Source organism: Enterobacter cloacae complex sp. 309I3, assembly GCF_050031595.1.
In the GTDB taxonomy this organism is placed as follows: domain Bacteria; phylum Pseudomonadota; class Gammaproteobacteria; order Enterobacterales; family Enterobacteriaceae; genus Enterobacter; species Enterobacter cloacae.
Map to the genome: position 1 here is coordinate 4,170,882 of NZ_JBLGWI010000001.1, position 55,930 is coordinate 4,226,811.

The window sequence follows — 55,930 nt, forward strand, 5'->3', positions numbered from 1 at the left end:
CGGCCAATACACCGATGCCAGCGGCAAAGGCTATGGCGCAGCAACGCCTGGCCGCACCGTGACCGTACCGAAAACGGCGATGGCTCCGAAACCGGCTACCACCAGCACCATCACCCGCGGCGGGTTCGGTGAATCTGTGGCGAAACAGACCAGCATGCAGCGCAGCGCGACGGGTACGTCAACTCGCTCAATGGGCGGCTGATCATGGAACGAGTCAGTATCACCGAGCGCCCGGACTGGCGCGAAAAAGCGACCGAATACGGTTTTAACTTCCACACCATGTATGGCGAGCCGTACTGGTGTGAAGACGCTTATTACAAACTGACGCTCGCCCAGGTGGAAAAACTGGAGGCGGTGACGGCAGAGCTCCATCAGATGTGCCTGAAGGTTGTCGAGAAAGTGATCGACAGCGACGAGCTGATGGCTAAATTCCGCATTCCGAAGCACACCTGGGGCTTTGTGCGCCAGTCGTGGAAAACCAGCCAGCCCTCGCTCTATTCTCGCCTTGATCTGGCGTGGGATGGCGTGGGTGAACCTAAGCTTCTTGAAAATAACGCCGATACGCCAACCTCTCTGTATGAAGCGGCCTTCTTCCAGTGGATCTGGCTGGAAGACCAGATGAACGCCGGAAACCTGCCGGAAGAGAGCGACCAGTTCAATAGCCTGCAGGAAAAGTTGATTGAGCGTTTCGCCGAGCTGCGTGAACAGCACGGTTTCAACCTGCTGCATCTCGCCTGCTGCCGTGACACGGAAGAAGATCGTGGAACGGTTCAGTATCTGCAGGATTGTGCTGCCGAAGCGGAAGTCGCCACCGAGTTTCTCTATATAGAGGATATCGGTCTGGGCGAGAAAGGTCAGTTTACTGACCTGCAGGATCAGGTGATCAGTAACCTGTTCAAGCTCTACCCGTGGGAATATATGCTGCGTGAGATGTTCTCCACCAAGCTGGAAGACGCTGGCGTGCGCTGGCTGGAACCAGCGTGGAAGAGCATCATCTCCAACAAAGCCCTGCTGCCGATGTTGTGGGAAATGTTCCCGAACCACCCGAACCTGCTGCCGGCATACTTTGCGGAAGATGATTACCCGCAAATGGAAAAATATGTCGTGAAGCCAATTTTCTCTCGCGAGGGGGCAAACGTCTCCATTATCGAAAACGGTAAAACGCTGGAAGCGGTTGAAGGGCCTTACGGCGAAGAAGGAATGATCGTCCAGGCATTTTATCAGCTGCCGAAATTTGGCGACAGCTATACGCTGATTGGCAGCTGGCTCATCAACGATCAGCCAGCCGGGATTGGCATCCGCGAAGATCGCGCGCTGATCACGCAGGATCTGTCACGGTTCTATCCGCATATTTTTGTTGAGTAGAGTGCGGCCTGATGCCCTCTCCCACGGGAGAGGGTGTAAACATAAAAACGGCAACCGCAGGTTGCCGCTTTGCTTTTATTACCCCACCTGCACCGACAGCATACTCAAACTCCCCATCTCAATACCGTCGACCGGGATCATCACCGGTTCCTGGCCATCCCACGCGCCAAGAACGTACAGCAGCGGCAGGAAGTGTTCCGGCGTTGGGTTAGAGAGCGAACCGCCTTCGTGATCCAGATAGTTCACCAGCGGATGCTGCTCAACCGGGCCTTGCCAGGTCAGATTGTCTTTAACGTAATCGTTAAAGGACGTTGCCCATGGGTAAGATGTATTTTCACCGTGCCAGCGCGCCGTACGCAGGTTGTGTACCACGTTACCGCTTGCCACCAGCATAATGCCTTCATCACGAAGCGTAGCCAGCTTGCGGCCCATCTCCATGTGCCAGGCTGCCGGTTTAGTACTGTCGATACTCAACTGCACCATCGGGATGTCGGCGTCCGGGTACATTTTTATCAGCACGCCCCATGAGCCGTGGTCAAAGCCCCAGGCCTCTTTATCCAGCGCGACCGGGACAGGTGCCAGCAAATCCACCAGCTTCTGTGCCAGCTCGGGCGAGCCGGGGGCCGGATAATGCGTGTCGTACAACGCCTGCGGGAAACCGCCAAAATCATGGATTGTTTTTGGCGCCTCCATGGCAGTTACGCCAGTGCCACGGGTGAACCAATGTGCAGACACCACCACAATCGCCTTCGGACGCGGCAACGTCTCGCCCAGGTGACGCCATGTGCGGGTGTAGACGTTGTCTTCCAGAACGTTCATTGGGCTACCGTGGCCTAAAAACAGTGCTGGCATACGTGAAGAAGTCATGGTGATATCCTTACAGAAGGTGTCAATTTGATGGTGCTACATTACGCTTAACACGATGAAGATGAACGCAGATAAGCGTGAAGATCATCATCAGGAAATTTGAATGTAAGGAATATGTAAAACAGAGGTTCCCCTCTCGCTTTGGCCAACGTGAATTATTAGTATTAATGAGAATCATTATCACAAGGAGCATTGCATGTCCGTCCCCTTGATCCTGACCATCCTGGCGGGTGCCGCCACCTTTATCGGTGCGATCCTCGGTGTGCTTGGTCAAAAGCCGTCTAACCGCGTGCTGGCCTTTTCACTGGGATTTGCTGCCGGCATTATGCTGCTCATCTCTCTGATGGAGATGCTGCCTGCCGCACTGGGCACAGAAGGCATGTCTCCGGTACTGGGTTACGGCATGTTTGTGTTTGGTCTGCTGGGCTATTTTGCGCTCGATCGCATGCTGCCCCATGCACATCCTCAGGATTTGATGCAAAAAAGCGTCGCGCCGGTGCCGCAAAAGATTAAACGTACTGCCATCCTCCTCACGCTCGGCATCAGCCTGCACAACTTCCCGGAGGGTGTCGCGACCTATGTCACCGCCAGCAGCAACCTGGAGATGGGTCTGGGTATCGCCCTGGCGGTGGCCTTACACAATATTCCTGAAGGGCTAGCCGTTGCCGGACCGGTTTATGCCGCCACGGGATCAAAACGCACCGCCGTGTTCTGGGCCGGGATATCGGGAATGGCGGAAATTCTCGGGGGCGTACTGGCGTGGCTGATACTGGGAAGCCTGGTTTCACCGGTGGTGATGGCCGCCATTATGGCCGCGGTTGCGGGGATTATGGTGGCGCTGTCGGTTGATGAACTGATGCCGCTGGCGAAAGAGATCGATCCTAACAACAATCCGAGTTATGGGGTGTTGTGCGGAATGTCTGTAATGGGATTAAGCCTGGTGTTGTTACAAACGGCGGGTATTGGCTGAACGGTTGCGCTTCCTTATTTGAGGGAGCGCAATTTCTTTTAATGTCAGTGAATACCAACTATCAGTATTAATGATATAAAGTCCGGCACCATACTTTCTAATCGCCATAGAATTCACTTAAGAAATATTATTTATAACTATTCCCCGTAAAATAATTACCGCTTCGTGTATTTAAAAAAACTCAAAAGATTGATGTCAATCACTATTTAAACCGAGCATTCTGGCTGTTGAGTAACAGCATTTTTCCCATTTATAACTTCAAATGATTTATTAATAGTCTCTAAATCCCCCATTTAGAAATGCTCACGAGATGAACCATATTGCGACTGGTATATTTCGACCGCTTTAATGAAATAAAAGTGTTGCAATATTAATTCATTAAAATTATTGCGCCATCCACTCCTAGATAAAGGATTATATCTTCATGTTTAACAAGACTATTCTGGCAGTTACGACAACTGCATTGCTTTCTGGTCTGTCATTTACTGCTATGGCAGCAGATAACCAGGGCTCGGGGAAGATCACGTTCACCGGTGAAGTTATCAGTGCGCCTTGCTCTATCACCCCGGGAGATGAAAATCAGACTATTGAATTAGGAGAAGTCGCGGATAGCGTGCTGAACAGCGGTAAAAACTCGCTGCCGGTTGACGTGAATATCCACCTGCAGGATTGCATTCTCTCTTCTACCACCGGACAAACCACCACCACGATCGACAAAGTGAAGGTCACCTTTGCCTCCGCAAGTACCGATTCGACCGACACCAGCCTGATGAAAAACACGCTTGACGGCAACATCGGCGGTGCAACTGGTGTGGGCGTTCGCTTGCTGGATAGCGGCAGCAATAAAGTCACGCTGGGTACGCCGATTGAAGTGTCCTTCCCTACCACAAATGCCTATCAGGAACTGAACTTCAAAGCCCGAATGGAACCGGTATCTGGCAGCCAGGCTACCCCGGGTAACGTTCAGGCCCAGGCGAACTATATCCTTGAATACAAGTAATTTGATTGCCGTCTGAAAACGTAGCCGATGAAGGACTCATCGGCTTTTATGCCTTCTTTTTAAAAGCGAAACGGATTTATGCTAAAACACTCAGCGCATCAACTCTCCCGCCTCTCTGCTTTTATAAAGTATTCGCTGAGTGCCACACTTTACTCAGCTTTATTCGTGTTGCCTGTCTCCGCTGTTGAATTCAACACAGATATGATTGACGTTGAAGACCGAAGTAATATTGATATTTCCCAGTTTGAGAAAAAAGGCCACATCGCGCCGGGTAGCTATCTCGTCCGCATTCAGGTCAATAAAAACACGTTGCCTCAATCCGCAACAATGGAGTGGATCGCAACGGAAAACGAAAGCGGTTCGCAAATTTGCGTGAATGCCGGGCAGTTATCCGCTTTCGGACTGAGCACCGATTTTATTTCGCGGCTCCATTATTCTCAGGGCGGACGTTGCCTTGATCTTTCGGCTGTTCCTGAGCTGGGCTTTTCCCTTAATAAAGGGACAATGGTGCTTTCCGTCACCGTTCCCCAGGCATGGATGAAATATCAGGCGAAGAACTGGACGCCGCCGGAATATTGGGATGAAGGCATTGCGGGTGTTTTACTTGATTATAATCTCTATGGCAGCCAGTACGATCCGCACGGGGGCGACGACAGCCAGAATTTCAGCGCCTACGGCACGCTCGGGTTTAACCTCGGCGCGTGGCGTCTGCGTTCAGATTATCAATATAACCAAAACTTTCGTCGCGGTGAGTCTACAGGCAGCGAAAGCAGTCTGGCACGAACTTATCTCTACCGCCCTATCCCTTCGCTGTCATCAAAAGTGACGCTGGGGCAATATGATTTAAGCTCAGATATTTTTGATACCTTCCACTTTACCGGTGCATCACTGGAAAGTGATGAAAGTATGCTGCCGCCTGATTTACAGGGTTATGCACCACAAATTAACGGCATCGCGCAGACCAATGCCAAAGTGACCGTCTCCCAGTCTGGCCGCGTTCTTTATCAAACAACCGTCGCGCCGGGACCGTTCACCATTTCAGACCTGGGTGAAACCTACCAGGGACAGCTGGATGTGGTGGTCGAAGAGGAAGATGGGCGCAAAACCACCTTCCAGGTGGGTTCATCCTCAATCCCCTTCCTGACCCGAAAAGGCCAGGTGCGCTATAAAACATCCATCGGTAAGCCCACCGCTACGGGCCATAACGACATCAATAACCCGCTTTTCTGGACAGGTGAACTCTCGTGGGGCTGGCTGAGTAATGTGTCACTGTATGGCGGCACCCTGCTGACGGCGGATGATTATCAGGCCATGACCACCGGTATCGGCTTCAACCTGGATTCGTTCGGCTCGATCTCTTTTGATGTGACGGGCGCCGAGGCCACGCTCCATCAGGGAAAAAATGAGACACAGCGTGGGTACAGCTATCGCGCCAACTACGCAAAACGTTTTGAGGCGACCGGCAGCCAAATCACCTTCGCAGGTTATCGATTCTCGGATAAAGAATATGTCTCAATGAGTGAATATCTCGCCTCCCGGGACGGAGATACCTCAACGACAAACGAAAAAGAGAGTTATGTTATCTCCTTCAACCAGTACCTTGATTCGCTGGCATTAAATACCTATCTCAACGTCACCCGTAACACCTACTGGGACAACAGCAGCAACACAAACTACTCCTTTTCGCTGAGCCGCAATTTTGATATCGGCAATTTAAGAGGTTTATCCGCATCGCTGGCGCTAAGCCGCGTGCGCTGGGATGACAGCGACGAAAACCAGGTCTATTTCGCCTTCACCCTCCCGCTGGAGCAAAGTCGTAGCATTATGTACAGCTACCAGCGATCGGGCGGCGACAGCGCGTCTCATATGGCTTCTTACTATGACGCCTCCGATCGCAACAATACGTGGAATCTCTCGGCCTCTACGACGGAAGACGATTTGCGCGAAGGCGAACCGTCATTGCGCGGTGGATACCAGCACTATTCTCCTTACGGGCGTCTCAATCTTTCAGGAAGCGTTCAGCCCAACCAATACCGTTCGATCAGCGCGGGCTGGAACGGCTCGATCACCGCCACGCGACATGGCGTAGCCCTGCATGATTACAGCCCGGCCAATAACGCCCGCATGATGATCGATGCCGATGGCGTTGACGGAATTGAGGTCAACAGTTCGCGCACGCGCACTAACGCATTCGGTATTGCTGTCGTTCCCTCACTCAGCAACTACACCACCTCCACGGTGCGCGTTAACAGCAACACGCTGCCTGATGGCGTGGATATAGCAACCTCCGTTATTCGCACCACGCTGACGGAAGGTGCCATTGGTTACAGCAAGCTGAACGCCACCACGGGCTACCAGATTGTCGGCATTATTCGACAGGAAAACGGTCAGTTCCCTCCTTTGGGCGTCAGTATCGTCGACAGCGCTACGGGTAAAGAGGTCGGTCTGGTTGCCGAAGAAGGGTTTGTTTATCTCAGCGGGATTCAGGAAAACAGTACGTTACGTCTCACCTGGTCTGACAAAGCGTGTGAAATCACGCCGCCGAACCAAAGTAACCTTAACGGTGACGCTATATTTTTACCTTGTAAAACAGTGCATTAATTCAGGATGAATAAAATGAACATCACGATGATTTCAAAAGGACTTATCTGTTTCCTTGGCACGTGCAGCTTTGCCTGGGCCACCGTATCGCCCGACAGAACACGCATCATTTTCAACGCCTCAGCAAAAAGCGTGTCGGTCAGACTGATAAACCAGAGTAAAACCGATCCTTATCTGGCTCAGTCGTGGATTGAGGATAAAGCGGGTAAAAAAACGCGCGAGTTTATCTCTCCTGTTCCGCCACTGCTGCGTATCGAGCCGGAGGAACAGGCGCAGGTTCGCCTGATGGCGCAGCAAAACCTCAGCCGACTTCCAGCCGATCGCGAGTCGCTGTTTTATTACAACATGCGGGAGATCCCACCCAAAGCCGAGCAGAAGAACGTGATGCAAATCGCCATGCAAAGCCGCCTTAAACTGTTCTGGCGGCCAAAAGCCATTGAGCTTAAGGAGGGCCAGTTTGTTCCGCTGGATAAAGTGGTTATATCCCGCGCCTCGGGTACGCTGCAGTTTAAAAACAGCAGCCCCTATTACATCACCGTGGGCTATATCGGACTGAACGGTAAAACCTTATTGCCGGGCGCAGAGAGCGTAATGATTGAGCCGTTTGGTCAGGCCAGCCAGTCACTGGCTAAGCTGCCCGCTGAATTTCAAGTCGGGTATATCAGCGATTATGGCGGTCTGGAAATGTTTAAGGTGAGTTGTAACGCGGTGCAACCTGCCTGCCAGAGCAAACCGGTGAATAAGGGATAATGATGAAAAAAATATATCTCGTGGTGATTGCCCTTTTATGTTTGTTCTCATCCTCCGCATGGGCGATGGACTGTTACAAAGATTCATTGGGCGGTCAAAGTCTGGTCACAACAACGCTCCCGACGTTCACGGTCCCAGCCAACGCCCCAGCCGGACAAAAAATTTGGGAAAGCGGCGATTTGCTGGTGACGGTATATTGCGATCACGCCACCCGCGACAGTACAAAACCTGTCTCGCAGGATCCCTGGAGTGAACACGTTTATGCCTATATCCTGGACAGTTTTCATAACACCGATAGCCTGATGACCAACAATCCCTATCTGGCGTTTGGCGTAACCTATAACGGTATTGACTATGACATCCCCGATATCAAAATTGATACGGGAGCCTGCCTTGATAAGCAGGATGATAAGTGGGGTGACTACAAGGAAGCAGCCTGCAATGGCGTCACAATTCAGAAAAACATCACATTTAGCGTGCGCTTTCGTCTCTACGTGAAGCTAAAAGCGATACCAAAAGAGCAGTTTGACTATACCTTTCCCTCCGTCACCGTACTGACGTTTGACGGTTCAGGCGGAATCAACACGCTTCCAAAAGCAAAAAACCTGCATTACGACATTACCGGGCTGTCAAATATTCACTTCCTGGACTGCGGTGTGGATATCCGGATCTACCCTGAAAATCAGATTGTGAATTTTGGCCAGTTTACGGAGAGCGCAGTCAACGCCAACGCCGTCACCTCACCGTTTAGCATTTCGACAATCCGGGATGCCACTGCTGGCTGTTCAGAACAATTTGACGTGACGACCAGCTTTTACACCACCGATACGCTCTACGATAATACGCATCTGGACATGGGAAATGGTTTACTCATGCGTCTCATTGATAAAACCAATGGCGACGTGACGTACAACCAGTATCTTCCTTTTGCAACCTATCACCCTGATGATACGGAGACGACGCTGACGCATGACTATACGGCGGAGCTAACCCGTAAACCTGGTGAAGCCGTTATTCCTGGACCATTCAGTAAAGACATTATTGTCAAAATAAATTATCAATAATTGATCAAAAAGCAGACCAGCATTTTCTTTTGGTCTGCTTATTTAGCCCCTCGCCCTCTTTTTTCTACGTAAGCCATTCACTTCAATAATTAATAAACGCATACTTAAAGAGTCTTTAATTATTTTTTAATCACGTATTGTTACAATTAGTTTTAGAATACAACCGCCTCAAACATCAATATCTCTTAAATATTATTCATAACAAGGATATTTCATGCGAAATATTTCAAAAACACTTTTGGCGGTTGCTTTAGGCTCTTTTATCTCTGGCAATGCACTGGCAAGCGATCAGGGCTCCGGTAAAATCACCTTTAAGGGCGTTATTATTGACGCACCATGCAATATTGCACCAGACAGTATTGATAAAGAGATTGAACTTGGCCAGTTCACCACGGCGGTGATGAATGTGAATAAAAAATCCACGGCGGTACCGGTTGATATCAACCTGGAAAACTGCCAGCTTGACGCTGCAGATGAAACCGCAACACCCGTCACCAAAGTGGACGTAACCTTCAGCAGCACCGCTACCGACGCAACCGATACCAGCCTGATGAGCAACACCTATGCGGGCGGCGCGCAGAACGTGGGCGTTCGTTTACTGGATAATGCAGAGACCCCTATCACGCTTGGTACGGCTCAAACTGTCGATCTTTCTGCGGGTTCAGCGACCCAGACGCTGCACTTCAAAGCGCAGATGGAAGTGGTCGATGGTAAAACAGCAACGGCAGGCCAGGTCGAATCTACCGCGAATTACGTCCTGTTGTATAAATAAGCCCATACCGTTAATTATATTTCGGCTGGCAATATATTTGCCAGCCATTGCCGTAATTTTATTTGAGAGCTGAATGATGAAATACAGTGCATTTTCGATCATCATTGCTGGCTTTCTTACGCCTCTTCCACTGGCCGCCGTTGAATTTAATATTAACGCTATCGATAAAGATCAGCGCGGCAATGTTGATTTATCCCAGTTCAAAGATAAGAACCACGTTGCGCCGGGTCATTATTTCGTTAACGTTGCAATTAATAATACGCCACTCGCTAACGGCTGGCAGTTAGCCTGGTATAAAAAAGACGATACAACGGAAGTCTGCATTCCGTCCGATCTGGCGGACACTTTTGGTCTGGACGATAAATACCGCAGCATGCTGACGGTTAACGCGGGCTGTGTCGACTTTTCCCCACTGCCGCAGGTTCGTTTCGAGTTTATTCAGGCGACGCAAACGCTGGAAGTCACCCTACCTCAGGCCTGGCTACAGTACCGTTCCACCAACTGGATGCCGCCCGCGACCTGGGACAACGGTGTCTCAGGCGTGCTGCTGGATTACAATCTGTTTGCCAGCCGCTATCAGCCAGATGAGGGGTCAAGCAGCGATAACGTCAATACCTACGGGACCGCTGGCGCCAACCTGGGCGCCTGGCGACTGCGGGGAGATTATCAGTACGCCCTTAACCGTACGGATGGGAGGTCGCAGAGCGACGGGCGCCTTTCTCGCGCCTACCTTTTTCGCCCTCTGCCTGCACTTGGCTCAAAGTTCACGCTGGGTGAGTCAGATTTTCAGTCGGATATTTTCGACGGATTTTCCTACACCGGAGCCTCACTTATCAGCGACGAGCGCATGCTCCCCTGGTCTCTGCGCGGCTACGCGCCACAAATTTCTGGTATTGCTCAGACGAATGCCACCGTGACCGTCAGCCAGGCAGACAGAATTATCTATCAAACCAAAGTCCCACCGGGCCCTTTCGTCATCCAGGATATCAACCAGTCCGTACAGGGAACGTTGGACGTCACCGTCGCCGAAGAAGACGGTCATACCAGCACCTTTCAGGTTTCTGCTGCCTCTGTGCCTTTCCTGACGCGACAAGGCCAGGTTCGCTATAAGCTGGCGGGCGGTAAACCCCGTCAGGACAGCTCGCATCAGGTCGAAAGCGAGGCCTTTTTAAGCAGCGAATTCTCCTGGGGCGTACTGTCCCAGACCTCCCTGTACGGCGGGATCCTGAACAGCGGTAATGATTACCGCGCGCTGGCGGCAGGTATCGGGCAGAACATGGATATGCTGGGCGCGCTGTCATTTGATGTCACCCAGGCCAGCAGCCAGCACGAGGGGGAAGCAAAGCAGACGGGATACAGTTACCGCATCAACTACAGCAAGCGTTTCGACACCACCGGGAGTCAGCTCACGCTTGCCAGCTACCGCTACTCCGACAGCCGCTTTCTCAGCTATGCCCGCTTTCTTGAAAAAGACCAGGGTAACGCGGAAACGGAAAAACAGACGCTGAGCATCACTGCCAGCCAGTACATTCCCGCCCTGTCGCTAAACCTTTACTTTGGTCTGCTGCGCCAGACCTGGTGGGACAGAGCCCCCTCCACCACCGGCACACTCACGGCAGGATACAACTTCGACCTTGGTCGCTGGAAAAATCTTGGCGTGACGGCCTCATGGAGCAAAACACATTATCAGGATCAAGGCGATGACACGCAGGTTTACTTCTCTTTAAGCATCCCTCTCGATCCGGATCATCGCCTCAATTACGATCTGAGAAACAGCGACACGACGCGTCAAACGCTCTCCTGGTATGACTCTTCAGACAGTAACAATACCTGGGGGATATCCGCTGGTACCGAGAGCGAAAAAACTGATGCCGGGGCGCAAGTCAGCGCCAATTATCAGCACTATGCCGGGACGGGAGATCTGAACCTGTCCGGAAGCTACAAGGCCCATGACTACCGTTCCGTCAGCGCGAGCTGGAACGGCTCGTTTACCGCAACCGCCCACGGGGCGTCGCTTCATCGCCGGAGCTACGGCAACGAACCGCGCGTGATGGTCAGCACGGAAGGAATCGGCAATATACCGCTGAATATGTCCCGCGATGCCACCAACATGTTTGGTATTGGCGTCCTGCCCGCCTTTTCGAGCTATATGCCCGCCAGCGTACAGGTCAATCTGAATAACCTGCCAGAGGGTGTCGATGTCGATAACCATGTCATTCGCTCCACCTGGACCGAGGGTGCAATCGGTTATCGGCTGATTGCCTCCCGTCAGGGTCAGGATGTTGCCGGGATCGTGCGTACCGCCAGCGGCACGCCGCCTCTCGGCGCCCAGGTGCGTGAGCAGGATTCAGGCAAAGAGGTGGGCATTATCGCCCAGGACGGACATATCTGGCTGGGGGCGGTAAAAGCTGAACAGCACTTTATCGTCACCTGGGGAGACGATCAGCAGTGTCATTTCTCCCTGCCAGCTTCTCTCGACAACACCACGCAGCTGATGCTGCCCTGCCAGTAACTTATCACTATGAAATCATACGTTTATTTAGCAGCACTCCTGTTTTGTGGCTCCGGCGTCTCGCAGGCGGCAATTAACCTGGACAGGACGCGCATCGTCTTTGCCGAAAGAGATAAAGCCAGCAGCCTGACCATTGAAAACCAGAGCAAATCGCTTCCCTACCTTGCCCTCGCCTGGGTGGAGGATCGGGACGGGCGCAAAGAGGACACCCATTTTATGGTCCTGCCGCCTATTCAGCGCATTGAACCCGGCGCCTCGTCACAGGTGCGGATCGTGAAACAGGCCGCGACGCAACAGCTGCCTGAAGATCGGGAAACGCTGTTTTATTTCAATCTGCGTGAAGTGCCGCCCAAAAGCGGGAGCCTGAAAGAGGAGCGCAGCGTCATGCAGGTGGCTATGCAGAGTCGCATAAAGTTGTTCTGGCGGCCGGAAAGCATTCGTAAAAAATCAGGTGAAGAGACGGAAATGCAGCTGTCGGTGACGCTGTCAGGCAAAACCATGCGCCTGAAAAACCCAACGCCCTATTTCATTACGCTGGCGTGGCTGAGCAATAACGGAAAAACCATGATGCCAGGCTTCGACAGCCTGATGATTAGCCCGTTTGCGACCAGTACGCTGACGCTAAGTGAAACAGAAGGAACGGGCTACAGCATAGGTTATATTGATGATTATGGTGCGCTACGCAAGGTCAATTTAACCTGTACCGGGTCAACACCATGCACGCTAACACCGCGCAAGGCAGGGCAAAATGCGACATCTCGCTAAGCTTTTCCTTTTTATGCTGGTGATGTGTCCCCTTAAGCAGGCGCTGGCGCTGAACTGCTACCTTGGCACACAAAATGGTCCGGTGGAGCAAACCAAAACGGTGTCAGAATTCTCAATCCCCAGCACAGCAAAAGTTGGGCAAAAGATTTGGGAATCCAGCGATATCAAAATCCCCGTGTATTGCGACAGAAATACCGCGTCAAATCATGAGAACGAAGACGTCTTCGCCTGGGTGAACCCTTATCCGTCGGTGTCGGATCCTTACTACGAACTCGGTGTAACCTACGAGGGTGCAGATTACGATGCCATCGGGCAAACCTACGGCGTGGATACCCGTCAGTGTCTGGACAACAACAGCCTGAGCAAATACACGGCCGAACAGTTAAAAGCGATGGGCTGGGAGAAATACATCTGTTCGGGGAATGCGTGGGATGTACATACCTCACGAACCTTTGCGGCACGCTTCAGGCTGTACGTTAAGCTCAAAGCGATACCGCCTCAGGGTTACGTCAGCACGCTTGGTGATTACATCGTCGTGCAGTTTGACGGCAAAGGCGGCGTAAATGCGCTTCCTGATGCCAAAAACCTCAAATATCACATTAACGGGCTGGAAAACATCAGGGTACTGGACTGCGGAGCGACGTTCAGTATTTACCCTGAAAATCAGGAGATCGACTTTGGCACCTTCAGCGCACGTGACATCGTCAATCAGGGCACGCGTACGCGAACGTTCTCGGTTAAAACCAGTAAAGTACAGGATGCGCAGTGTTCAGACGGATTTAAGATTGACTCGTCGTTCTATACCGATAGCGAGCTGACGGCCAGTGATACGGCGTTGCTGATTGGTAATGGCCTGAAGCTGCGCATTCTTAACGGCACACAGCCTTACACCTTCAATCAGTATGACGAGTACGCTGATTTTACCGGTTCGGTGCTGCATTTCGAGACCACGTACACCGCTGAGCTTTCACGTGCAGAGGGAAAGGGTATCGATTCTGGCCCTTTTGAAACGGTCGTGCTGTTTAAAATTAACTACCACTAGAGACAAAAAAGCCGGGTTTCCCCGGCTTTCTCATTCGTGCACCGTTCAGCTGGCTTTACGCTCGTGCGCCTGACGGTATTCGATCAGATCTTCAATCGTCACCACCGGCATGTTGTGCAGGCGTGCAAAGGTGATGCACTCTGGTGCGCGCGCCATGGTGCCGTCATCGTTGGTCAGTTCACACAGTACGCCTGCAGGTTTGAAGCCTGCCAGCGTCACCAGATCGATGGTCGCTTCAGTGTGGCCACCACGGGTCAGCACACCGCCCGCCTGCGCACGCAGCGGGAAGACGTGGCCAGGACGGTGCAGGTCGGATGGCTTGGCGTCATCGGCAATTGCTGCACGGACGGTAGTCAGACGGTCAGCCGCGGAGACACCGGTAGTCACGCCATGCGCGGCTTCGATGGTCACGGTAAAGCCGGTACCAAAGGCGCTGGTGTTGTTTTCGACCATCATCGGCAGCTCGAGCTGCTTACGGCGGTCTTCGGTAATACACAGGCATACGATGCCGCTGCCGTGACGGATGGTCAGCGCCATCTGCTCAACGGTCATGTTTTCGGCGGCGAAAATCATGTCGCCTTCGTTTTCACGGTTTTCATCGTCAAGCACCATCACGCCGCGGCCTTCGCGCAGGGCATCCAGTGCATGTTCAACACGTTGAGTTGAAGTGCCAAAAGAGGAAAGTAGCGTCTGATTCATGGTAAAAAAACCTCATTAACATTATGGTTACCAGAATCAGGGCAGTCTTAGGAGCGCCGTATAAGCGGCAAAAAGATAACGTGAGCGGGCCCATGCCCGACTGGATCGTTACTCTCTCCCATCCGGACTTTAACCGTCGGCCCCGGAATTACACCGGATCTGCTGACCTTTGAGAGTTCACCCAAAGCGCTCGCGGGCTTTCAGCATGACGCTGATTTACCGCCGGTGGGGAATTTCGCCCCGCCCTGAGAATAAGCGAGATAACTATAACGCTATTGATTAACCTGGGCAATGCATAAGCTTCAAACAAATCTGCTTTATCCTGGAGCATGACGCGCTACAATGTTCATCAACACCGTCTTATCAAGGGAAGCCACTATGATTGACCCGAAGAAAATTGAGCAAATTGCGCGTCAGGTTCATGAGTCCATGCCAAAAGGCATTCGTGAATTTGGTGATGACGTTGAGAAGAAAATCCGCCAGACGCTGCAGGCGCAGTTGGTTCGCCTTGATTTAGTGAGCCGCGAAGAGTTTGACGTGCAGACACAGGTTCTGCTGCGCACCCGTGAAAAGCTGGCGCTGCTGGAACAGCGTCTTACCGAGCTGGAAAACCGCAATACCCCGGAAGAAGTGAAGCCAGCACCAGCGATACCGCCGGTGGATGACCAGGCCTAAGTGCGGCCTGATGCCCTCACCCCAGCCCTCTCCCACGGGGCTGAGGGTTCCCCAGAAAAATGAAAAGCACGATGAAGTGTGATCTACTGGTTGCGCTAACAAATCAGAAGAGACCTCATCGTGCCTTTACAGACAGTCTGCCAGAAATTTTTCTCCGCGTCTTTACCGGACGTTCACAGCTTCCGGATTAATGTCCTTGTTTCCATGGCCGTTGCCCTCACGCACGGTGCGGATCTGACCCTGACCAGCCTTGGTCGCACTCTTCCCGGCAGGGCGCACGTCAAAAATAAAATTAAACGTGTTGACCGTGCCCTGGGTAATACCGCCCTTCACCGGGATATTCCCCGTATTCAGCATCTGCTCACACATACCATCACCTCCCTTATGCCCTTCTGTGTGATTGCTGTCGACTGGACAGGCTGGCATGACAGGAACTGGTATCTTCTGCGGGCAAGCCTGGTCTGTAATGGTCGCTCACTGCCGCTTATGAGTGAGGTTGTCCCCGCAGAGCTGGCGCAGAACAGCGATGTACAATGCCGCTTCCTTGACCGCCTGCATGATGCCATCCCGAAAGATAAAGCCGTCACCATCATTACGGATGCAGGCTTCAGGACAGACTGGTTCCGGCATGTCAGCCAGCTGGGCTGGAGCTTCACCGGCAGGGTCAGGGGCTGCATCAGCTTCCGGCTGGACGGAGATAAAAAGTGGATGAAAATCAGTGAGCTTGAGGCTACCGGACAACCGGTCTGCGTGGGTTACGGTGTCCTGTCCCGTAAACCACGAACGCCCTGTTACGGCCGGTTCTATCTGCATAAGCGCCCTGACGCAGGGCGTCAGGGAAAAGGGGGGATGCCGAAAACACAGCGGGAACACCGCAGTAGCGCGCGGGAGCCCTGGCTGCTGTTCAGTAATGCAGAGGGACTGGAGCCGCACCAGATAATGGCCCTGTACAGCCGCAGAATGCAGATAGAACAAAACTTCCGGGACGACAAAAGTCCACGCTTCGGGTTCGGTCTGAGGCTGAGCCGGAGTCAGGGAAAAGGGCGACTGGAAGTGCTGAATATGGTCGCGGCAATGGCAAGCCTGGTGATGTGGCTGGCAGGTTACAGGGCAGAAAGGCAGTGTTTACACTGGCACTATCAGGCAAGCAGCATCAGGCACAGACGGGTTCTGTCATACCTGAGTCTGGCAGAAGAAGTCATCCGGCATGAGCCAGGAAAAGTGAGACGGCTGAATATAGTTAACGAGATGAAAAAGCTGGGAAAAGAGTACAGTAATATGGTCATGGTGACATGACCATATTACTGGGGATCCCTCAGCCCACGGGGAGAGGGTGAAATAACGGGCCAACTGGCCCGTTTTTTACTGACTGTCTTTCTGGATCTTTTTGATGATGTTGGTGGTTGAACACCCGTCCTCAAAGTTGAGCACCATCACTTCACCGCCGTTGGCCCAGACCTCTTCGCTGCCCGCGATTTGCTCCGGTTTGTAATCGCCGCCTTTCACCAGCAGGTCAGGCAGAATGCCTGCAATCAGGCGCTGAGGCGTGTCTTCTTCAAACGGCACAACCCAGTCCACCGCTTCCAGCGCACCCAGCACAATCATACGCTGCTCCAGCGGATTCACCGGACGCGTTTCGCCCTTCAGACGTTTGGTCGAGGCATCGCTGTTCACCGCCACAATCAGACGATCGCCCAGCTTGCGTGCATTCGCCAGATAAGAGACATGGCCCGCGTGCAGAATGTCGAATACGCCGTTGGTCATCACCACTTTCTCACCGCGTTTACGCGCGGCGGCAACGGCCACTTTCAGCTCTTCTTCCGTCATGACGCCAAAACCGGTATCGGCGCGGCCGCGCACGGCGTTTTCCAGTTCGATTGGCGAAACGGTAGAGGTCCCGAGTTTACCGACAACCACGCCCGCCGCGGCGTTCGCAAAGTAGCACGCTTCTTCGAGGGAGTTACCCGCCGCCAGCGTTGCCGCCAGCACGCCAATCACCGTATCACCGGCACCGGTCACGTCATAGACTTCCTGCGCCTGGGTTGGCATATGCAGCGGCGCCTTGCCCGGCTGCAGCAGCGTCATCCCCTGCTCGGAGCGGGTCACCAGCAGTGCAGACAGCTCGAAGTCAGCGATGATCTTCATGCCGCGCTCGACGATCTCCGCTTCCGACTTGCACTTGCCCGCCACCGCTTCAAACTCAGAGAGATTTGGCGTCAGCAGCGTTGCGCCGCGATAGCGCTCAAAGTCAGTGCCTTTCGGATCGATCAGTACCGGCACATTGGCTTTACGCGCCAGCTGGATCATCTGTTGTACGCTTGCCAGTGCCCCTTTGGCGTAATCAGACAGTACCAGTGCGCCGATATTGCCCAGCGCCTGATTAATGCGCTCGTGCAGCGGCTCAGGATCCACACCCTCAAACCCTTCTTCAAAGTCGAGGCGGATCAGCTGCTGGTTACGCGACAACACGCGCAGCTTGGTAATGGTCGGGTGCGTCGGAACAGAAACGAAATCGCACTTCACGTTCACGTCCGCCAGCGACTTGCTCAGCGCACGCGCCGCATCGTCGATACCGGTGAGGCCCACCAGACGCGAATGCGCGCCCAGAGAAGCAATGTTCATCGCCACGTTTGCCGCGCCGCCAGGACGCTCTTCAATGGTATCGACCTTAACGACCGGCACCGGTGCTTCCGGGGAGATACGGCTGGTCGGCCCATACCAGTAGCGATCAAGCATTACATCGCCGACAACCATAACTCCAGCACGTTCAAACTCTGGCAGTGTTACTTTCATTCCTGACTCCAGAAAGATTCACAATTTGCGCGCGATGATATCACACTTGTTTTGTTACGCACGGTTCCACCAGCCACTTCTGCCAGCTCGCTTTCACCTGGTCGCGTTCACGGGTAAAGCAGTCGAGCGCCACGTGGCCCGGCTGTTCCTGCAAGGCGAGGTGGTGCAACTCATCGCGCAGCGTGGTGTAGGCGCGGGTTAAAGCCTGCGCCTCCTGCTCATCCATGATGTCGTTTTGCGCAAGCAGCTCCAGAATGCGCACATTATCCGACCAGCGGGTCAGCTTCGGCTTGTCATGCGCGTGCAGGAGCACCAGATACTGGGTGATAAACTCAATGTCGGTAATGCCACCCTCATCGGCTTTAATATCAAACCGATCGCGGTGTTTATTGCCCAGATGCGCACGCATTTTTTCACGCATTTCGCGCACTTCGGTCTGCAACTTACTGCCCTCACGCGGGGTGGTCATCACCGCTTTACGAATGGCATCAAACTGCGTTTTTAACTGCGGATCGCCATACACCACGCGGGCACGCACCAGCGCCTGATGCTCCCACGTCCAGGCTTCGTTTTTCTGATAATCGGCGAAGGATTCCGTTGAGGTCACCAGCATGCCAGCCGCGCCGGACGGACGCAGACGGGCATCCACTTCGTACAGAATGCCCGATGACGTGCGGGTGCTGAACAGGTGCATAATGCGCTGGGCCAGACGCAGATAGAACTGGCGTCCGTCAATTTCTCGCTCGCCGTCGGTCATCACGTCTGCCGGGCAGTCGTGCAGGAAGATTAAATCCAGATCGGAGCTGTATCCCAGCTCCCACCCGCCGAGCTTGCCGTAGCCCACCACGGCAAAACCGCGGCCTTCTCGTTCAGCAAGATGTTTTGGCTGACCGTAACGCGCCACCATCTGGATCCACGCCTGATGCACCACCGCATCGATGATCGCTTCCGCAAGCCAGGTTAAGTGATCGCTCACTTTCATCACCGGCAGCGTTTCGGCAATATCCGCCGCCGCGACGCGCAGCATCTGGGCCTGTTTGAACTGGCGCAGCGCTTCCAACTGCTGCTCTTCATCTTCTTCCGGAACGCGTAGCAGATACTGGCGCAACTCATCGCGGTAGGCATCGGTCGCCGTCGGCTGATAGAGGGTATTAGGATCGAGCAGTTCATCCAGCAGCAGCGGGTAACGCGCCAGCTTGTTGGCCACCATCGGTGACGCCGCGCAGAGCGTAATCAGGTGCTTCAGCGCGCCCGGGAATTCGCTCAGCAGTTCAAGATAGGTGGTACGCGTAATGATGCCGCTCAGCAGCGGCATCATGCGGGAAAGCGGCACCGGGGCGTCGGCACGGGAACAGACATCGCTCAGCAGGTGCGGCATCAGGTGATCCAGCACCTGACGACCACGCGGACCTATGGCACGCTTGTTGAGTTCAAGGCGGAAATCGGCAATCAGCGCCACCACCCGATGGCGATCGTCGTCGCTCAGGTGCGCCAGCACGGGAGTGGTGTCATCTTCCTGCAGGGCATCCTGCCACAGTTCACGCCAGTGTTCAGAGAGCGTATCGTCCTGCGATTCGCTTTCATCATCGCCAATCAGCTCGTTAAAGATACGGCGCACGCCTGCCATATGCGCCTCCAGCCGTTCGGTCAATGCGGCCCAGTCGTCCACGCGCATGCCCCAGGCCAGACGTGCCCGGTTCAGGTCATCCCCCGGCAGGGTCTGGGTTTGCTCGTCATTGATGCTTTGCAGGAGATTTTCCAGACGACGCAGGAACAGGTATGCCTCACGCAGGGTTTGCGCGTCCCCCTCTGGCAGGAGATGGAGTTGCTCAATCGCCGACAGCGTCGGGAGCAACGAGCGGGATTGCAACGACGGCTCGCGACCACCGCGGATAAGCTGGAAGACCTGGACAATAAACTCGATTTCACGAATGCCACCCGCGCCGAGCTTAATGTTATCTTTCAGCCCACGACGGCGTACCTCACGGGCGATCATCCCTTTCATGTTACGCAGGGACTGGATCACGCTGAAGTCGATATAGCGACGGAACACAAACGGGCGCAGCATGGCGCGTAGCTCGTTGGCGTAAGCGTCGTCGCTGTCACCCATGATCCGCGCTTTGACCATCGCGTAACGCTCCCAGTCGCGCCCCTGCTCCTGGTAGTAATCTTCCAGCGCCGCAAAGCTCAGCACCAGCGGGCCGCTGTCGCCGAACGGACGCAGACGCATATCCACGCGATAGACAAAACCGTCCTGCGTCGGCTGATCCAGCGCCTTGATCAGACGCTGGCCAAGACGGGTGAAGAACTGGGCATTGTCCAGTTCACGACGGCCTCCGCGCGTGGAGCCGTTCTCCGGCCAGGCAAAAATCAGGTCGATATCGGAGGAGAAGTTCAGCTCGCAGCCGCCCAGCTTGCCCATCCCCAGAATCAACAGCGGCTGAGGAACCCCTTCCTCGCTGCACGGCGTGCCCCACTCTTTACAGCAGGCGGCGTAAAGCCAGTCTCGCGCAGCGACAATCAGCGTCTGCGCCAGCTCGCTCAACTGCTGCAGCGTGCTCTCTTCGCTGACCAGCTCAAGCGCCTGCGCCCAGGCAATGCGCACCATCACCCGGCGGCGAAACTGGCGCAAAACGCGCATCAGCGTGGCTTCATCCGCCACCTCAGCCAGCGCGCTTTGCAGCCAGCCTGCATAATGCCGCCACTCGTCAGCCTGCGGCGGGGCGTTTTCAAGCTCCACCAGCCAGTCCGGGTTAGCAGTAATACTTTCCTGCACAAAATCACTGAACGTGAGCACGCGCTTTGCCTGCTCGCTTAACGATGACGCCGGTAATGACTCAGGCAGACGTTCGCAAACGGTCTGCCACTGCTGCTGTAACTGCGAAGAAAGCGGCATTATAGGGGTTCCTTGCCAGAGTTAACGTTTTCCGCTGTGCAGCCAGAATGGCTCCTGCGAAATGGCCTCGTTGCGGAAATGCTCAATCTCAATATGCTGACGGGTTTCGATGGCATGTTTCAGCCCCTGCCAGTTTTCCAGCCATGCCTGCGTTTTGACGTCATCATAGGCACCCGACAGCAGTAGCATGCAGTCGATGTTGCGCGTCAGACGGATCAGCTGGTCGCCGTACTGGTCACCCAGCGGATAAGCAAAGGTGGTTTTCAGCTCTGCGGCATGGCGGGAGAGGTGGATATCCGCGAAACGTTTGAAGTTTTCTGCGATTTTTGTCTGGGCTTTCGCGTCCAGGAAAGTGCGCCAGCCGCGCGTCACCAGAAACTCGGTCAGCGCCAGTTTGGCGGCCGCGGTTTGCGGGCTGTAGATCGCCGTTTGCGCAGACACATCAGAGAGCATCAGCGTTTCAGTTTGCGTCAGCAGATCGCGTAAGTGAGCACTTGCTTTGCGAGGCACGATGCCGCCAAACAGCATCAGAGTATGACGAACCAGACCGATGGCGGCCAGGACGTGGGCTTTTGCGTTTTTCACATTACGCACCCAGAGCTCTTCGTGGTACTGCCACTGCGAAAGCGCCAGCTCCAGAGCCGCCTCCATGCCCTGCTCAACGCTGGCTTTTGGGGCTACGCGTAACACAGGGGGCTCTTTCAGCGCCCGTGGCGCATTCCCGGCGGCAAGATGATAGCCGCGGGCGGCTTTGCTAAGGCTGCCCTGACGCAAGCCTGACTGACTCACTAGCTTACGCGCCAGCTTCAGCACATCGTTCGTCTCGCCTTCCAGCAGTTCAAGCTCCAGTTCGCAAATTGGCTCCTGGTATTCCCCCGCTTTCACCTCGCCCAAATCAAGGGCGATTTCAATGCGGCTTTTGCCTTCCGTTACCAGCCATTTCTCGCGCCAGAAATCGGTGCTGAACAGCGGCTGCACCTCAGCTGCCAGGGTGGATGGCAGTTCGCCGTTTGGCCACACTTCTGCCGGAAAACGTTCCAGCTCAAGTTCTGGCTGATTGATGTCGATATTGTATTCGGGGCGCTGATGCAAACCGCCCACAACGCGGCCGGCGATTTTCATCGTCATCTCGTAGCGCCCGTTCGCGCCGCGGATGCGCAAGCCCATATCATGACGACGCAGCCAGTTGTCCGGCGTTTCGTAATAGATATTGAGCAGCTGTACGGGTTCATGGTGTTCGCCGGACAGCGTTTGCAGATGCTGGCGGAGCGCGTCAACGCTGTCTTTTTCGACGATAAACTTTAATTCGATCTCTTGTGCCATAGCCTTGTACTTTTGCGTGCGTCACAGACGCGTCGATGAAGGCGAACTTCCTCGCCATTTGTTTGTCAGTACATAGTATTTTGCGCCAAATTGCCACGCAATGAGCAATTTGACGGGCGTAAAAAGTTTGCAGCGGCGGCGATCGGGACACAGATGATTCTGATTGATGACGAATCCTTTGCGTAGAGACACTGATGCCACTACTATCGTTCCACTATTTATGAAAATAACGACTGATATGCTTAAATTACGCCTGATTGGACTTACTTTACTCGCTTTTAGCGCCGCGACTGCGGTCCACGCTGAAGAAAAGCGTTACGTTTCTGACGAACTGAACACCTGGGTACGTAGCGGCCCCGGAGATAATTATCGCCTCGTGGGTACGGTAAATGCCGGCGAGGAAGTCACCCTGTTACAGACCAACACCGAGACCAATTATGGTCAGGTTCGCGACAGTTCCGGCCGTACCTCCTGGATCCCCCTGAAAGAGCTGAGCACCGTGCCAAGCCTGCGCACCCGCGTGCCGGATCTGGAAAACCAGGTGAAAACCCTCACCGACAAGCTGAACAACATTGACGGTACCTGGAACCAGCGCACCGCTGAAATGCAGCAGAAAGTCGCGCAGAGCGACAGCGTGATTAACGGTCTGAAAGAAGAGAACCAGAAACTGAAAAATGAGCTGATTGTGGCGCAGAAGAAGGTGAATGCCGCTAATCTGCAGCTCGATGACAAACAGCGCACCATCATCATGCAGTGGTTTATGTATGGCGGCGGCGTGCTGGGTGTCGGCCTGGTGCTGGGTCTTGTTCTGCCACACCTGATCCCAAGCCGTAAACGTAAAGACCGCTGGATGAACTAATTCGTCTTCTCTGCCAGACTTACGTATTATCTTGCCAAAAGAGAAAACGGGAGTGTAGGGCGTGAAGAGTTATCTGGTCGGTGGTGCGGTACGTGATGCGTTGTTAGGTCTGCCGGTCAAAGACAAAGACTGGGTGGTGGTAGGCGCCACCCCCGAAGAGATGCTTAACGCGGGCTACCAGCAGGTAGGCCGCGATTTTCCCGTGTTCCTCCATCCGCAAAGCCGGGAAGAGTACGCCCTGGCTCGTACGGAGCGTAAATCCGGTTCCGGCTATACTGGCTTCACTTGCTATGCCGCGCCCGACGTCACGCTGGAGCAGGATCTCCTGCGTCGCGATCTCACCATCAACGCGCTGGCGCAGGACGAGAACGGCCAGATCGTTGATGCTTATGGCGGCCAGGACGATCTGCGCAACCGTCTTTTACGTCACGTCTCCCCGGCGTTTTCGGAAGATCCGCTCCGGGTGCTGCGCGTGGCGCGCTTTGCCGCACGTTACGCCCATCTCAGTTTCCGTATTGCCGATGAGACGATGGCGCTGATGACCGCCATGACCAAGGCGGGTGAGCTTGAACACCTGACGCCAGAGCGCGTCTGGAAAGAGACGGAAAACGCCCTCACCACCCGCAATCCACAGGTCTTTTTCCAGGTGCTGCGCGACTGCGGCGCCCTGAAGGTGCTGTTCCCGGAGATAGACGCGTTGTTTGGTGTGCCTGCCCCGGCGAAATGGCACCCGGAAATCGACACTGGCGTGCACACCCTGATGACGCTCAGTATGGCGGCCATGCTCAGCCCGGAGGTGGAGGTGCGCTTCTCGACGCTGTGCCACGATCTCGGTAAAGGCTTAACGCCAAAAGAATTCTGGCCTCGCCACCACGGGCACGGCCCGGCTGGGGTGAAGCTGGTTGAGGGGCTGTGCCAGCGCCTGCGGGTGCCGAACGAGATCCGCGATCTGGCGAAACTGGTGGCCGAATTCCACGACCTTATCCACACCTTCCCGATCCTGAAACCGGCCACCATCGTTAAGCTTTTCGATAACATCGATGCCTGGCGTAAACCCCAGCGCGTCGAGCAGATCGCGCTCACCAGCGAGGCTGACGTGCGCGGACGCACCGGGTTCGAAGCGTGCGACTATCCGCAGGGGCGCTTGCTGCGCGCCGCGTGGGAGGTGGCCAAAGCCGTGCCAACAAAAGAGGTCGTCGAAGCAGGATTTAAAGGCCCGGAAATTCGCGAAGAGCTGACGAAACGGCGGATTCAGGCGGTTTCAGAGTGGAAGGAAAAGCATTGCCCTCAGCCAAAAGACTGAGGGCAGCAGGTCAGAAGAAGACCACGTAAACCGCAGCCGCGACGATAAAGCGGTAGATCGCGAACGGAATAAACGAGATACGCTTAATCAGCTGCAGGAAGGTTTTAATGGCAATCAGCGCCACGATAAAGGCGGTGATAAAGCCCACGGCGAACATCGGAATATCACCCGTGGTGAGAAAACCAATGCTTTTGTAGAGGTCCAGCGCGGTGGCGCCCATCATCATCGGCACCGCCAGCAGGAACGAGAACTCAGATGCCGCGTAACGGCTTACCCCCATCAGCATCCCGCCGGAAATCGTTGCTCCTGACCGGGAGAAGCCCGGCCACAGCGCCAGACACTGGAAACAGCCAATGATAAAGGCCTGGCGATACGTCATATCGTCCAGACCTTCTGCGCGCGGCGTTTTTGGCTTCAGCACTTCCGCCGCAATCAGCAGGAAACCACCGACCACCAGCGCGTACATCACGTTAATCGGGTTAAACAGCGATTTGATGGTGTCGTGGAAAACCAGCCCCAGCACCACCGCCGGGATCATCCCGAGCAGGATATGAATCAGCGTCAGGCGGCCCTTGCTCTCTCCTTCACGCTGTGGCAAACGCCCGAAGTGGATGCCGATCAGCCCAAACAGACGACGCCAGAACATCACGACCACAGCCAGAATGGAACCCAACTGAATGACCACCTCGAACGTCTTTGCGGTATCGCCTTCAAAGCCCAGCAGGTGGCCAACAATAATCATATGGCCCGTACTGGAAACCGGCAAAAACTCCGTCAATCCTTCGACCACACCCAGAATTGCCGCCACCAGCAGCGAGTGCATATCGCTCATCTATAAACCCCTAAAAAAATATAAAAAAAACGGTCGCCCCAACAGCTACCGTGAAAGATACAGCTTTAAGACCGATATAACCTAAAATGGTTTAGCTATTATGACGTTAAATCTTTCCTTTCAGATTTGTGCCACGCTCGATGATGACCCCCACATTGGCGGCACGCGCCACCGCGCCCGGCTTACTCAGCTTAATGCGCACCCACGGCGAGTTGAATTTGGTCAGCAGTAACTCTGCCACCTCTTCTGCCACGCGCTCCACCAGCGCAAAACGCTGCCCTTCAACGTGGGCGATGACCGTTTCACTGATGTCGGCATAGCTCAGACAGTCATTCACGTCATCACTTTTTGCCGACTTGCGGTTATCCCAGCCCATTTCGATATCGAACACCAGCTTCTGCTCGATGGTCTGTTCCCAGTCGTAAACACCAATAGTGGTGATTACCGAAAGTTGCTCTATAAATACAATATCCATCACGACCTGCCTGCTTTTTGGCTAAACCGGATACCACTTCCGGTGAATTATGCGTATTATCCACAGATGCTGAGAATACAGATACATTTTCAAAACGGAACAGCGTTATGAGTGCAATCGCGCCTGGAATGATTCTCCTCGCCTACCTTTGCGGCTCAATCTCCAGCGCCATTCTGGTCTGCCGCATTGCCGGGTTACCTGACCCGCGCGAAAGTGGCTCCGGGAATCCGGGAGCGACCAATGTACTACGAATTGGCGGCAAGGGAGCAGCCGTAGCGGTTTTGATTTTTGACGTTCTGAAAGGGATGTTACCCGTCTGGGGCGCGTATGCGCTGGGCGTGACCCCGTTCTGGCTGGGGCTTATTGCCATCGCCGCCTGTGTCGGCCACATCTGGCCCGTATTCTTCGGTTTTAAAGGTGGCAAAGGCGTCGCGACGGCCTTTGGTGCCATCGCGCCCATCGGCTGGGATCTCACCGGCGTAATGGCAGGCACCTGGCTGCTGACTATTCTTCTGAGCGGCTATTCGTCGCTGGGCGCCATCGTCAGCGCGCTGATTGCCCCGTTCTATGTCTGGTGGTTTAAACCCCAGTTCACCTTCCCGGTGTCGATGCTCTCCTGCCTTATCCTGCTGCGTCATCACGATAATATTCAGCGTCTGTGGCGACGTCAGGAGACGAAAATCTGGGCGCGGTTAAAGCGGAAGAAGAGAGAGACGCGGTAGGGTTTTATTTACTTTTAGTGGAATTGTTCCGTTCACTTTATGACCAACAGAATATGACGTTCCGGAACCCGTGAACGTGATAAGGGGGCCACCGCGGCCCCCTTATCAATCCCCGCGGCCCCGCGACGAAATCGGTGCTTCGCACTGCGCTCACCTCACGACCCGCTGCCTGCGGTCGGCTCAACTCGACATCCTGTCTCGATTCGCCTCTGGCCGCCATCCCTGGCGTCCAGCCCTTGTCATCCGGTCTCCGGTTCGCCGATTTCAGCGGGGACTCAACACCCGTGCCACATTCAAACTGCTGAGAAGGTTGAGGAAACGCCTGATCCGGCTGAAAATCGCTGAGGCGTTGACCGCAGGCCGGGGCGAGGCGCATGGATGCGCCAAGAGGGCGTGACCTACATGGATGTAGGATCACGCCCGACCCGATAGCCGGAGGGAATAAGCCGAAGGGACCGCGCAGCGGCGATTTTCTTTGCCGGGAGCCGGGATTGTTAAGGGGGCGGCGGGAGCCCCCTTAACACGTTCACCGCAGCGGGATACCCATAAAGCAGAAAAGCCATAGTGAACGGAACCCTTCCACCACAGCCCCAAAATACAGGCCCCCATCCATAAGCGACTCATATGACAGCCTTCATTTCCGCCAGGGCATACTGAAACGTATCTCCCGGGCGCACGAATGGAAGCACCATGTTAGCAACTCAGGTCACTGATAGTTCGTACAAAGGCTGGCAGGCCTCGCTTGACCTGCGGTTTTGCCATACGCCTGAGAAAACCCTCCTCCATGCCGCGCACCACGTCGGGCCGCTCACGGTACAGCGTCCGTTCTACCCCGAAGGGGAAACCTGCCACCTTTATCTGCTGCACCCGCCGGGCGGTGTGGTGGGCGGTGACAGGCTGGATATTACCGTAAGTCTGGACGCCAATAGCCACGCGCTTATCACCATGCCCGGCGCCAGTAAGTTCTATCGCAGCAGCGGCCCACAGGCCCGCCTTAACCAGCACTTTTATCTCAATGAGGCATCCACGCTGGAGTGGCTGCCGCAGGACACCATTATCTTTCCCGGCGCCAATGCCGCGCTGCGCTCCGTCTTCCACCTGAAGGCCTCCAGCACGCTGCTGGCGTGGGAGCTGTACTGTCTGGGTCGCCCGGTGATCGGCGAGACCTTCAGCCACGGCACGCTGGAGAGCCGCCTTGAGGTCTGGGTGGATGACGAGCCACGTCTGATTGAGCGTCAGCATCTCAGCGACGGCGATCTTACCCCTGTTGCCGGGCATCCGTGGCTCGGCACGCTGCTGTTCTATCCGGCCGGAGAAATGCACCTCGACACGGCGCGTGAGCTGCTCGCACCACTGAATACCTTTGCCGGGGCGACGCTCACTGACGATCTGCTGTCGGTGCGTTTTCTCTCCCACGACAATCTGATTTGCCAGCGGGTGATGCGCGATATCTGGCAGTCGCTTCGCCCGCTTCTCACCACCAAAACCGCCTGTTCGCCGCGTATCTGGCAGACATAAGAGAAACGTTATGGAACTGACCCCCAGAGAAAAAGACAAGCTGTTGCTGTTCACCGCCGCGCTGGTTGCCGAACGCCGCCTTGCGCGCGGGGTAAAGCTCAATTACCCGGAATCGGTCGCGCTGATCAGCGCCTTCATTATGGAAGGCGCGCGCGATGGCGAAACCGTCGCCTCGCTGATGGAAGCGGGCCGTCACGTCCTGACGCGTGACCAGGTGATGGAAGGCGTACCGGAGATGATCCCGGATATTCAGGTGGAAGCCACCTTCCCGGACGGGTCAAAACTCGTCACCGTGCATAACCCGATCGTGTAAGGAGCGCGTGATGATCCCAGGCGAATACCAGATCCAGTCCGGCAATATTGCCCTCAACGTCGGGCGAGAAACCCGGCATATCATCGTCGAAAACCACGGCGACCGACCTATCCAGGTAGGGTCGCACTATCACTTTTACGAGGTGAATCCGGCGCTGAAATTTGACCGGGAAGCCACCCGGGGCTTTCGACTGAATATCCCGGCAGGCACCGCGGTGCGGTTCGAACCCGGCCAGAAGCGCGAAGTGACGCTGGTGAAGGTCACCGGGGCGCAGCGCATTTTCGGTTTCCGGGGTGACGTGATGGGAGAAGTGAAAAATGGCTGAGATTTCGCGCCAGGCTTATGCCGATATGTTCGGCCCCACCACCGGCGATAAAGTGCGTTTAGCCGACAGCGAGCTGTGGATCGAAGTCGAAAACGATCTCACCGTCTACGGCGAAGAGGTCAAATTCGGCGGCGGGAAAGTGATCCGCGACGGTATGGGCCAGGGGCAGATGACCGCGGATGACTGCGTGGATCTGGTGCTGACTAACGCTTTGATTGTCGATCACTGGGGGATCGTGAAAGCGGATATCGGCGTGAAGAACGGGCGGATCTTTGCCGTTGGCAAAGCCGGTAACCCGGACATTCAGCCCGGGGTGACGATCCCGATCGGTGCCGCCACGGAAGCGATCGCCGCCGAAGGGAAGATCGTTACCGCTGGCGGGATCGACACTCATATCCACTGGATCTGCCCGCAGCAGGCCGAAGAGGCGCTGGTTTCCGGCGTCACGACGATGATCGGCGGCGGTACAGGTCCCGCGGCAGGGACCAACGCCACCACCTGCACGCCGGGGCCGTGGTATATCGCCCGCATGCTGCAGGCTGCCGATACCCTGCCAGTGAATATTGGCCTGCTGGGTAAAGGCAACGGTTCTAACCCGGATGCCCTGCGCGAGCAGATAGCCGCCGGGGCCATCGGGCTGAAGATCCACGAAGACTGGGGCGCAACGCCTGCAGCCATCAACTGCTCGCTGGAGGTGGCGGAAGAGATGGATATTCAGGTGGCGCTGCACAGCGACACGCTGAACGAATCCGGTTTCGTCGAAGACACGCTGGCGGCCATCGGCGGGCGCACCATCCATACCTTCCACACGGAAGGGGCCGGTGGCGGCCACGCGCCGGATATTATTACCGCCTGTGCGCACCCGAATATTCTGCCCTCCTCCACCAACCCGACCCTGCCCTATACGGTCAATACCATCGATGAACATCTCGATATGCTGATGGTCTGCCACCACCTCGACCCGGATATCGCCGAGGATGTGGCTTTTGCCGAATCGCGTATTCGCCGGGAAACCATCGCTGCGGAAGATGTGCTGCACGATATCGGCGCATTCTCGCTGACCTCCTCTGATTCCCAGGCGATGGGCCGCGTGGGCGAAGTGATTCTCCGCACCTGGCAGGTGGCGCACCGCATGAAGGTGCAGCGCGGCGCACTGCCGGAAGAGACTGGCGATAACGACAACTTTCGCGTGAAGCGCTACATCGCCAAATACACCATTAACCCGGCGCTGACGCACGGTATCGCCCATGAAGTGGGCTCCATCGAAGCGGGCAAGCTGGCGGATTTAGTGGTCTGGTCCCCGGCGTTCTTTGGCGTGAAACCCGCCACCATCGTCAAGGGTGGGATGATCGCCTGCGCTCCGATGGGGGATATCAACGCCTCTATCCCCACGCCGCAACCGGTCCATTACCGTCCGATGTTTGGCGCACTGGGTGCCGCACGTCACGCCACCCGGCTGACGTTTGTCTCGCAGGCTGCGGCCGCGCAGGGGATAGCGCAACAGCTCAACCTGCAGAGCGCCACGGCGGTGGTCAAAGGCTGCCGCACGGTGAAAAAGGCCGACATGATCCACAACGGCCTGCAGCCAAATATCACCGTCGATTCGCAAACCTATGAAGTGCGCGTCGACGGCGAACTGATAACCAGCGAACCGGCTGACGTTCTGCCGATGGCGCAACGCTATTTCCTGTTTTGAGGAGTGATGATGATCTATTTAACCCAACGCCTGGACCATGCGCATCCGATTACCGCCAGCGTCACGCTGCCGATTGACGTGCGGGTGAAAAGCCGCGCCCGCGTGGCGCTGAATGACGGGCGCGAAGCCGGGCTCATGCTGCCGCGCGGTTTACTGTTGCGCGGCGGCGACCTGCTCTGTAACGAAGACGGCAGCGAAGTCATCGAAGTGATTGCCGCCCCGGAGTCCGTCTCCGTGGTGCGCTGCGACGATCCGTTCCTCCTCGCCCGCGCCTGCTATCACCTGGGCAACCGCCACGTGCCGCTGCAAATCATGCCCGGCGAGTTGCGCTATCACCACGATCACGTCCTCGACGACATGCTGCGCCAGTTTGGGCTGGCGGTCACCTTCGCCAGCCTGCCGTTTGAACCTGAAGCGGGGGCCTACACCAGCGAGGCCCACAGCCATAGCCACTCTCACGCTCATTCACATTAAGGATTAATCATGCGTAAGTATTTACCCCTGTTACTGCTGGCCTTTTCCCTGCCTGCGCTGGCACATCCGGGACACGGTGCCGACAGCTTCCATGCTGGTTTTTTCCACCCGCTGACCGGACTTGATCACCTGCTGATGCTCGCCGGTGCGGGCGTGCTCTCCGCGCTGAGCGGCCGCAAGCTGCTGCTGCCTTTTGCCACTCTCGGGATGATGCTTGTCGGTGCCATTGCGGGCAGCCTGCTCGGCGGCTTTAGCGGCATGGAGATGCTGATTATCGCCTCGCTGGGCGTCAGCGGCGTGATGATGTTTAAAACTGAAAATCGTCTGCTGCTGGCGGTGCCTGCCCTGGCGATGTTCCACGGCTGGGCGCACGGGGTGGAGATGTCCGGTCACAGCTTCTGGCTCTTCACCAGCGGCTTTATGCTGGCCAGCGCCACGGTGCTGTGCGCCAGCTTCGCCGCCGGGTTACTGCTGCGCCGTCACGACGGACTGCGTAAAACCTTTGGCGGTGGGCTTATCGTCTCTGCCCTGCTGGCGCTGATGAGCTGATGGAGCTCGCCCGCCAGCGGCTGCGTCTGATGCAGCTCTCCAGTAGCAGCCTGCCGGTCGGGTCGTTTACCTGGTCGCAGGGGCTGGAGTGGGCCGTCGAGACAGGCTGGGTTACCGACGCAGAGGCGTTCAAAAACTGGCAAATCCTGCAGATGGAGCAGAGCTTTTTCTGCGTCGACCTGCCGCTATTTGCCCGGCTCTACCGGGCCTGTGAACAGGGCGATCTGGCGGCAGCAAAACGCTGGACGTCATACCTGCTCGCCTGTCGGGAAACCCGTGAACTGCGGGAAGAAGAACGCAATCGCGGCGCCGCCTTTACGCGGCTCATCAAAAGCTGGGAGCCGGACTGCCCGCCCCCCTGGCAGCCGCTGTTTATGCAAAGCCAGCTCAGCGGCATGGCGTGGCTTGGCGTGCGTTGGGGTATTAGTGCGCACGAGCTGGCCCTGAGTCTGGGCTACAGCTGGATTGAGAGCGCGGTAATGGCCGGCGTCAAGCTGGTACCGTTTGGGCAACAGGCCGCACAACAGCTGATTATCGAACTCAGCGACCATTTTGCCGCCGGGTTTGAACAGGCATTTTTACGTGACGATGAGGCACTGGGCGCGGCGACGCCGCTTTCCGCCATCGCCTCTGCCCGCCACGAAACACAATATTCACGGTTATTCCGTTCCTGAGGATGCAACATGGCTGATTACAAACATCCCCTGCGCGTTGGCGTGGGCGGCCCGGTCGGTTCGGGCAAAACCGCGCTACTGGAAGCGCTCTGCAAGGCGATGCGCGACACGTATCATCTGGCGGTTGTGACGAACGATATCTACACCAAAGAGGATCAACGCATTCTGACCGAAGCGGGCGCGCTTGAGCCGGAGCGCATTGTGGGCGTAGAGACGGGCGGCTGCCCGCACACGGCCATTCGCGAAGATGCCTCGATGAACCTGGCCGCGGTGGAAGCGCTCAGCGAGAAGTTCGGCAATCTGGATCTGATCTTCGTCGAAAGCGGCGGCGATAACCTGAGCGCCACCTTCAGCCCGGAGCTGGCGGATCTGACGATCTACGTGATCGACGTCGCCGAAGGGGAGAAGATCCCGCGCAAGGGCGGGCCAGGGATCACCAAATCCGATTTTCTGGTGATCAACAAAACCGATCTCGCGCCGTACGTGGGTGCCTCGCTGGAGGTGATGGCGCGCGACACCAACCGCATGCGCGGCGAGCGTCCGTGGACCTTTACCAACCTGAAGGCGGGTGACGGCCTGGCAACGATTATTGCGTTTCTGGAAGAGAAAGGGATGCTGCGGATCTGAAAAAAGCCTGGCGCAATGCCAGGCCGTGAGGGTTATTTACAGCTGTTACTGGAAGAACCCTGCTCGCGCCACGCGCCCCACTGACCGCCGGTTCCCGGGGTTTCCTGACCCGGGTTGACATACCACTGGTTGAACCAAATTTTACCGTTGTAAGAGACTTTGGTGCATTTGGTCGGGTAAGCGATTTTGGCGTTATAGGCCGGTGCGGCAGGTTTTACCGGCGTATCGTCTTTTGCCGGGGTGTCGTCTTTCTCGGGTACCGCAGGCTTAGTGACCTTAATGGTCATGCTGTCCGTCGCGGTCCGGCCATCCGCGCCGGTTGTGGTCAGCGTGAAGACCGCTTCTCCCTCGCTGTTGGCAGGAATAACGGCATAGGCATGCGCGCTATCCACGCTCTTCACCAGCGTGCCGTTCAGGTTCGCCTCCAGCGAGAAAGTTTCCGCCCCTTTTGTCACGCTCCAGTTATAGGATTTGGCATTCAGGCTCTTGCTGCCATCCAGCGGGTAGGTGCTCACGCCCGTGGTCGGGGAGACCATGGTGTAATCCGCGCCTGCCGCAGCGGTTGGGGCCGGAGCGACAGGGGTGTTACCGTCTTTCAGCGCCATAATACGGGCTACCGCACGCTCCATGTCAGGCTGTGTCCCCACTTTTGCCGAATCCCCGTTCGCCAGCGGCGTACCGGTCTCCGCCAGAATCTGACGCATCTGACGCGGTGTCACGGTAATACCGTTGGCTTTGGCGATGCCTGACAGGCTTGCTACCACACCCGCAATAATCGGGTTCGCGGAAGAGGTTCCGGCAAAAGTCGCGGTATAGGAATCGTTAGCGCCAGCGTTTTTATACAGATCGCCATAACCGGTGGTCACCACATCCCAGCAGCCCCAGGCAGAACTGGTAATGCGCGAGCCATAGGAGCTGAACGACGCTTTTTTACCGTCTTTCGCACAAAACGCACCCGCCAGAATAGCCCCGGAGTCCCGTACATTCACGTCATACTCCCCCCGGAACCCTGGGCTGTCCATGTTGATATTCCCGTTACCTGCCGCCTCAATAACGTGAACACCTTTGTCGGTCAGCGCCTTAATAATATCGTAATAGGCGGTCTGGGATTCCATTGCGACCCAGCAATCCTTCTGACAACCCGATGGATAACCACCCGCAACTTGTATCCCGATCTGCACCACATCACCCGCTTTTAGCTGGGGGATTAAATTATAGAGGTTATTACTCGCGGAGGCCGCATACCCCATCCGGCTTTTCCAGGCTAAACCGCGAATACCGGTGCCCATATCTTTCGCCGCCATAATCCCCACTGAAGCGGTGTCGTGATCATTGTTTGCAACATACGTCGTCTTGCCAGAGCTGAGACTCATCGGCGGTAAGTTGGCATGGCTGGTATTCCAGGCATCAATCTCCGCCGAAATAATCGTTACCCCTTCACCCGCACTGCCTGCATAGCGATCAACACTGTCGCGGTTGACGCCCCCCATATAATAACCGGTGCGCTTAACATCCGGCGCTTTGAGATAATCCTGCTTATTGCGGAAATCCGGAACGGCAGCAGACGTTAAATTATCATTCAGTGAGGACTTTAACTGTGGCGTAAGGGCCGTGTCATCCAGCGATACCGGCTCGGCTTCCGGGTACACAAACTCTACGTTCTGATTTTGCTCAAGCTCGGTGATAATATGGTTAATATATGTTTTATCCTGACTTTTATCTTTCGGTAACTCGATGCGCAGATAACGGTCAAAACCATAGCGTTTATTAAGCTCCGTCAATTCAGAGGATTGAGTAGAACTACGCAAGTTGGTCGGACGGAACATATTTGTTGTTGTCAGGGAAGCGTCGCTCAAGGTAATTTTATTGTTTGTGGCTTTTAACAGACCTGTCGTCGGTTTTAGCTTGAGCACAATTGCGGTGTAGGTGGCATTATCCTGTGCAAATTCATTTTGCACCAGAGTTTCAGCCGCAGCAGAGAATGAAATTGCTGCACAAATAAAAAGAGATAAAGCGCTTTTTTTCATGATAATCACGGTTCCTGTGTGAATTGAAATTTTTCCTTTTTCAGTATCACTGACACACGGACCGCGAAGAATAAGAGTGGCCTACTCTGATGAACAGAGTTTTCTCTAAATAATTAAGAAAATTCCATACTGCATTAATTTATATTTCGCAATGCGACGATACACTTAGATACAGAAAACGTAAAGCTTAATCATTATGAAATAATCAAGAGCCGTCGGCGTTAAAAATATTCTCGTTGCTGCTGCGACTTTACCGCAAAATGAATTTTAATAACATTATATCTTGCGAGGTGCTCCAACCACCGTTGGCCCCGCCATTTCATGAAAGGGTTAATACGACGCATCATTATGGACATTAAAATCGTTATCGCTGAAGAATCCTCGTTAATTCGACGCGGCTTATCCTCCATGATGCAGTCCCTCTCGTTACCCGCCGTTGGCATGGATCAGAGATGCGTTCTGATCGGTGAGGCAGCGGCCTCCGCTGAACTTCAGTCGCTTCTTGGCCAGCATAATCCGGATATCGCTATTCTTGGCTATTCGCTGACAACCAGCCTCAACCGCCCTCCGCTCGGAGGAATGGACGGGCTGAAGCTCTTGAGATGGCTTAAACAGACCTATCCTGCGCTTAATATTATCCTGCTCTCGCCCTATGCAAACGCCACGCTTATCCGTCAGGCGCTAAAGGAAGGAGTCAGAGCGTACTTATCACGTGATATCAACGAGAAAACCTTAAGCCAGGCGATTACCACGGTCCTGAAAGGCGAGATTTATATCGAAAACCAGCTGGTGAATATGCTTTTCCGTCATGAAAAGACGGACGTGGAGAAACTCTCTCCACGGGAAATTGACGTGCTGCGCCTGATTTGTAAGGGATTAAATTTGAAGGAGATTGCACAGTTTATGCATTTAAGCATCAAAACGGTCAGCGCACATAAGGTCCGGGCGATGGAAAAGCTGGACGTACAAAACGATTGCCAGCTTTACTCTTTGATCATCAAGAACCAGATGTTTGAGATCGGGATGTAAACGTCTCCCGCCGCTAAGACGGGAGCGTCGATCAAGCTTCCGGCAGCTCTGCCAGCGGCCAGCGTGGGCGTACGGAGACGCTCAGATCCGCCGTTGCGCCAGCGTTCAGGCGCACCATCCCGGCGTAGGCGATCATCGCCCCGTTATCGGTACAGAATTCCGGGCGCGCATAAAACACTTCCCCGCGACGCTTTTGCATCATCTCCGCCAGCTTCGCACGCAGCGTACGGTTAGCGCTGACGCCACCCGCCATCACCAGGCGCTTAAAGCCGGTCTGATCCAGCGCGCGTTTACACTTGATCATCAGCGTATCGACCACCGCATCTTCGAATGCGCGAGCGATGTCCGCACGGGTCTGCTCGCTGTCATCATTATTGCGGATGGTATTGGCGGCGAAGGTTTTCAGGCCGGAGAAGCTGAAATCCAGCCCCGGACGGTCGGTCATTGGACGCGGGAAGACAAAACGCCCTTCCGTGCCCTGCGACGCCATTTTCGAGAGCATCGGGCCGCCCGGGTAATCCAGACCCAGCAGCTTAGCGGTTTTGTCGAAGGCTTCTCCGGCAGCGTCATCAATCGACTCGCCCAGCAGCTCATACTTACCAATACCCGTCACGCTAATCAGCTGGGTATGGCCGCCAGAGACCAGCAGCGCCACAAACGGGAATTCGGGCGGATTCTCTTCCAGCATCGGTGCCAGAAGATGCCCTTCCATATGGTGAACCGGAATGGCCGGAACATCCCACGAGAAGGCCAGGGAACGGCCCACCGTCGCACCGACCAGCAGCGCGCCGACCAGACCCGGGCCTGCCGTGTAGGCGACGGCATCAATATCAGTTGAGTTCAAGCCGGCCTCTTTCAGCGCCGCCTGAATCAGGGGAACCGTTTTACGTACGTGGTCACGAGAGGCCAGTTCAGGCACGACGCCGCCGTAGTCAGCATGCAATTTCACCTGACTATACAGTTGGTTGGCCAGAAGCCCTTTTTCGTCGTCGTAAATGGCGATGCCGGTTTCATCGCAGGATGTTTCAATACCCAGTACACGCATGACTTGTTTTACCTCGTTTCAGTACCGCGCAGTGTAGAGCCTGGGCGGGTTGATGTAAAACTTTGTTCGCCCCAGGACATCCGCTCGTGTATACTCTTCCCCCTTATAAAAGTCCCTTTCAAAAACGCGTCGGTGCTTTACAAAGCAGCAGCATTTGCAGTAAAATTCCGCACCATTTTGAAATAAGCTGGCGTTGATGCCAGCGGCAAACCGAATTTATCAAAGGTGAGAGTTACATGCCGGTAATTAAAGTACGTGAAAACGAGCCGTTCGACGTAGCACTGCGTCGCTTCAAACGTTCATGCGAGAAAGCAGGTGTTCTGGCTGAAGTTCGTCGTCGTGAGTTCTATGAAAAACCAACGACTGAACGTAAGCGCGCTAAAGCTTCTGCAGTGAAACGTCACGCGAAGAAACTGGCTCGCGAAAACGCACGCCGTACTCGTCTGTACTAATCCGTTGAGGGCGACAGTCCTCAATTGACAGACAGAGTAATAGTCGTAAGGCCGTGCTTCCGGAAGGAATGCGCGGCTTGTTTTCGTTTATGAGTTGCTAAAAACTTTTGGGGCATATGGCCGGACGAATCCCACGCGTTTTCATCAATGACCTGCTGGCAAGAACCGACATCGTCGATCTTATCGACGCGCGGGTAAAGCTGAAAAAGCAGGGCAAGAACTACCATGCGTGCTGTCCTTTCCATAACGAAAAAACCCCCTCCTTCACCGTCAACGGTGAAAAGCAGTTTTACCATTGCTTCGGCTGTGGCGCACACGGTAATGCCGTCGATTTTTTAATGAACTACGACAAGCTCGAGTTTGTTGAAACCGTCGAAGAGCTGGCGGCGATGCACAACCTTGAAGTGCCGTATGAAGCGGGCAGTGGACCAAGCCAGATAGAGCGCCATCAGCGTCAAACGCTGTATCAACTGATGGATGGCCTGAATTCGTTTTACCAACAGTCTCTTAAGCACTCTGCGGCTGAGCCTGCGCGTCAGTATCTGAACAAGCGCGGACTGAGCGACGATGTCATTGCGCGTTTCGCTATTGGTTACGCCCCGCCCGGCTGGGACAACGTGTTAAAGCGTTTTGGCGGCAATAGCGAAGATCGTAAATCGTTGATCGACGCAGGTATGCTGGTCACCAACGACCAGGGACGAAGCTACGACCGCTTCCGCGAACGGGTGATGTTCCCGATCCGCGACAAGCGTGGCCGGGTGATTGGGTTTGGTGGTCGCGTGTTGGGTGATGCCCTGCCCAAGTACCTCAACTCCCCGGAAACTGACATTTTCCATAAGGGCCGTCAGCTTTACGGCCTTTATGAGGCGCAGCAGGCAAATGCGGAACCTCCGCGCCTTCTCGTCGTCGAAGGGTATATGGATGTCGTTGCGCTGGCGCAGTATGACATCAATTACGCGGTAGCCTCGTTGGGCACGTCCACCACGGCCGATCATATTCAGCTGCTGTTTCGGGTGACCAACAACGTCATCTGCTGCTACGACGGTGACCGCGCAGGGCGCGATGCCGCCTGGCGTGCGCTGGAAACTGCGCTACCTTATATGACCGACGGGCGGCAGTTACGCTTTATGTTCCTGCCCGACGGTGAAGACCCGGATACGCTGGTGCGTAAAGAGGGCAAAGCGGCGTTTGAAGCGCGGATGGAGCAGGCTCAGCCGCTCTCCACGTTCTTGTTTAACAGCCTGATGCCGCAGGTTGATTTAAGTACCCCTGACGGGCGCGCGCAGCTCAGCACGCTGGCGCTGCCGTTAATCAGCCAGGTGCCCGGCGAAACGCTGCGCATCTATCTGCGTCAGGAGTTAGGCAACAAGCTCGGCATTCTGGATGACAGCCAGCTTGAACGTTTAATGCCAAAACAGGCTGAAAACGGCACGGTTCGCCCCGCGCCTCAGCTAAAACGCACAACCATGCGTATACTGATAGGGTTACTGGTCCAAAACCCCGAACTTGCACCGCAAGTGCCATCGCTGGCGGGTTTGAACCACGAAAAATTGCCCGGGCTTGGCTTATTTTCAGAACTGGTTAACACATGTTTGTCTCAGCCGGGTCTGACCACCGGACAACTTTTAGAACATTATCGCGGCACAAAAGAGGCCGCTACCCTTGAAAAATTGTCGATGTGGGACGATATAGCAGATAAGGACATTGCAGAAAAAACGTTCACCGACTCACTCAACCATATGTTTGATTCGATGCTCGAGCTGCGCCAGGAAGAGTTGATTGCTCGCGAGCGCACGCACGGTTTGAGCAGCGAAGAACGCCGGGAGCTCTGGATGATAAACCAGGAACTGGCGAAGAAATAAGCAAAAAGACAAAAGTATTTAACGGCTTAAGTGCCGAATATCGATCGGGAAGCCCCCGGCAGCCGCACTGAGAGGCAGCGGCAAAAATATAAGTACGCCCTCGCTTTAAAGGTTGGCAAACCATCGCCGACACCAATCAAACGAATTAAGTGTGGATACCGTCTTATGGAGCAAAACCCGCAGTCACAGCTGAAACTTCTTGTCCAACGTGGTAAGGAGCAAGGCTATCTGACCTATGCCGAGGTCAATGACCATCTGCCGGAAGATATCGTCGATTCAGATCAAATCGAAGACATCATCCAAATGATCAATGACATGGGCATTCAGGTGATGGAAGAAGCACCGGATGCCGATGATCTGTTGCTGGCTGAAACCTCCAACAACACTGACGAAGATGCGGAAGAAGCTGCTGCACAGGTACTGTCCAGCGTGGAATCTGAAATCGGGCGTACCACTGACCCGGTCCGCATGTACATGCGCGAAATGGGTACCGTTGAACTGTTGACCCGCGAAGGCGAAATTGACATCGCAAAACGCATCGAAGACGGGATCAACCAGGTTCAGTGCTCTGTTGCTGAGTACCCGGAAGCGATCACCTATCTGCTGGAGCAGTACGATCGTGTTGAAGCGGAAGAAGCGCGTCTGTCCGATCTGATCACCGGTTTTGTCGACCCGAACGCTGAAGAAGATATGGCGCCAACCGCCACTCACGTCGGTTCTGAACTGTCTCAGGAAGAGATGGATGACGACGAAGACGAAGATGAAGAAGAGAGCGACGACGACAGCGCCGATGATGACAACAGCATCGACCCGGAACTGGCACGTGAGAAGTTCGCCGAGCTGCGTACTCAGTACGAAGTGACGCGTGACACCATCAAAGCCAAAGGTCGCAGTCACGCTGCTGCCCAGGAAGAGATCCTGAAACTGTCTGAAGTCTTCAAACAGTTCCGCCTGGTGCCAAAACAGTTCGACTACCTGGTGAACAGCATGCGCGTGATGATGGATCGCGTACGTACCCAGGAACGCATCATCATGAAGCTGTGCGTTGAGCAGTGCAAAATGCCGAAGAAGAACTTCATCACCCTCTTCACCGGCAACGAAACCAGCGAAACCTGGTTCAACGCGGCTATCGCAATGAACAAGCCATGGTCTGAAAAACTGCACGACGTGAAAGAAGACGTGCATCGCGGTCTGCAGAAGCTGCAGCAGATTGAAGAAGAGACCGGCCTGACCATCGAGCAGGTCAAAGACATCAACCGTCGTATGTCCATCGGTGAAGCGAAAGCCCGCCGTGCGAAGAAAGAGATGGTTGAAGCAAACTTACGTCTGGTTATCTCTATCGCCAAGAAATACACCAACCGCGGTCTGCAGTTCCTGGATCTGATTCAGGAAGGCAACATCGGTCTGATGAAAGCGGTAGATAAGTTTGAATACCGTCGTGGTTACAAGTTCTCCACCTATGCGACCTGGTGGATCCGTCAGGCAATTACCCGCTCTATCGCGGATCAGGCGCGCACCATCCGTATTCCGGTGCATATGATTGAGACCATCAACAAGCTCAACCGTATTTCCCGCCAGATGCTGCAGGAGATGGGTCGCGAGCCGACGCCGGAAGAGCTGGCTGAACGCATGCTGATGCCGGAAGACAAGATCCGTAAAGTGCTGAAGATCGCCAAAGAGCCAATCTCCATGGAAACACCAATCGGTGATGATGAAGATTCGCATCTGGGTGATTTCATCGAGGATACCACCCTCGAGCTGCCGCTGGACTCTGCCACCACCGAGAGCCTGCGTGCTGCCACGCACGACGTTCTGGCTGGCCTGACCGCCCGTGAAGCGAAAGTACTGCGTATGCGTTTCGGTATCGATATGAACACCGACCACACGCTGGAAGAAGTGGGTAAACAGTTTGACGTTACCCGCGAACGTATCCGTCAGATCGAAGCGAAGGCGCTGCGTAAACTGCGCCATCCGAGCCGCTCTGAAGTGCTGCGTAGCTTCCTGGACGATTAATCCAGGTAAACAGCAAAAAGCTCCCAATCGGGAGCTTTTTTTTGTTTATTCCCTCTCCCTGTGAGAGAGGGCCAGGACGAGGCATCAGACCACAGAGGCCCCTAAAGCCCCCGCACCACCAGCGCCTCGTCGAGCTCCCTGTAAGCTTCCACCAGTTTATCCAGCGTTGCCCTGTTAAGTCCGCTCGGGTTTGGCAGCACCCATACCTGCGTCACACCGATGGTGATGGCCTGTTTCCCCCATTTCACCCCGCGCTGGCTGAACGCCTGCTCATAGGCCTGTTTCCCCAGAATCGCCAGCGCGGCAGGCTGGTAGTCTTCGATCTTCTTAATCAGTTCCCGCCCGCCAGTGCGCAGCTCATGCAGGTTGACTTCGCTCGCCTGCACGGTTGGTCGCTCCACCAGCATGGTGATCCCGCAGCGCGTATCCAGCAGATGCTGCTCCTCTTCAGGCTTGAGTAACCGGTCGGTAAACCCGGCCTGGTAGATCACTTTCCAGAAGCGGTTCCCCGGATGAGCAAAGTGAAAACCGGTATGCGCCGAGGATTTACCGGGGTTGATCCCACAGAACACCACCCGTAATCCCGGGGCCAGAATATCGTTGATCATATTTACTCCCGATTGATACATCATCATGGAAGTATAAAGGATTGATTATGCGTTGTTTATAAAAACAGCAGGCGGGTGTGAATGGCTGGATTGCTGCGGGGAGTTACATTATAATCCACCGCCACGGCCCCTTAGCTCAGTGGTTAGAGCAGGCGACTCATAATCGCTTGGTCGCTGGTTCAAGTCCAGCAGGGGCCACCAAATTTTAGCTTTATAATCATATAATTAAGCCACTCACATGAGTGGCTTTTTTGTTGGCTTAATTTTCAGTGGCGATGAAATGGCGGTATCGCTGAGTTCTTACAGAGATAAAAAAACCGCACGAGGCGGTTTTTTTGACTTATGCGGCTATCGTTAACTGCGGTTCACCGAGGGCGCCCGGGCACGTTCCGGCATGCCAGGGGCTGCAATCAGGCGCTCAACCGACTCCATGGTGACAAACGTACAGCTGCAATCAACGTTGGTGCACTGGTGATAACGTTCTTTGGTATTTTCACTCAAATAGCGACTGGTTCGCGCATGTGCCGAGTGCTTACATTTAGGACAATGAAACATACCGCCTCCGTTTAATTCACTTTTTGTGAATTAATGATACCCCAAAAGCGTAAAATTAAAAGCATACTACTCGCTTTCGATGGAAAATTTTTCGTCGGCAATGTCAGGTTCAAGATTCACCTCCGTCGTAAAGCCTCTTCCGTCAAGGGTGTGTACGACCCGGCTGACGATCCACGCTTGCTCGTCAATCGCCCGTTTGAAGCCTTTTACCTGAAGGGGTGTTTCTGGAAAAAGGTCAGCTTTTCCGAGCGCCAGCTGGATAGAAAATTTCACTACCCCGCGCTGTAAAGCACGCCATTTGGCTTCAGCCGCTCTAAGTGCCTGCGCTTCGGAGGCAAAAATAGTGGTCAGCTCAAAGACGTTATCGGCTGCACCAACCAACGTCTCCTGCGGCGTTTGCTCCGTGCTGCCGGATACGGCTGCGGCATCCGGATGAGGTAACGCGCCTGTCGCTGCCGCCGGTGGCAGACGATTGATGCTGACCTTTGGGTGTTGTTGTTTAGGATCGCTCGTTTGCAGCCATTTGGCCGTCACGCCGGAATACGCTTCGCGATCGGCAATGGAAAAGCTGTGTTTATCGCCATCGGCGCGTTCAATCACCTTCAACGCAACCGGTTTGCCGCTGGCCGTCACGGCGCCGCCCGCTTTCATGAAAAGCACCTTCCCTTCCTTAACGGCGACAAACGCGCCATTGCGTTCAGCCAGGCGGGAGAGAAACGCAGCATCGGACTCCTGAGTTTGGTCGATATGCGCAATGGCTATGGATGAAAATTCCGCCGCCACGCTGGCGCTAAGCTGGTTGCGCTGGGCGATGGTATCAACAATTGCGCCGAGGGTGGTGTCATGCCATGACTGCTCGCGGCGAACGTTGAGCTTGCCACGAAAATCGGCGCTGCGCCCCCGAATGGTTAACCGGTCCGGCGCCCCCCGAAATTCAATATCATCGACCGTGAAATTCCCCTTCGGCTCCAGAGGGGTACCCTGCCAGCCCAGCCATAGCGTAATAAACGCACCGCGAGCCGGCAGGTCTAACAGACCATCGGAATCATCCAGCTCAATGTCCACCTGATCGGCTTCCAGGCCTCGGTTGTCAGTCATGGTCAAGCGGATAAGGCGATGGCTAAAATTTTGCGTAATATCACGGCCATTAAGCTTGAGCATAAAATCGGGGGCGATTTTCCCCCCTGCCCGGATATTCATTTCCGTGATCATCCCAGCAGCCCTCCAATTTCGGTACGCGCGCTGGTCACCAGCTCTTCAGCCTGTGTTCTCAGGTCGCCAAACATCGCCATCAGCGATTCGTCAACCCGCTTCAGAGAAAGCGTAAAATCAATTTTCCGCGCCGTACCATCGCTGTAAAAATCCGTATGGGTGTGCGTCACCTTATCAATCACAAACATGCCATGAATGATGCCCGTCCCGTCAATCAGCGGCCAGGCCCGCCCCTCATTCGCCATCAGTTCGATGGCTTTGAGGGACAATCGCCCTCCGGTAATTTCAGGATAAAGCGTTCCGGAGAGCGTATGGGATGTATCGCCCTCACCCAGATACTGCCAGGCTTTGGGCTTCCCGATGCGATCGTTAGAGGCCCAGCGGTAATCCTTTGAAAACTGCATTGACTGATACGGCAAGGTTCGTCGCTCAAAGACAAACAGCCCCAGCACCATTAACATTTTCTCTCTCCTTACTCATACATAAAGCGCGATCGCTGGTTCGCCGCTCTCTGATTCTCTCTGCTGTCCAGGGCATCCTGAATTTGGCGGCTGAGGTCCGCTCCGGATGTCATGTCACCCTGCAGCGTGAAGTGATATTCGTTCCTGCTCTGATCGACGTAAGAGCGTCCGCCAGTGGCGAGCGCTGGCTGATACTTCAGATAGCCACCATAGGTCGATGTCGGCGGAATATACGCACTGCCCGGCGCAGAGGAAGCCGCCCCTGCGTTAGCCGCAGCGGGCTCGATGTTGTCCGACTTTGTTTTGATAAGACCGAGTTTATCCAGTAGCCAGGTCGCCTTGCTGCTCAGAGTGTTGAAGAGATTAAGCGGTGCCATCAACGCCTCCCCGAGCATCTGACCGAACATCACTCCCGCGTTTTTGCAACTTTCGAGCGTTTCCTGAGTCGTTTTGATTGGCGTAATCAGGTCGGTGAACCACTGCCAGATCCCACCCAGCTTCTCTGAGATGAAACCAAACGCCTGCAGAAGTGGAGAAAACAGCTCGCCCAGTGGAGCAAAGGCTACAGAAAGCCCTTCCATCACCCCGGTAAAGAAGGCGCTGACTGGTTCCCAGTATTTAAAAATCAGTAATGCACCCGCCGCAATCGCCGCACCAATGGCAATGATGGGCCAGCTGAGGGCACCCAGGATCGCCATGATGCTGCCGCCGACCACGCTGAAGGCGGTGCCTAACATCCCGGCGGCGGTAATGACCAGGTTCAGGCCGGTCACCATCGGCGCAACGACCATGCCCAACCCGCCCACTATGCCGGCAAACGCCTGCGCGCCGACGATAACCCCGACCAGGCCTTGCGTCAGTGCGGGGTTGGCATTCACCCACAGAGAGAGCGTACTGATCCACCCGGTCGCGGTGGTGGTCAGGGTACGCAGGGCGCCATCCGCCTTATCAAATACATCCATCTTCAGGCCGTTCCACACCGCCTGAAGCTTGCCTATATCACCGGCAAGGTTATCGGACTGAACGGCAGCTACCCGCGCGGTACTGCCCTTTGCCCCCTGGAGCTGCTGACGTTTTTCAGACAGCGTTCCATTACCCGCGGCGGAGACCAGTACCGCAGCGCCTTGCGCGTTTTCCTGACCGAAAATGGTCTTCAGGTACGCCATCTGCTGCGCGGTACCGAGCTGGCTCTTTTCAAAGGATGCGGAGAGGGCTTCAAGGATCTGCTCGGCAGGCAACAGATTGCCTTGTCCATCATAGGTTTGTACGTTCAGTTCACTCAGCGCGGCAGAACCCTGACCGTTCTGCATCTGCAGATGGCTCAGCACAGCGCTGACCCCGGCGCCAGCCGTGCTCCCTTTCATCCCCTTTTCAATCAGAATGCCAAGCAGCGCGGTCGTCTCTTCAAGGCTCACGCCAGCTCCGCTGGCAGTTGGCGCAACAGAGGCCACGGCAGCACCCAGCTCGGTAAGGCTGGTGTGAGAGGAGGTAAATCCGCGGGTCAGCACGTCTGCGACACGCTCAGCATCGGTATTGGCCAGGTTGAACGCGGTCTGTGCATTGCTGATGATGTCGGCGGCGTTTGCGGCATCGACATTTCCCGCAAGGCTGAGATTGACCGCAGGAAGCGTGGCCGCAAGCACACCATCGGCGTCATATCCTGAACGAACCAGCTCGGTCTGCGCCCGGGTGACCGCCTCCGTTGAGGTTCCCGTACCGGCACTGACGTCCCGCGCCTGCTGGCGAATAGCCTCAAGCCTGGCATCCCCCTTCTCCAGACCAAGACTGGCCTGAATAGCAGACATCTGCTTTTCAGCACTGATACCCGGCGCCATAAACCGGGACGTCTGGTCAAAGCTCGTCTTTGCCATGCTCACGCCTGTGCCAGCGATCTGATGCACACGCGTGGCAACACGTTTGCCGGATTCGTAGCGACGCTGAACGGCATTGAGCCGCTCCTGCTGCTGATTAACCCGGGCGAGTGCCTCTCGTTGTCCGTTGAGCTGCTGCGTTTTTTCGCCGATGCTCTTTCTTAAACGACGTTCATCTGCTGCCAGGGTACGGGTATTAATCCCCGCCTGCGCAAGTTCGCCGCGCTGACGCTGGACGGACTGGCGCAGTGTGTTGTACTCAAGCTTCAGGGCGGCGGCAGACTGGCGGGCTGCCGTAAGCGCATCGTTCTGCTCACGGGTGGGGTTTTGCGTGTTTTTCAGTTCACGCGCCAGCGCCGCCGTCTGTTGTCTCGCCAGGGCAAGCGCCTGCCCCGTCATGGTGAGCTGACTGCTTGTTTTTCTGAATCCATCGACGCGGGCCGCCTGCTCATCGAGCGCACGCAGCGCCGCCTGCGATTCACCGATCTCTCCCTCAAGAGAGAGACTGGCATTGTGGATAGCTTTGAGCGGTCGGCTTGCCCTGGCGACTGCATCCAGCAGCGCCTGAAGTCTGACATTATTACTCATGGTGGTTTCCGCTTCGCTGCAGCGCCTTTTCGCGCCATATGAGGAGTTCGGTCACGCTCAGGGGGTACAGCTCTGACGGCGGCCAGTGAAAAATCACCGCGATATCCGCCATCAGATCGTCGACCGACAGGTTTTCAGGAAATTTCAGCGAACCGAAGTCGGTGACAAAAAACCGACCACCTTACCGGCAAAAGAGAGCAGGTCGGAGGCATCCAGACGTGCAATCTCATGTTCGGTCAACGCCGGAGAGGTCATTCGCGGCAGCACTTTAATCAGGGCATCCACGTCGGATTGCGCCAGCGACGCCAGTGATACGCCACGCAGAGTGCCCGCATTGGGTTTTGCGACGGTCACTTTTTCGATTTTTTGCTCGCCGCGCAGAACGGGGCTATCAAGCGTGACGGTGTTTGGGTTTTCGCTTTCGTTGATAACAGTCTCGTTGATATTTTCCATTTCGTTACTCTCAAAAAGGGTAAATAACCGGCCAGCAGCTGCGGCCGGTTAAGGGTTACAGGCCGATGGCCTTACGGTGTTCCGCCAGACGATCGACGCCGTCGACTTTCAGCACCATGTTGATGATGTCAATCTCGATAACCTCTTTGCCATCGATAGTGAGCTGGTAGTAAGCGCACTCGGTGGACATCTTGGTCGTGCCGCTTTCGCCCTGCTTGTTCTCGCCGCCGTCAAACTCTTTGTGACGGCCACGCATCACGATCTCCACCGCAGAGATTTCGCCGGTATCGTCACGCTGGAAGGATCCGGTAAAACGCAGCGGCACGCTGTCCGCGCCTGGCGAGGCATACTGCGCCCACAGAGCAACGTCCGGCAGACCACCAATGGTCCACTCCAGCGCAAGGGCATCATCGTCCAGGCCGAGGTCGACAGAGACCGAGCCCGGCATACCGCCGCCGCGATACTTCTCCAGCTTGCGGGTGAGCTTCGGTAAGGTGACAGACTCAACAACGCCCATATAGCTCAGGCCATCGTTGAACATATTCAGATATTTAAGTTTGCGTGGTAACGCCATGCTGCAGCTCCTTAGCTGTTAACCGAATCTGACAGGTCTGCCAGATAGGTATCGGTGATGCGCTGGCGCAGGGTCAGATTCTCCAGCGGCGGAACAGGGGTGTAGTCGTAATCGATATACAGTTTCCCCGCTTTGAGGGTCGACACGTCATTCGATTCCGGGTCATACCAGCAGGAGCCGTCAACGATGTAGCCATTGGTTTTCAGCTCACGGAATTTGGCATTGATACCGGAAATGATGTCGCGAATAAGCGTTGGGGTAATGGGTTTATCCATCGCCCATGCGTGCGCTTCCGCCATGGTGTCGGCCAGTACCTGCGCGGTACGGGTGTAGTTTTCAAACAGGAATAACGGATCGTCAGAGCAGGTACGGTTGCCCCAGAATTTGAAACCGTCATTGCGAATCAGCGTGGTCACGCCCGCCTGGTTAAGCAGGTTGGCATCGGTGGCCTGTTCCTGCAGGTCCCAGGAGACAGAGGCGCTCACCCCGGTAACACCGTTAACACCGACGTTGGACAGGGTTTTATGCCAGCCGGTGGTCTGGTCGATTTTGGCGCGCAGGCCAAGCGCGCGCGCGGTCGCCCAGGCCGTTTTGGTGACGTTCGTCGCGGTATCCCACGCCAGAAAATCCGGGTGAATCACCATCAGCTCGCGCTGGCTGAAGTTTTTGCGATAGTTGATCGCCTCAGGAATGGTTTTACAGCCCCATGCGCTGACATAGCCAAACGCACGCAGGCTCTGGCACGTTGCTGCCAGCGCGGTCGCCACTTCCTGCGAATCCAGCCCCGGTACGCCGAGAATGCGTGGTTTAACGCCGGTCACCGTTTTGGCGGTGAGAAGTGCCTTCAGGCCGGTGTATTTGCCGTTTTCGTCGGTGGTACCAATGATGTTAGAAATGGTTTCTTTCTGTGCGGCTTCCGGGTCTTCCGGATTATCGACACCTTCGGCCACGCGAACAACAACGACAACCGGTTTGCACTGATCGGCAATCGCCTGAAGGGAAGCGGACAGCGTGCCTGTTTTCCCGGCTTTCGCAATCGCGGATTGTACATTGGTAATGAGCACTGGCTCGTTAAGAGGGAATGTCTGTTCGTCAGCATCGCTGGCCGTACAGACCATACCGATGATTGCCGTCGAGACGGTGGAAATGGTGCGTGTGCCATCGTTGATTTCGATGACTTCCACGCCGTGGTGATAGTCGCCCATCCGTTTAACTCCGTGGTTTAGTGGTGAGGGTATTTTCTGTGGAGCGCGCGTTGGATGCGACGTATTGGGGTTGGGGAAAGGATTACACAACAAACGAAAAGCCCTCCGGGAGGAGGGCTTGGGGTCAGGCTGGGCGTTCTGGCCATTGAATATCTGGGGCGGTTCTCACATCCACCCGGTTAAGCATGACCCGATATCGCTTCCAATCCTGTAGCGCGGCTGCCTCTTCGACGGTAGCTATACCGAGTTCGGCCGCATCCTCAAGCGGAGTAATAAAGTCACTCGCCGCCTTCATTAAGACGTTTTTTTGCTGTATTGCCTGGCTCACGCGCTCTTCATAGGTTGGTGTGGGAGGTTTCGCTAAGACGGGATAGCCATTTTTATCTGAAATAATTATTTTCCCGTCTGACTGCCCCTCCATCAGCGACACATAGTCTTCATCGAGCACGTTGACATAATTATCCGGCCACGTTTCGGCGGAACGATAATCGGCCTCCAGTTCATTATTATAAAAGGCCCCGTTTTCAGCAGAATATATATAACTCATATTAATATCCTCGCGCTTCAAAATAAGCTTTAACTTCGCCACTGCCCGCTACGTAGGTAAACCCTGATTTATCGGGGTTTTGCACGTAAATATTTTGATCGTGGAACCCATTGGTATAAAGCAAGGTTAATTGCACGCTGAGACAGGCGTTAGGAAATGTCGTTGGGAAAGTAATACGCGTCGAATCAGCACTACGCGTTGCCACCCCCCACTGCTTCATCACGCCTGTAGAGTTATCCTTTTCCCAACCGCTCGTTGCCTTACTGGCTACATTTTTCAGGTTATAGCGTGTATCGCATTCGGTTTTTGTATAAGCCGAGACTTTAGGCATATAACCGGCGTCTGACTGGCTTTTAGTGTAATAACGCGCATCAAAATTGGCGTAATCAGTTAGCGCCAATCTACTCATCGTTGGATAACCCGTTGCCAGGTTTACAGTAAATGGTCGGAGGTTATTATATGCACCATACTGATCACCCGAATTAGTGATCATAAGGTATAAATTTGAGCCATCATTTCGCCAGAAAGTACCATAACTACCGTAAACAGAACGATAGCCATTGGCAGACGTTGACTGATATTCATCTGAACTACGCAACGTACCCGTTATATTCTGGCTGCCAGACAGTTTGATAAAACGCCCATCGAAGTTGCCGTAATCACCGGGAATAATTTGTCCTTTCATTTGCAAAAGGCCGTTACGGGTGTTGATGTACCCCGTCATTCCCGTTTCTTTACCAACAGAATCCAATAAGGTCGAATAAAAACCGATGCCATACCATGATTTTAAAATCATGTTAGCACTGTCAAAACTAGCTGCATCGCTCCCGCTCGTAATCCCCGTACGGCTTCGTACCTCAAGCCCCTCGCTAAAGCTAACTAATTTCCTGAATGTACCACCGTTCGAGGCGGATACCGAATCAACATCGTCTGCGGAAGGTTTATTTGTAGTATCGTATTGTTTTGACCAGGCAGACCACGATCCATTATAAAGGGTACGTATATAAGACCGCGAGTTACTATAAATCCGATAAATTTGTGTGATACCGGCGTGCTTATAAACTTCAAGTGAACCCGCAACCGCCTCAGGATAATTTTTACCCGTTTGTGCCTGAGCGTTGGCAGGTTGATAATAAAGACCAGGCGCAGTATAGGTGTTGAGATCTGCGCTTCCGCCTATGCCTGTTGTTGTCCCGAATATCTCTTGAGATGTTGGCTTATTAAATTCGCTATAGAGCTTTACCCATGAAATAGCAACATTACCCTTTTTCCGGCCTACATAGGCATGTTGATTGGCACTATCTACTGCAATATATGAAATCGTTGGGGTACCATCATAGGGAATGGTGATACCAGATTTTCCAATACTTGTATCACGCCAAAAAGAAGCAAAATTTTCATCAGCTACTTTCGTATCTCTTACCCCCCCCAGGCCCATCCAGCCGACCACTGGCAAGCGACCCGTCGTTAAGTCAATCGTGGATGTAACAATATTTAGTTTTGATGCAGTGCCAAGACTATTTTTTAGTTTTACTAGTTCATCGCTAACGCTCTTCACCGCCTTCGGCGTTGCCGCCAGCACCTCAGACACGCTGTCAGTGGCGCTACTCAGCTGAACGATCCCTTTACGCGCCGTGGTTGCATCCGCTGCGGTATATTTCCCGTTCGCCAGATCGTACGCCGCCTTTACCGCTTTCGGCGTTGCAGCAAGCACCTCAGACGCGCTGTCGGTGGCGCTGCTTAACTGGGTGAACCCCTTTGCGGTCAGCGTGGCGTCCGGATGGCGGCGGGACTGCTCATGCTCCGTCAGCTTCCCGTCGACGTATTCCTGCGTGGCCATCACCGTTGAGGTGTCAATCGTCAACTCGACGGAGGAAATATCGCTCACCATAATAACCATGCGAAGCGTCTGCGCGCGTCCTGACCCCTCTGCCAGCGCGGGCTTATAGCTTTCAGCCATATTCCCGACGGCAATCAGCGTTCCAGTATCGTCATAAAGACCCATCTCACGCATCCAGAAACCGCCCACTTCAGGCGGGATCAGCAGCTCCGCCACAACGTAGTTTTTGTTCTTCTTGTCCTGGCTGATTTTATTCAGCGCGTGGCGCCAGACTTCATTCACCAGCTTTGTCTGGCTGGCATCTGGAACGGGCAACGCACCGCCGCCGTCGCCGACCGCCATTGCGGTGAAGTTCACTTTCTTCGCGTTCGGGACGGTTGCTGCAGCCAGTTTTTCTGCACCGGCTTTGGTGATAACCGTTTTAAATTTCACTGTCATTATGCTCTCACTTATCCGGGGTAAACCGTAATGATGTCGCCGTCATAGCTCAGGGCACCGGTAAAGAGATAACCCGGAATGTCCTGGATGATATTCAGGCCGATAAGGTGGCGGCTGGCAGGCTTCGCATCAGCGATAAGCCTTTCCATCTCGTAATACATTTCCTCGGTGATACCGGTGTCTAATACGCCGATATCAAGGCGGAAGGTGCCGGGCGGGTCGTTGGTTTGCCACCACTCGGTGACATTAATCAGATAACCAAGCGGCTCCACGACGCGGCGCACGGCGCCGATGGTCCCCTTGTGGGCATGGATAAACCATGCCGCGCGGATCACGTCCCGTTTGGTGGCCTCCGGCCAGTTCTCGTCCCAGCGATCGACCGAAAATGCCCACGCCAGCCACGGCAGTAAATTTGCCGGGCAGGTATCCGCGCTCCAGAGATGGCGCAGCGGTACCGGTGTTTTTTCTATCTCCGCGCAGGCGCGCGCGGCCGCCACCTCAAGCGGCGACGATCCAACCGGTAAAAGACGGGTATCACTCATCGCTCCCCCCCACGGTTACGCTGTAGTGGCTGCACCATGAGGCCTGAGTTTCATCGAGCACGATATCGGCTGCCGGGGCGGTCAGTTCCACGCGCTGCACCCCTTCAACGTGAAGAGCGGCGTAAATGGCAGACTTGCGAATATCGCGTCCCAGCCGATGCTGCGCCGTGATATAGGCCTGCAGCCGGGCTCTGGCCGCGTTAAGCACCGGTTCGCTTTCCGGACCGGGGAAGAGGAACAGCGAGGCCGCAATGGTGTAGTCGACAATTTGGGCCGACTGGACGGTCACGCGATCGGCGACTGGCCTGACGTCCTCATCGTTCAGCGCATTGCGAACACGGGTAAGCAGCTCTTCAGACGCCACGCCGTTATTCTCCCGTGAGAGCACGGAAACGGTGACGTTCGCGGGCTGGGGGCTGATCACGGAAATATCCGCCACCCGGCCATCCGCGCTGCGGCCATGGAACTGATAAGCGCCTGTCGAACCGGCCACGCTCAGCCCTTCCGGCGCCTGCTGGATACGCAGACGAAAATCGGTATCGGACTCCATCACAGCCGGCGTGGGCGGAAAGGTCGTGTCGTCGGCAGGCGTAATCACCAGACGCTGAAGGTTAGCGTTTGCCCCAATCTGGTCGAGATCGCTGCCGGCGGCGTAGGCCAGCATGACCGCCCGCGCGGCCTCGTTGACGCGCTGGCGCCAGATAACTTCCCGATACGCGTTTTCCTGCAGCAGCTTCACAATCGGCTCTGACTCTAAGGTCAGCGTGCGTGCGATAGCCTCTTGCTCCGCCTCTGGAAAGAGTGAGACAAAGGTGGCCTTTCGTTCTGCCAGCAGCGTTTCATAATCCACCTCCTCCACGACATCAGGCGCGGCGAGCTGGCTCAGATCAACAATAGCCATAGCGTTTAACTCAGTGAAATGGTGAGAGAAAAGGAGCGATCGGAAGAGTGTCGCGTGCCGGTGATATCGACATACAGCGTCCCGTCACTCTCCGACCGTTCGAAAGCAATCGCCGTCAGGCTGATCCGCGGTTCCCATTTCTGGATCGCGGAATAACATGCGGCCATAATCTGCAGGCGCAGCGCCGGACTCTGGGGCCTGTCGATCATCGCCGCCAGCAAGGAGCCGTACTCCCGGCGCATAACACGTGAGCCAACTGGCGTAACCAGAATGTCGCGCACGCTTTGCCTGATATGTTCCGCCTCTGAAATGCTGAGCCCGGTCTGACTGTTCATTCCCGTGTAGCGCACCGTCATTGCGTCCCCTTAGTCCAGCTTCCGCCGCTTTGCACACCGCCGTGGGCATGGTTGTCCACCTGCACCCCATTCGAGGTGAATTTACCGCCGGAATGTTCAATATTTCCGGCCATCACCCCGCCCTTCTGCACCTCCAGAGAGGCGGTAATTAACTTGTTGGTACACACCACTTCAGGCGTATCCAGCGTGATACGGGTCTCTGCTTTCACCTGTACCACCGGAACGGTCGCGGTCAGCGATTCCGATGCGGTGATGGTTGCCGTTTTGATGCCGGTCGCGGTTAGCGCACCGTTGCCGGGCTCGTATTCGATAACCGCCCCATCAGGAAACGAGACGTGGAGCGCGTCAGGCGACTCAGACGGCGCCGGATGGTCGTCAGAGAAAATGCCTGGCAACACGAAGGCGGTATCCAGCTCACCGCCGATAGCCAGCAGCAAGACCTGTTCACCCTCGGACGGTGCCCACCAGACACGCGAGCGGCCTGCGCGGCAGGTCAGCCAGTTCAGCCAGGTGGTTTTCATCCCCCCGGACTGGACGCGGCAGAGCCCTCGTTTGAGGTCGACATCGGTCACAACACCGAGACGAATAAGATTGCGGATCGCGCGAGCGATGCCGTGCATGGAAGTTAGCGTATTCATAAGAAGAGAATGCCGCTCAGGGCGATCGGCAGCAACGAGGCGGGGTTTTATGCGGGATGAAACAACAACTATGGCCAGCCGACAGGGCTGTGAGCTGGCCATCAGCGTGGTTACGTCAGGCCTCCCACCGGCTGACCAGTTCACCGTTGACGTATAGCTCCATCGGACGCGTGACGGGTTCCGGCAGCGGCGGCTCCGGAGAATAGGTGGCAAGCAAGGTCCCTTCATTCTCAGACACCAGTATCCGCTCGGTTAACTGCAGGCTGAAGCTGATATCTGAGGTTTCATCGTCATTGAAGACAACCTGAAAGAGATACCCCTTTTTTCGTCCCTCATCGAGGGTAAAAATATCCGGCTGGTTTTCCCGAAGCCAGGCCAGCACCGGGACGAAAATCCCCTCGCTGTCACCGGAAAAACCGCTGACGTTCGCCTTCAGCTCATATTGTTTTTCGAACGAGAGCGAAGCCGCCAGACGCGCATCGATGTTACCGCTCCCGATGGTCATCCGTAAGCGCTCCGGGTTTGCGCGCAGTTGTGGAACAGCGTCAATTAATGCCTGACGCAGGCTCTTGAGTTTGTGCATCGAGTTTATCCTGACAGTCTTTAATGGTTTCAACCTGCAAGGCGCAGGCGATAAGGGCGTGCTCAAGCCTGCGAATATCGGCGCTCAGATCGCCGTTAGTGACAGGCTCACTTGCCGGCATCGGGCAGGCGCTCACCTTTGGGCAAGCGTTGTAAACAATGTGCGGCGGAGGCGCAGGCGGCGCGGGTGTGCAACCTGCGGACAACATCAGGCAGCTGAGCGTGATACCAGCGGCGTAGTGCTTCATTTTCATTCATCAATCTCCTGAGAGCCGCTTCGCGCCTTGCCATCTCCTCAGCGGTAACGGCAAGCGCATCGCGGAGCCTGACCTGCGCGTTTTCATTTTCTCTGGCCATCCGTTGCGATACGGCCAGCTGATGGTTCAGCGCGTTAATCGTGTTTTTTTGTTCAGTGGCGATCTGGTTGGCTTTGGCAAAGGAGCGGGACAGGTTCAGATTGTCATGGCGAAACCACAAGGTAATGGCCATCAGCACAGCCAGCATCAGCAGGAGAAATCTCATCCCGCCCCCTTCATGCACCAGGCCTTTTCACGGGCCCGACGGTTTTCAAGCCCGGCGTTCTTCTTCCCGTTGACATACACCCAGCGGGTCAGCTGATCGCAGGCCTGCGGCCACTGTTTGTGATGAATAAACGCCACCAGCGTCGAACGGCAGGCGGCACCGGTTCCCACGTTAAAGGCAAAACTGACCAGCGCGTCATAGACCCGGGGTGGCATCCCCACCGGCGCGCATGCGGCAAGCCGTTTCTCAACCTTCAGAACGTCGGCGATCAGGTTCGCCGCCGCGTCACGCTCGGTGATCGCCTGCGTCGGTACAACGCCTGCCGTATGGCCAATGCCTGACGTCCATACGCCCGCGCTACAGCGGTAGGGCGAAAGACGGCAGCCTTCAAGATCGGCAAGTAACGCCAGCCCTTCAGGCGAGGTGTGCAGTAATCGAAAGTCAGGCATGAGCACCGCCAGGGCAAGGACGCTGGCGACGCTGCAACGCTTAATGATTGAGTTCACGAATACTCTTCTTATCGAGGCCCAGAGATTTGAGATAGCGCCAGGTTTTTCGCTTAAACCAGTAATTCGTCAGCGCGGTAAAAATGGCGCAGAGGCTTCCCACGTACAGCGCCACTTTTTCGGGAGACATCGCCCCGAACCAGGCCAGCGCCACGGCCAGCCAGTAGGCAATAAACGTGGTGACTTTCTCCAGACTCAGTCCCATAGGTTCACGGATTCTTTTCTGGGTGCGCTATCGACCTCTGGCATGTCTACTGCCGTACCATGGGGTAAGACAACGCCATACTCAGCAAGGCCAGGATTGGCTTTCAGAACGGGTTCGACTACGCCTGCCGTGCGCCCGTAATAACGGGCACAGATGGCATCAAGCGTATCTCCCTGCATTGCATAGATCTTCATCAGACGCTCCAACATCCGGATTTCCAGGTACTGTAGAGTTTCCAGAGCCAGCGCCCTTTCCGCTACCGCAGGCGGATGGACAATCGCGGACACAACAGGCTGTCCGCGTACGACAGAACGCGGCTCAAATCTGAATGAAGGTTGTTGCCCGGGAAAAGGCAGACGCTAGCGCCAGCTCTCGTCTTCCCAGACTTCCCGAAGAATGTTGTCTAACGCTTCGCGCTCGGCCTCGCCGTTGATGCC

Annotated in this window: 59 protein-coding genes, 1 tRNA gene and 1 riboswitch (2 of these 61 only partly in view); of the genes, 29 read left to right on the top strand and 31 right to left on the bottom strand. The window is 55.2% G+C overall.

Annotated elements, in window-relative coordinates:
• Together ACQG22_RS19935 and ACQG22_RS19940 are read left to right on the top strand one after the other, a co-directional pair.
• Positions 1-202, top strand: the 3' end of a protein-coding gene (locus tag ACQG22_RS19935) for a DUF1190 family protein (protein ID WP_013098745.1). Its footprint begins 464 nt before the window's first position; 202 of the gene's 666 nt are visible here — the last part of the coding sequence; the start codon falls outside the window, past its left edge; its stop codon occupies positions 200-202.
• Between the two features lie 2 nt (positions 203-204).
• Complete coding sequence (locus ACQG22_RS19940; protein WP_029883040.1) at positions 205-1,365, top strand: glutathionylspermidine synthase family protein; 1,161 nt, start codon at positions 205-207, stop codon at positions 1,363-1,365.
• Positions 1,366-1,443: 78 nt separating this feature from the next.
• Here ACQG22_RS19940 and ygiD read toward each other — a convergent pair whose 3' ends face one another.
• A complete protein-coding gene (gene ygiD / locus ACQG22_RS19945) occupies positions 1,444-2,232 on the bottom strand; it encodes a 4,5-DOPA dioxygenase extradiol (protein ID WP_246932589.1) in 789 nt (262 codons plus the stop codon).
• 196 nt (positions 2,233-2,428) lie between these two features.
• Here ygiD and zupT point away from each other — a divergent pair, with 196 nt between their 5' ends.
• The 9 genes from zupT (at position 2,429) to ACQG22_RS19990 (ending at position 13,708) form a co-directional block, all read left to right on the top strand.
• Positions 2,429-3,202 (top strand): zinc transporter ZupT, encoded by a 774-nt coding sequence (gene zupT / locus ACQG22_RS19950; protein WP_013098748.1) that lies wholly within the window; start codon positions 2,429-2,431, stop codon positions 3,200-3,202.
• Between the two features lie 424 nt (positions 3,203-3,626).
• The gene (locus ACQG22_RS19955) at positions 3,627-4,202 is read left to right on the top strand and encodes a fimbrial-like protein (RefSeq protein ID WP_102752812.1); all 576 of its coding nucleotides are present in this window, start codon (positions 3,627-3,629) and stop codon (positions 4,200-4,202) included.
• A gap of 78 nt (positions 4,203-4,280) precedes the next feature.
• Positions 4,281-6,803, top strand: a complete 2,523-nt coding sequence (locus ACQG22_RS19960; protein ID WP_102752811.1) for a fimbria/pilus outer membrane usher protein — start codon at positions 4,281-4,283, stop codon at positions 6,801-6,803.
• 15 nt (positions 6,804-6,818) lie between these two features.
• Positions 6,819-7,553: a fimbrial biogenesis chaperone gene (locus ACQG22_RS19965; RefSeq protein ID WP_013098751.1), complete on the top strand. Its 735-nt coding sequence runs from the start codon at positions 6,819-6,821 to the stop codon at positions 7,551-7,553.
• Between the two features lie 2 nt (positions 7,554-7,555).
• Complete coding sequence (locus tag ACQG22_RS19970) at positions 7,556-8,617, top strand: fimbrial protein (RefSeq protein WP_013098752.1); 1,062 nt, start codon at positions 7,556-7,558, stop codon at positions 8,615-8,617.
• 214 nt (positions 8,618-8,831) lie between these two features.
• Entirely contained in the window at positions 8,832-9,389 is a 558-nt protein-coding gene (locus ACQG22_RS19975) for a fimbrial protein (protein WP_038983453.1), read from the top strand.
• Between the two features lie 76 nt (positions 9,390-9,465).
• Positions 9,466-11,901: a fimbria/pilus outer membrane usher protein gene (locus ACQG22_RS19980; RefSeq protein WP_180978492.1), complete on the top strand. Its 2,436-nt coding sequence runs from the start codon at positions 9,466-9,468 to the stop codon at positions 11,899-11,901.
• 9 nt (positions 11,902-11,910) lie between these two features.
• Positions 11,911-12,666, top strand: a complete 756-nt coding sequence (locus ACQG22_RS19985; RefSeq protein ID WP_102752808.1) for a fimbrial biogenesis chaperone — start codon at positions 11,911-11,913, stop codon at positions 12,664-12,666.
• Entirely contained in the window at positions 12,650-13,708 is a 1,059-nt protein-coding gene (locus ACQG22_RS19990) for a type 1 fimbrial protein (RefSeq protein WP_038420609.1), read from the top strand. Before ACQG22_RS19985 ends, ACQG22_RS19990 begins: the two co-directional genes overlap by 17 nt.
• 45 nt (positions 13,709-13,753) lie before the next feature.
• On the opposite strand, the gene ribB is transcribed toward ACQG22_RS19990, so the two are convergent.
• The gene (gene ribB, locus ACQG22_RS19995; protein WP_008502964.1) at positions 13,754-14,407 is read right to left on the bottom strand and encodes a 3,4-dihydroxy-2-butanone-4-phosphate synthase; all 654 of its coding nucleotides are present in this window, start codon (positions 14,405-14,407) and stop codon (positions 13,754-13,756) included.
• Between the two features lie 106 nt (positions 14,408-14,513).
• Positions 14,514-14,664: riboswitch (FMN riboswitch) on the bottom strand.
• A 121-nt stretch (positions 14,665-14,785) separates the two neighbouring features.
• Here ribB and ubiK point away from each other — a divergent pair.
• Positions 14,786-15,082 carry a ubiquinone biosynthesis accessory factor UbiK gene (ubiK, locus tag ACQG22_RS20000; protein WP_013098757.1) on the top strand — a complete coding sequence of 99 codons (297 nt, stop codon included), beginning with the start codon at positions 14,786-14,788 and terminating at the stop codon, positions 15,080-15,082.
• 120 nt (positions 15,083-15,202) lie between these two features.
• Complete coding sequence (locus ACQG22_RS20005; protein ID WP_044157718.1) at positions 15,203-16,378, top strand: IS4 family transposase; 1,176 nt, start codon at positions 15,203-15,205, stop codon at positions 16,376-16,378.
• Positions 16,379-16,444: 66 nt separating this feature from the next.
• Here ACQG22_RS20005 and hldE read toward each other — a convergent pair whose 3' ends face one another.
• Genes hldE through ACQG22_RS20020 form a run of 3 tightly spaced genes read right to left on the bottom strand, consistent with a single transcriptional unit; the run spans position 16,445 to position 22,094 of the window.
• A complete protein-coding gene (hldE, locus tag ACQG22_RS20010; RefSeq protein WP_013098758.1) occupies positions 16,445-17,875 on the bottom strand; it encodes a bifunctional D-glycero-beta-D-manno-heptose-7-phosphate kinase/D-glycero-beta-D-manno-heptose 1-phosphate adenylyltransferase HldE in 1,431 nt (476 codons plus the stop codon).
• A gap of 40 nt (positions 17,876-17,915) precedes the next feature.
• Entirely contained in the window at positions 17,916-20,774 is a 2,859-nt protein-coding gene (glnE, locus tag ACQG22_RS20015) for a bifunctional [glutamate--ammonia ligase]-adenylyl-L-tyrosine phosphorylase/[glutamate--ammonia-ligase] adenylyltransferase (RefSeq protein ID WP_248057902.1), read from the bottom strand.
• A gap of 18 nt (positions 20,775-20,792) precedes the next feature.
• On the bottom strand, positions 20,793-22,094 hold the full coding sequence (locus tag ACQG22_RS20020) for an inorganic triphosphatase (protein WP_369706766.1): 1,302 nt from the start codon (positions 22,092-22,094) through the stop codon (positions 20,793-20,795).
• 238 nt (positions 22,095-22,332) lie between these two features.
• On the opposite strand from ACQG22_RS20020, the gene ACQG22_RS20025 reads away from it, so the two are divergent.
• The gene (locus ACQG22_RS20025) at positions 22,333-22,953 is read left to right on the top strand and encodes a TIGR04211 family SH3 domain-containing protein (protein WP_013098761.1); all 621 of its coding nucleotides are present in this window, start codon (positions 22,333-22,335) and stop codon (positions 22,951-22,953) included.
• 61 nt (positions 22,954-23,014) lie between these two features.
• On the top strand, positions 23,015-24,256 hold the full coding sequence (locus ACQG22_RS20030) for a multifunctional CCA addition/repair protein (protein WP_248067899.1): 1,242 nt from the start codon (positions 23,015-23,017) through the stop codon (positions 24,254-24,256).
• A 10-nt stretch (positions 24,257-24,266) separates the two neighbouring features.
• Here ACQG22_RS20030 and bacA read toward each other — a convergent pair whose 3' ends face one another.
• Entirely contained in the window at positions 24,267-25,088 is an 822-nt protein-coding gene (bacA, locus tag ACQG22_RS20035; RefSeq protein WP_014833310.1) for an undecaprenyl-diphosphate phosphatase, read from the bottom strand.
• 106 nt (positions 25,089-25,194) lie between these two features.
• On the bottom strand, positions 25,195-25,563 hold the full coding sequence (gene folB, locus ACQG22_RS20040) for a bifunctional dihydroneopterin aldolase/7,8-dihydroneopterin epimerase (RefSeq protein WP_013098764.1): 369 nt from the start codon (positions 25,561-25,563) through the stop codon (positions 25,195-25,197).
• A gap of 107 nt (positions 25,564-25,670) precedes the next feature.
• On the opposite strand from folB, the gene plsY reads away from it, so the two are divergent.
• From plsY to ureG, 9 genes are all read left to right on the top strand, one after another.
• Positions 25,671-26,285: a glycerol-3-phosphate 1-O-acyltransferase PlsY gene (plsY, locus tag ACQG22_RS20045; protein WP_013098765.1), complete on the top strand. Its 615-nt coding sequence runs from the start codon at positions 25,671-25,673 to the stop codon at positions 26,283-26,285.
• A gap of 690 nt (positions 26,286-26,975) precedes the next feature.
• Positions 26,976-27,803 carry an urease accessory protein UreD gene (locus ACQG22_RS20050; RefSeq protein WP_369706767.1) on the top strand — a complete coding sequence of 276 codons (828 nt, stop codon included), beginning with the start codon at positions 26,976-26,978 and terminating at the stop codon, positions 27,801-27,803.
• A 10-nt stretch (positions 27,804-27,813) separates the two neighbouring features.
• Entirely contained in the window at positions 27,814-28,116 is a 303-nt protein-coding gene (locus tag ACQG22_RS20055; RefSeq protein ID WP_003862556.1) for an urease subunit gamma, read from the top strand.
• Between the two features lie 10 nt (positions 28,117-28,126).
• Positions 28,127-28,441, top strand: a complete 315-nt coding sequence (locus ACQG22_RS20060; protein WP_040021813.1) for an urease subunit beta — start codon at positions 28,127-28,129, stop codon at positions 28,439-28,441.
• A complete protein-coding gene (ureC, locus tag ACQG22_RS20065) occupies positions 28,434-30,137 on the top strand; it encodes an urease subunit alpha (protein WP_058651369.1) in 1,704 nt (567 codons plus the stop codon). Before ACQG22_RS20060 ends, ureC begins: the two co-directional genes overlap by 8 nt.
• Positions 30,138-30,146: 9 nt before the next feature.
• Positions 30,147-30,611, top strand: coding sequence for an urease accessory protein UreE (ureE, locus tag ACQG22_RS20070; protein WP_020689459.1), 465 nt, complete (start codon positions 30,147-30,149; stop codon positions 30,609-30,611).
• 9 nt (positions 30,612-30,620) lie between these two features.
• A complete protein-coding gene (locus tag ACQG22_RS20075) occupies positions 30,621-31,160 on the top strand; it encodes a HupE/UreJ family protein (RefSeq protein WP_284953710.1) in 540 nt (179 codons plus the stop codon).
• Positions 31,160-31,834, top strand: a complete 675-nt coding sequence (locus ACQG22_RS20080) for an urease accessory protein UreF (RefSeq protein ID WP_038420618.1) — start codon at positions 31,160-31,162, stop codon at positions 31,832-31,834. The genes ACQG22_RS20075 and ACQG22_RS20080 overlap by 1 nt, the downstream gene beginning before the upstream one ends.
• Positions 31,835-31,843: 9 nt before the next feature.
• On the top strand, positions 31,844-32,461 hold the full coding sequence (gene ureG / locus ACQG22_RS20085) for an urease accessory protein UreG (RefSeq protein WP_013098772.1): 618 nt from the start codon (positions 31,844-31,846) through the stop codon (positions 32,459-32,461).
• Between the two features lie 32 nt (positions 32,462-32,493).
• Here ureG and ACQG22_RS20090 read toward each other — a convergent pair whose 3' ends face one another.
• Positions 32,494-34,488, bottom strand: a complete 1,995-nt coding sequence (locus ACQG22_RS20090; protein ID WP_276169433.1) for a S8 family peptidase — start codon at positions 34,486-34,488, stop codon at positions 32,494-32,496.
• A gap of 348 nt (positions 34,489-34,836) precedes the next feature.
• Here ACQG22_RS20090 and ACQG22_RS20095 point away from each other — a divergent pair, with 348 nt between their 5' ends.
• Positions 34,837-35,517 carry a LuxR C-terminal-related transcriptional regulator gene (locus ACQG22_RS20095; protein WP_248725268.1) on the top strand — a complete coding sequence of 227 codons (681 nt, stop codon included), beginning with the start codon at positions 34,837-34,839 and terminating at the stop codon, positions 35,515-35,517.
• Positions 35,518-35,548: 31 nt separating this feature from the next.
• On the opposite strand, the gene tsaD is transcribed toward ACQG22_RS20095, so the two are convergent.
• Entirely contained in the window at positions 35,549-36,562 is a 1,014-nt protein-coding gene (gene tsaD, locus ACQG22_RS20100) for a tRNA (adenosine(37)-N6)-threonylcarbamoyltransferase complex transferase subunit TsaD (protein WP_369706768.1), read from the bottom strand.
• Between the two features lie 236 nt (positions 36,563-36,798).
• Here tsaD and rpsU point away from each other — a divergent pair, with 236 nt between their 5' ends.
• From rpsU to rpoD, 3 genes are all read left to right on the top strand, one after another.
• Positions 36,799-37,014: a 30S ribosomal protein S21 gene (gene rpsU, locus ACQG22_RS20105; protein ID WP_001144069.1), complete on the top strand. Its 216-nt coding sequence runs from the start codon at positions 36,799-36,801 to the stop codon at positions 37,012-37,014.
• 116 nt (positions 37,015-37,130) lie between these two features.
• A complete protein-coding gene (dnaG, locus tag ACQG22_RS20110) occupies positions 37,131-38,876 on the top strand; it encodes a DNA primase (RefSeq protein WP_014833324.1) in 1,746 nt (581 codons plus the stop codon).
• A gap of 165 nt (positions 38,877-39,041) precedes the next feature.
• Positions 39,042-40,889, top strand: a complete 1,848-nt coding sequence (gene rpoD, locus ACQG22_RS20115; protein WP_013098777.1) for an RNA polymerase sigma factor RpoD — start codon at positions 39,042-39,044, stop codon at positions 40,887-40,889.
• A gap of 101 nt (positions 40,890-40,990) precedes the next feature.
• Here the strand turns inward: rpoD and mug are convergent, their stop codons facing one another.
• The gene (mug, locus tag ACQG22_RS20120) at positions 40,991-41,497 is read right to left on the bottom strand and encodes a G/U mismatch-specific DNA glycosylase (RefSeq protein ID WP_020689452.1); all 507 of its coding nucleotides are present in this window, start codon (positions 41,495-41,497) and stop codon (positions 40,991-40,993) included.
• Positions 41,498-41,622: 125 nt separating this feature from the next.
• On the opposite strand from mug, the gene ACQG22_RS20125 reads away from it, so the two are divergent.
• Positions 41,623-41,698, top strand: a tRNA-Ile gene (locus ACQG22_RS20125).
• A gap of 153 nt (positions 41,699-41,851) precedes the next feature.
• Here ACQG22_RS20125 and ACQG22_RS20130 read toward each other — a convergent pair.
• The 21 genes from ACQG22_RS20130 to ACQG22_RS20230 all read right to left on the bottom strand — a co-directional run.
• Complete coding sequence (locus ACQG22_RS20130) at positions 41,852-42,052, bottom strand: ogr/Delta-like zinc finger family protein (RefSeq protein WP_014833326.1); 201 nt, start codon at positions 42,050-42,052, stop codon at positions 41,852-41,854.
• Positions 42,053-42,118: 66 nt separating this feature from the next.
• The gene (locus ACQG22_RS20135) at positions 42,119-43,264 is read right to left on the bottom strand and encodes a phage late control D family protein (protein ID WP_102752660.1); all 1,146 of its coding nucleotides are present in this window, start codon (positions 43,262-43,264) and stop codon (positions 42,119-42,121) included.
• Positions 43,261-43,725 (bottom strand): phage tail protein, encoded by a 465-nt coding sequence (locus ACQG22_RS20140; protein WP_014833328.1) that lies wholly within the window; start codon positions 43,723-43,725, stop codon positions 43,261-43,263. Before ACQG22_RS20140 ends, ACQG22_RS20135 begins: the two co-directional genes overlap by 4 nt.
• A gap of 11 nt (positions 43,726-43,736) precedes the next feature.
• Positions 43,737-46,184, bottom strand: a complete 2,448-nt coding sequence (locus tag ACQG22_RS20145) for a phage tail tape measure protein (RefSeq protein ID WP_369706769.1) — start codon at positions 46,182-46,184, stop codon at positions 43,737-43,739.
• Positions 46,177-46,296, bottom strand: coding sequence for a GpE family phage tail protein (locus ACQG22_RS20150; RefSeq protein ID WP_014833330.1), 120 nt, complete (start codon positions 46,294-46,296; stop codon positions 46,177-46,179). The genes ACQG22_RS20145 and ACQG22_RS20150 overlap by 8 nt, the downstream gene beginning before the upstream one ends.
• Positions 46,297-46,328: 32 nt before the next feature.
• Positions 46,329-46,637 (bottom strand): phage tail assembly protein, encoded by a 309-nt coding sequence (locus tag ACQG22_RS20155; protein ID WP_020689447.1) that lies wholly within the window; start codon positions 46,635-46,637, stop codon positions 46,329-46,331.
• Positions 46,638-46,692: 55 nt separating this feature from the next.
• Positions 46,693-47,211, bottom strand: a complete 519-nt coding sequence (locus ACQG22_RS20160) for a phage major tail tube protein (RefSeq protein ID WP_014833332.1) — start codon at positions 47,209-47,211, stop codon at positions 46,693-46,695.
• An 11-nt stretch (positions 47,212-47,222) separates the two neighbouring features.
• A complete protein-coding gene (locus ACQG22_RS20165) occupies positions 47,223-48,416 on the bottom strand; it encodes a phage tail sheath protein (protein WP_040021829.1) in 1,194 nt (397 codons plus the stop codon).
• A gap of 124 nt (positions 48,417-48,540) precedes the next feature.
• Complete coding sequence (locus ACQG22_RS20170) at positions 48,541-48,963, bottom strand: tail fiber assembly protein (protein WP_102752657.1); 423 nt, start codon at positions 48,961-48,963, stop codon at positions 48,541-48,543.
• A 1-nt stretch (position 48,964) separates the two neighbouring features.
• The gene (locus ACQG22_RS20175) at positions 48,965-51,241 is read right to left on the bottom strand and encodes a phage tail protein (RefSeq protein WP_236653777.1); all 2,277 of its coding nucleotides are present in this window, start codon (positions 51,239-51,241) and stop codon (positions 48,965-48,967) included.
• Between the two features lie 11 nt (positions 51,242-51,252).
• Positions 51,253-51,783, bottom strand: a complete 531-nt coding sequence (locus ACQG22_RS20180) for a phage tail protein I (protein WP_020689443.1) — start codon at positions 51,781-51,783, stop codon at positions 51,253-51,255.
• Positions 51,776-52,684 (bottom strand): baseplate assembly protein, encoded by a 909-nt coding sequence (locus ACQG22_RS20185; protein WP_102752656.1) that lies wholly within the window; start codon positions 52,682-52,684, stop codon positions 51,776-51,778. The genes ACQG22_RS20180 and ACQG22_RS20185 overlap by 8 nt, the downstream gene beginning before the upstream one ends.
• Before the next feature lie 5 nt (positions 52,685-52,689).
• Positions 52,690-53,040 (bottom strand): GPW/gp25 family protein, encoded by a 351-nt coding sequence (locus tag ACQG22_RS20190; RefSeq protein ID WP_369706770.1) that lies wholly within the window; start codon positions 53,038-53,040, stop codon positions 52,690-52,692.
• The gene (locus ACQG22_RS20195; RefSeq protein ID WP_102752655.1) at positions 53,037-53,678 is read right to left on the bottom strand and encodes a phage baseplate assembly protein V; all 642 of its coding nucleotides are present in this window, start codon (positions 53,676-53,678) and stop codon (positions 53,037-53,039) included. The genes ACQG22_RS20190 and ACQG22_RS20195 overlap by 4 nt, the downstream gene beginning before the upstream one ends.
• A gap of 115 nt (positions 53,679-53,793) precedes the next feature.
• Complete coding sequence (locus tag ACQG22_RS20200; RefSeq protein ID WP_102752654.1) at positions 53,794-54,261, bottom strand: phage tail protein; 468 nt, start codon at positions 54,259-54,261, stop codon at positions 53,794-53,796.
• Positions 54,224-54,469: an Rz1-like lysis system protein LysC gene (gene lysC, locus ACQG22_RS20205; protein WP_162837624.1), complete on the bottom strand. Its 246-nt coding sequence runs from the start codon at positions 54,467-54,469 to the stop codon at positions 54,224-54,226. The genes ACQG22_RS20200 and lysC overlap by 38 nt, the downstream gene beginning before the upstream one ends.
• A complete protein-coding gene (gene lysB / locus ACQG22_RS20210) occupies positions 54,369-54,782 on the bottom strand; it encodes an Rz-like lysis system protein LysB (RefSeq protein ID WP_102752653.1) in 414 nt (137 codons plus the stop codon). Before lysB ends, lysC begins: the two co-directional genes overlap by 101 nt.
• Positions 54,779-55,288: a lysozyme gene (locus ACQG22_RS20215; protein ID WP_369706771.1), complete on the bottom strand. Its 510-nt coding sequence runs from the start codon at positions 55,286-55,288 to the stop codon at positions 54,779-54,781. Before ACQG22_RS20215 ends, lysB begins: the two co-directional genes overlap by 4 nt.
• Positions 55,272-55,493 (bottom strand): HP1 family phage holin, encoded by a 222-nt coding sequence (locus ACQG22_RS20220; RefSeq protein WP_020689436.1) that lies wholly within the window; start codon positions 55,491-55,493, stop codon positions 55,272-55,274. The genes ACQG22_RS20215 and ACQG22_RS20220 overlap by 17 nt, the downstream gene beginning before the upstream one ends.
• Positions 55,484-55,687 (bottom strand): tail protein X, encoded by a 204-nt coding sequence (locus ACQG22_RS20225; protein WP_028027926.1) that lies wholly within the window; start codon positions 55,685-55,687, stop codon positions 55,484-55,486. The genes ACQG22_RS20220 and ACQG22_RS20225 overlap by 10 nt, the downstream gene beginning before the upstream one ends.
• Positions 55,688-55,852: 165 nt before the next feature.
• Positions 55,853-55,930 carry the end of a DinI-like family protein gene (locus ACQG22_RS20230; protein WP_023619960.1) on the bottom strand. 363 nt of this gene lie beyond the right edge of the window, so the window shows 78 of its 441 coding nt (coding positions 364-441); its start codon lies off the right edge, out of view; the stop codon is at positions 55,853-55,855.

What these genes read in the sequence shown, in the direction of transcription:
- ACQG22_RS19940 (WP_029883040.1), top strand. Translation starts at nt 205, where the DNA reads ATGGAACGAGTCAGTATCACCGAGCGCCCGGACTGGCGCGAAAAAGCG.
- ygiD (WP_246932589.1), bottom strand. Translation starts at nt 2,232, where the DNA reads ATGACTTCTTCACGTATGCCAGCACTGTTTTTAGGCCACGGTAGCCCA.
- zupT (WP_013098748.1), top strand. Translation starts at nt 2,429, where the DNA reads ATGTCCGTCCCCTTGATCCTGACCATCCTGGCGGGTGCCGCCACCTTT.
- ACQG22_RS19955 (WP_102752812.1), top strand. Translation starts at nt 3,627, where the DNA reads ATGTTTAACAAGACTATTCTGGCAGTTACGACAACTGCATTGCTTTCT.
- ACQG22_RS19960 (WP_102752811.1), top strand. Translation starts at nt 4,281, where the DNA reads ATGCTAAAACACTCAGCGCATCAACTCTCCCGCCTCTCTGCTTTTATA.
- ACQG22_RS19965 (WP_013098751.1), top strand. Translation starts at nt 6,819, where the DNA reads ATGAACATCACGATGATTTCAAAAGGACTTATCTGTTTCCTTGGCACG.
- ACQG22_RS19970 (WP_013098752.1), top strand. Translation starts at nt 7,556, where the DNA reads ATGAAAAAAATATATCTCGTGGTGATTGCCCTTTTATGTTTGTTCTCA.
- ACQG22_RS19975 (WP_038983453.1), top strand. Translation starts at nt 8,832, where the DNA reads ATGCGAAATATTTCAAAAACACTTTTGGCGGTTGCTTTAGGCTCTTTT.
- ACQG22_RS19980 (WP_180978492.1), top strand. Translation starts at nt 9,466, where the DNA reads ATGAAATACAGTGCATTTTCGATCATCATTGCTGGCTTTCTTACGCCT.
- ACQG22_RS19985 (WP_102752808.1), top strand. Translation starts at nt 11,911, where the DNA reads ATGAAATCATACGTTTATTTAGCAGCACTCCTGTTTTGTGGCTCCGGC.
- ACQG22_RS19990 (WP_038420609.1), top strand. Translation starts at nt 12,650, where the DNA reads ATGCGACATCTCGCTAAGCTTTTCCTTTTTATGCTGGTGATGTGTCCC.
- ribB (WP_008502964.1), bottom strand. Translation starts at nt 14,407, where the DNA reads ATGAATCAGACGCTACTTTCCTCTTTTGGCACTTCAACTCAACGTGTT.
- ubiK (WP_013098757.1), top strand. Translation starts at nt 14,786, where the DNA reads ATGATTGACCCGAAGAAAATTGAGCAAATTGCGCGTCAGGTTCATGAG.
- hldE (WP_013098758.1), bottom strand. Translation starts at nt 17,875, where the DNA reads ATGAAAGTAACACTGCCAGAGTTTGAACGTGCTGGAGTTATGGTTGTC.
- ACQG22_RS20020 (WP_369706766.1), bottom strand. Translation starts at nt 22,094, where the DNA reads ATGGCACAAGAGATCGAATTAAAGTTTATCGTCGAAAAAGACAGCGTT.
- ACQG22_RS20025 (WP_013098761.1), top strand. Translation starts at nt 22,333, where the DNA reads ATGCTTAAATTACGCCTGATTGGACTTACTTTACTCGCTTTTAGCGCC.
- bacA (WP_014833310.1), bottom strand. Translation starts at nt 25,088, where the DNA reads ATGAGCGATATGCACTCGCTGCTGGTGGCGGCAATTCTGGGTGTGGTC.
- folB (WP_013098764.1), bottom strand. Translation starts at nt 25,563, where the DNA reads ATGGATATTGTATTTATAGAGCAACTTTCGGTAATCACCACTATTGGT.
- plsY (WP_013098765.1), top strand. Translation starts at nt 25,671, where the DNA reads ATGAGTGCAATCGCGCCTGGAATGATTCTCCTCGCCTACCTTTGCGGC.
- ACQG22_RS20050 (WP_369706767.1), top strand. Translation starts at nt 26,976, where the DNA reads ATGTTAGCAACTCAGGTCACTGATAGTTCGTACAAAGGCTGGCAGGCC.
- ACQG22_RS20055 (WP_003862556.1), top strand. Translation starts at nt 27,814, where the DNA reads ATGGAACTGACCCCCAGAGAAAAAGACAAGCTGTTGCTGTTCACCGCC.
- ACQG22_RS20060 (WP_040021813.1), top strand. Translation starts at nt 28,127, where the DNA reads ATGATCCCAGGCGAATACCAGATCCAGTCCGGCAATATTGCCCTCAAC.
- ureC (WP_058651369.1), top strand. Translation starts at nt 28,434, where the DNA reads ATGGCTGAGATTTCGCGCCAGGCTTATGCCGATATGTTCGGCCCCACC.
- ureE (WP_020689459.1), top strand. Translation starts at nt 30,147, where the DNA reads ATGATCTATTTAACCCAACGCCTGGACCATGCGCATCCGATTACCGCC.
- ACQG22_RS20075 (WP_284953710.1), top strand. Translation starts at nt 30,621, where the DNA reads ATGCGTAAGTATTTACCCCTGTTACTGCTGGCCTTTTCCCTGCCTGCG.
- ACQG22_RS20080 (WP_038420618.1), top strand. Translation starts at nt 31,160, where the DNA reads ATGGAGCTCGCCCGCCAGCGGCTGCGTCTGATGCAGCTCTCCAGTAGC.
- ureG (WP_013098772.1), top strand. Translation starts at nt 31,844, where the DNA reads ATGGCTGATTACAAACATCCCCTGCGCGTTGGCGTGGGCGGCCCGGTC.
- ACQG22_RS20090 (WP_276169433.1), bottom strand. Translation starts at nt 34,488, where the DNA reads ATGAAAAAAAGCGCTTTATCTCTTTTTATTTGTGCAGCAATTTCATTC.
- ACQG22_RS20095 (WP_248725268.1), top strand. Translation starts at nt 34,837, where the DNA reads ATGGACATTAAAATCGTTATCGCTGAAGAATCCTCGTTAATTCGACGC.
- tsaD (WP_369706768.1), bottom strand. Translation starts at nt 36,562, where the DNA reads ATGCGTGTACTGGGTATTGAAACATCCTGCGATGAAACCGGCATCGCC.
- rpsU (WP_001144069.1), top strand. Translation starts at nt 36,799, where the DNA reads ATGCCGGTAATTAAAGTACGTGAAAACGAGCCGTTCGACGTAGCACTG.
- dnaG (WP_014833324.1), top strand. Translation starts at nt 37,131, where the DNA reads ATGGCCGGACGAATCCCACGCGTTTTCATCAATGACCTGCTGGCAAGA.
- rpoD (WP_013098777.1), top strand. Translation starts at nt 39,042, where the DNA reads ATGGAGCAAAACCCGCAGTCACAGCTGAAACTTCTTGTCCAACGTGGT.
- mug (WP_020689452.1), bottom strand. Translation starts at nt 41,497, where the DNA reads ATGATCAACGATATTCTGGCCCCGGGATTACGGGTGGTGTTCTGTGGG.
- ACQG22_RS20130 (WP_014833326.1), bottom strand. Translation starts at nt 42,052, where the DNA reads ATGTTTCATTGTCCTAAATGTAAGCACTCGGCACATGCGCGAACCAGT.
- ACQG22_RS20135 (WP_102752660.1), bottom strand. Translation starts at nt 43,264, where the DNA reads ATGATCACGGAAATGAATATCCGGGCAGGGGGGAAAATCGCCCCCGAT.
- ACQG22_RS20140 (WP_014833328.1), bottom strand. Translation starts at nt 43,725, where the DNA reads ATGTTAATGGTGCTGGGGCTGTTTGTCTTTGAGCGACGAACCTTGCCG.
- ACQG22_RS20145 (WP_369706769.1), bottom strand. Translation starts at nt 46,184, where the DNA reads ATGAGTAATAATGTCAGACTTCAGGCGCTGCTGGATGCAGTCGCCAGG.
- ACQG22_RS20150 (WP_014833330.1), bottom strand. Translation starts at nt 46,296, where the DNA reads ATGGCGGATATCGCGGTGATTTTTCACTGGCCGCCGTCAGAGCTGTAC.
- ACQG22_RS20155 (WP_020689447.1), bottom strand. Translation starts at nt 46,637, where the DNA reads ATGGAAAATATCAACGAGACTGTTATCAACGAAAGCGAAAACCCAAAC.
- ACQG22_RS20160 (WP_014833332.1), bottom strand. Translation starts at nt 47,211, where the DNA reads ATGGCGTTACCACGCAAACTTAAATATCTGAATATGTTCAACGATGGC.
- ACQG22_RS20165 (WP_040021829.1), bottom strand. Translation starts at nt 48,416, where the DNA reads ATGGGCGACTATCACCACGGCGTGGAAGTCATCGAAATCAACGATGGC.
- ACQG22_RS20170 (WP_102752657.1), bottom strand. Translation starts at nt 48,963, where the DNA reads ATGAGTTATATATATTCTGCTGAAAACGGGGCCTTTTATAATAATGAA.
- ACQG22_RS20175 (WP_236653777.1), bottom strand. Translation starts at nt 51,241, where the DNA reads ATGACAGTGAAATTTAAAACGGTTATCACCAAAGCCGGTGCAGAAAAA.
- ACQG22_RS20180 (WP_020689443.1), bottom strand. Translation starts at nt 51,783, where the DNA reads ATGAGTGATACCCGTCTTTTACCGGTTGGATCGTCGCCGCTTGAGGTG.
- ACQG22_RS20185 (WP_102752656.1), bottom strand. Translation starts at nt 52,684, where the DNA reads ATGGCTATTGTTGATCTGAGCCAGCTCGCCGCGCCTGATGTCGTGGAG.
- ACQG22_RS20190 (WP_369706770.1), bottom strand. Translation starts at nt 53,040, where the DNA reads ATGACGGTGCGCTACACGGGAATGAACAGTCAGACCGGGCTCAGCATT.
- ACQG22_RS20195 (WP_102752655.1), bottom strand. Translation starts at nt 53,678, where the DNA reads ATGAATACGCTAACTTCCATGCACGGCATCGCTCGCGCGATCCGCAAT.
- ACQG22_RS20200 (WP_102752654.1), bottom strand. Translation starts at nt 54,261, where the DNA reads ATGCACAAACTCAAGAGCCTGCGTCAGGCATTAATTGACGCTGTTCCA.
- lysC (WP_162837624.1), bottom strand. Translation starts at nt 54,469, where the DNA reads ATGTTGTCCGCAGGTTGCACACCCGCGCCGCCTGCGCCTCCGCCGCAC.
- lysB (WP_102752653.1), bottom strand. Translation starts at nt 54,782, where the DNA reads ATGAGATTTCTCCTGCTGATGCTGGCTGTGCTGATGGCCATTACCTTG.
- ACQG22_RS20220 (WP_020689436.1), bottom strand. Translation starts at nt 55,493, where the DNA reads ATGGGACTGAGTCTGGAGAAAGTCACCACGTTTATTGCCTACTGGCTG.
- ACQG22_RS20225 (WP_028027926.1), bottom strand. Translation starts at nt 55,687, where the DNA reads ATGAAGATCTATGCAATGCAGGGAGATACGCTTGATGCCATCTGTGCC.